Source organism: Halomonas sp. AOP30-A1-24, from assembly GCF_052378165.1.
In the GTDB taxonomy this organism is placed as follows: domain Bacteria; phylum Pseudomonadota; class Gammaproteobacteria; order Pseudomonadales; family Halomonadaceae; genus Vreelandella; species Vreelandella citrativorans.
This window is the reverse complement of the sequence record NZ_JBQSXL010000008.1, coordinates 1-56277: the sequence shown is the minus strand read 5'-3', so window position 1 is coordinate 56277 and position 56277 is coordinate 1. Positions and strand designations below refer to the sequence as shown.

At 53.7% G+C, this 56277-nt stretch carries 57 protein-coding genes and 3 tRNA genes (1 of these 60 only partly in view); 20 read left to right on the top strand and 40 right to left on the bottom strand.

All coding sequences use genetic code 11. The annotated features are described in order from the left end of the window. Together purD and phaR are read right to left on the bottom strand one after the other, a co-directional pair. Window positions 1-202: the 5' end (the start) of a phosphoribosylamine--glycine ligase gene (gene purD / locus ACT3TJ_RS06385; protein ID WP_193057050.1), read on the bottom strand. Its footprint begins 1085 nt before the window's first position; 202 of the gene's 1287 nt are visible here — the first part of the coding sequence; its start codon is at window positions 200-202; its stop codon lies off the left edge, out of view. A 67-nt stretch (window positions 203-269) separates the two neighbouring features. Next, window positions 270-731, bottom strand: a complete 462-nt coding sequence (gene phaR / locus ACT3TJ_RS06380) for a polyhydroxyalkanoate synthesis repressor PhaR (protein ID WP_193057051.1) — start codon at window positions 729-731, stop codon at window positions 270-272. A gap of 133 nt (window positions 732-864) precedes the next feature. Here phaR and ACT3TJ_RS06375 point away from each other — a divergent pair, with 133 nt between their 5' ends. Beyond that, window positions 865-1578: a 16S rRNA (uracil(1498)-N(3))-methyltransferase gene (locus tag ACT3TJ_RS06375; protein ID WP_193057052.1), complete on the top strand. Its 714-nt coding sequence runs from the start codon at window positions 865-867 to the stop codon at window positions 1576-1578. Between the two features lie 10 nt (window positions 1579-1588). Here the strand turns inward: ACT3TJ_RS06375 and rloA3 are convergent, their stop codons facing one another. From rloA3 to ACT3TJ_RS06275, 20 genes are all read right to left on the bottom strand, one after another. After that, window positions 1589-2140 (bottom strand): retropepsin-like aspartic peptidase RloA3, encoded by a 552-nt coding sequence (gene rloA3, locus ACT3TJ_RS06370; protein WP_193057053.1) that lies wholly within the window; start codon window positions 2138-2140, stop codon window positions 1589-1591. Window positions 2141-2184: 44 nt separating this feature from the next. Continuing rightward, window positions 2185-3444 carry a lytic murein transglycosylase gene (locus ACT3TJ_RS06365; protein ID WP_172116100.1) on the bottom strand — a complete coding sequence of 420 codons (1260 nt, stop codon included), beginning with the start codon at window positions 3442-3444 and terminating at the stop codon, window positions 2185-2187. A 244-nt stretch (window positions 3445-3688) separates the two neighbouring features. After that, entirely contained in the window at window positions 3689-4093 is a 405-nt protein-coding gene (mnhG, locus tag ACT3TJ_RS06360) for a monovalent cation/H(+) antiporter subunit G (RefSeq protein WP_193057054.1), read from the bottom strand. Continuing rightward, window positions 4086-4355, bottom strand: a complete 270-nt coding sequence (locus tag ACT3TJ_RS06355) for a monovalent cation/H+ antiporter complex subunit F (protein ID WP_087107777.1) — start codon at window positions 4353-4355, stop codon at window positions 4086-4088. Before ACT3TJ_RS06355 ends, mnhG begins: the two co-directional genes overlap by 8 nt. Continuing rightward, window positions 4355-4828, bottom strand: a complete 474-nt coding sequence (locus ACT3TJ_RS06350; protein ID WP_193057055.1) for a Na+/H+ antiporter subunit E — start codon at window positions 4826-4828, stop codon at window positions 4355-4357. The genes ACT3TJ_RS06355 and ACT3TJ_RS06350 overlap by 1 nt, the downstream gene beginning before the upstream one ends. Continuing rightward, window positions 4825-6420, bottom strand: a complete 1596-nt coding sequence (locus ACT3TJ_RS06345; RefSeq protein ID WP_193057056.1) for a Na+/H+ antiporter subunit D — start codon at window positions 6418-6420, stop codon at window positions 4825-4827. Before ACT3TJ_RS06345 ends, ACT3TJ_RS06350 begins: the two co-directional genes overlap by 4 nt. After that, a complete protein-coding gene (locus tag ACT3TJ_RS06340; protein ID WP_172116096.1) occupies window positions 6417-6764 on the bottom strand; it encodes a Na+/H+ antiporter subunit C in 348 nt (115 codons plus the stop codon). The genes ACT3TJ_RS06345 and ACT3TJ_RS06340 overlap by 4 nt, the downstream gene beginning before the upstream one ends. 18 nt (window positions 6765-6782) lie before the next feature. Further along, entirely contained in the window at window positions 6783-7214 is a 432-nt protein-coding gene (locus ACT3TJ_RS06335) for a Na+/H+ antiporter subunit B (protein WP_087107785.1), read from the bottom strand. Continuing rightward, window positions 7207-9558, bottom strand: a complete 2352-nt coding sequence (locus ACT3TJ_RS06330) for a putative monovalent cation/H+ antiporter subunit A (protein WP_444622066.1) — start codon at window positions 9556-9558, stop codon at window positions 7207-7209. The genes ACT3TJ_RS06335 and ACT3TJ_RS06330 overlap by 8 nt, the downstream gene beginning before the upstream one ends. 373 nt (window positions 9559-9931) lie before the next feature. Continuing rightward, the gene (gene hemH / locus ACT3TJ_RS06325; protein ID WP_444622065.1) at window positions 9932-11011 is read right to left on the bottom strand and encodes a ferrochelatase; all 1080 of its coding nucleotides are present in this window, start codon (window positions 11009-11011) and stop codon (window positions 9932-9934) included. Window positions 11012-11438: 427 nt separating this feature from the next. Then, window positions 11439-11741, bottom strand: coding sequence for a DUF6482 family protein (locus ACT3TJ_RS06320; RefSeq protein WP_172116093.1), 303 nt, complete (start codon window positions 11739-11741; stop codon window positions 11439-11441). A 145-nt stretch (window positions 11742-11886) separates the two neighbouring features. Beyond that, window positions 11887-12180: a hypothetical protein gene (locus ACT3TJ_RS06315; RefSeq protein WP_087107793.1), complete on the bottom strand. Its 294-nt coding sequence runs from the start codon at window positions 12178-12180 to the stop codon at window positions 11887-11889. 72 nt (window positions 12181-12252) lie between these two features. Beyond that, window positions 12253-13638, bottom strand: a complete 1386-nt coding sequence (dnaB, locus tag ACT3TJ_RS06310) for a replicative DNA helicase (RefSeq protein WP_172116092.1) — start codon at window positions 13636-13638, stop codon at window positions 12253-12255. Window positions 13639-13902: 264 nt separating this feature from the next. After that, window positions 13903-14349: a 50S ribosomal protein L9 gene (gene rplI / locus ACT3TJ_RS06305; RefSeq protein WP_172116091.1), complete on the bottom strand. Its 447-nt coding sequence runs from the start codon at window positions 14347-14349 to the stop codon at window positions 13903-13905. Between the two features lie 15 nt (window positions 14350-14364). After that, complete coding sequence (locus tag ACT3TJ_RS06300) at window positions 14365-15216, bottom strand: hypothetical protein (protein ID WP_087107798.1); 852 nt, start codon at window positions 15214-15216, stop codon at window positions 14365-14367. Between the two features lie 12 nt (window positions 15217-15228). Then, window positions 15229-15456 (bottom strand): 30S ribosomal protein S18, encoded by a 228-nt coding sequence (rpsR, locus tag ACT3TJ_RS06295; protein WP_009097135.1) that lies wholly within the window; start codon window positions 15454-15456, stop codon window positions 15229-15231. A gap of 33 nt (window positions 15457-15489) precedes the next feature. Then, window positions 15490-15885, bottom strand: a complete 396-nt coding sequence (gene rpsF / locus ACT3TJ_RS06290; RefSeq protein WP_087107800.1) for a 30S ribosomal protein S6 — start codon at window positions 15883-15885, stop codon at window positions 15490-15492. Between the two features lie 222 nt (window positions 15886-16107). Beyond that, a complete protein-coding gene (rlmB, locus tag ACT3TJ_RS06285; RefSeq protein WP_172116090.1) occupies window positions 16108-16905 on the bottom strand; it encodes a 23S rRNA (guanosine(2251)-2'-O)-methyltransferase RlmB in 798 nt (265 codons plus the stop codon). A gap of 2 nt (window positions 16906-16907) precedes the next feature. After that, window positions 16908-19298, bottom strand: coding sequence for a ribonuclease R (gene rnr, locus ACT3TJ_RS06280; RefSeq protein WP_441678275.1), 2391 nt, complete (start codon window positions 19296-19298; stop codon window positions 16908-16910). Next, the gene (locus tag ACT3TJ_RS06275) at window positions 19295-19522 is read right to left on the bottom strand and encodes a hypothetical protein (protein ID WP_441678273.1); all 228 of its coding nucleotides are present in this window, start codon (window positions 19520-19522) and stop codon (window positions 19295-19297) included. The genes rnr and ACT3TJ_RS06275 overlap by 4 nt, the downstream gene beginning before the upstream one ends. Window positions 19523-19555: 33 nt before the next feature. Here ACT3TJ_RS06275 and ACT3TJ_RS06270 point away from each other — a divergent pair. The 3 genes from ACT3TJ_RS06270 (at window position 19556) to ACT3TJ_RS06260 (ending at window position 19935) form a co-directional block, all read left to right on the top strand. Beyond that, a tRNA-Leu gene (locus ACT3TJ_RS06270) sits at window positions 19556-19642 on the top strand. Between the two features lie 78 nt (window positions 19643-19720). Beyond that, window positions 19721-19807 (top strand) — tRNA-Leu (locus ACT3TJ_RS06265). Window positions 19808-19848: 41 nt separating this feature from the next. Then, a tRNA-Leu gene (locus ACT3TJ_RS06260) sits at window positions 19849-19935 on the top strand. A gap of 195 nt (window positions 19936-20130) precedes the next feature. On the opposite strand, the gene ACT3TJ_RS06255 is transcribed toward ACT3TJ_RS06260, so the two are convergent. Together ACT3TJ_RS06255 and ACT3TJ_RS06250 are read right to left on the bottom strand one after the other, a co-directional pair. Then, window positions 20131-20994 carry a DNA/RNA non-specific endonuclease gene (locus ACT3TJ_RS06255; RefSeq protein WP_193057060.1) on the bottom strand — a complete coding sequence of 288 codons (864 nt, stop codon included), beginning with the start codon at window positions 20992-20994 and terminating at the stop codon, window positions 20131-20133. Between the two features lie 81 nt (window positions 20995-21075). Next, a complete protein-coding gene (locus ACT3TJ_RS06250) occupies window positions 21076-21351 on the bottom strand; it encodes an Lrp/AsnC family transcriptional regulator (RefSeq protein ID WP_172116086.1) in 276 nt (91 codons plus the stop codon). Window positions 21352-21628: 277 nt separating this feature from the next. Between ACT3TJ_RS06250 and ACT3TJ_RS06245 the strand changes: the two genes are divergently transcribed. Next, on the top strand, window positions 21629-21943 hold the full coding sequence (locus ACT3TJ_RS06245; protein ID WP_441678271.1) for a high-potential iron-sulfur protein: 315 nt from the start codon (window positions 21629-21631) through the stop codon (window positions 21941-21943). Window positions 21944-22008: 65 nt separating this feature from the next. Here the strand turns inward: ACT3TJ_RS06245 and ACT3TJ_RS06240 are convergent, their stop codons facing one another. The 5 genes from ACT3TJ_RS06240 to ACT3TJ_RS06220 form a co-directional block, all read right to left on the bottom strand. Beyond that, window positions 22009-23571: a SpoVR family protein gene (locus ACT3TJ_RS06240; RefSeq protein WP_441678269.1), complete on the bottom strand. Its 1563-nt coding sequence runs from the start codon at window positions 23569-23571 to the stop codon at window positions 22009-22011. A 25-nt stretch (window positions 23572-23596) separates the two neighbouring features. Continuing rightward, window positions 23597-24886, bottom strand: coding sequence for a YeaH/YhbH family protein (locus ACT3TJ_RS06235; RefSeq protein ID WP_192528215.1), 1290 nt, complete (start codon window positions 24884-24886; stop codon window positions 23597-23599). Between the two features lie 40 nt (window positions 24887-24926). Continuing rightward, complete coding sequence (locus tag ACT3TJ_RS06230; protein ID WP_441678267.1) at window positions 24927-26849, bottom strand: PrkA family serine protein kinase; 1923 nt, start codon at window positions 26847-26849, stop codon at window positions 24927-24929. A 370-nt stretch (window positions 26850-27219) separates the two neighbouring features. Continuing rightward, window positions 27220-28275, bottom strand: a complete 1056-nt coding sequence (locus ACT3TJ_RS06225; RefSeq protein ID WP_087108506.1) for a threonine aldolase family protein — start codon at window positions 28273-28275, stop codon at window positions 27220-27222. A gap of 144 nt (window positions 28276-28419) precedes the next feature. Continuing rightward, entirely contained in the window at window positions 28420-30441 is a 2022-nt protein-coding gene (locus tag ACT3TJ_RS06220; protein WP_441678265.1) for an FAD-dependent oxidoreductase, read from the bottom strand. A gap of 159 nt (window positions 30442-30600) precedes the next feature. Between ACT3TJ_RS06220 and ACT3TJ_RS06215 the strand changes: the two genes are divergently transcribed. Then, on the top strand, window positions 30601-31512 hold the full coding sequence (locus tag ACT3TJ_RS06215) for a DMT family transporter (RefSeq protein ID WP_441678263.1): 912 nt from the start codon (window positions 30601-30603) through the stop codon (window positions 31510-31512). Window positions 31513-31559: 47 nt separating this feature from the next. Then, the gene (locus tag ACT3TJ_RS06210; RefSeq protein WP_441678261.1) at window positions 31560-33125 is read left to right on the top strand and encodes a GNAT family N-acetyltransferase; all 1566 of its coding nucleotides are present in this window, start codon (window positions 31560-31562) and stop codon (window positions 33123-33125) included. 147 nt (window positions 33126-33272) lie between these two features. Here the strand turns inward: ACT3TJ_RS06210 and ACT3TJ_RS06205 are convergent, their stop codons facing one another. Beyond that, the gene (locus tag ACT3TJ_RS06205; protein WP_087108499.1) at window positions 33273-33650 is read right to left on the bottom strand and encodes a winged helix-turn-helix transcriptional regulator; all 378 of its coding nucleotides are present in this window, start codon (window positions 33648-33650) and stop codon (window positions 33273-33275) included. A gap of 203 nt (window positions 33651-33853) precedes the next feature. Between ACT3TJ_RS06205 and ACT3TJ_RS06200 the strand changes: the two genes are divergently transcribed. The 3 genes from ACT3TJ_RS06200 (at window position 33854) to ACT3TJ_RS06190 (ending at window position 36321) form a co-directional block, all read left to right on the top strand. Beyond that, a complete protein-coding gene (locus tag ACT3TJ_RS06200; protein WP_087108497.1) occupies window positions 33854-34321 on the top strand; it encodes a nuclear transport factor 2 family protein in 468 nt (155 codons plus the stop codon). A gap of 154 nt (window positions 34322-34475) precedes the next feature. Continuing rightward, the gene (locus ACT3TJ_RS06195) at window positions 34476-35078 is read left to right on the top strand and encodes a TetR/AcrR family transcriptional regulator (protein WP_176372204.1); all 603 of its coding nucleotides are present in this window, start codon (window positions 34476-34478) and stop codon (window positions 35076-35078) included. Further along, entirely contained in the window at window positions 35071-36321 is a 1251-nt protein-coding gene (locus ACT3TJ_RS06190) for a multidrug effflux MFS transporter (protein WP_441678259.1), read from the top strand. Before ACT3TJ_RS06195 ends, ACT3TJ_RS06190 begins: the two co-directional genes overlap by 8 nt. A 79-nt stretch (window positions 36322-36400) precedes the next feature. Here the strand turns inward: ACT3TJ_RS06190 and ACT3TJ_RS06185 are convergent, their stop codons facing one another. The 4 genes from ACT3TJ_RS06185 to ACT3TJ_RS06170 all read right to left on the bottom strand — a co-directional run bounded on the left by ACT3TJ_RS06185 (window position 36401) and on the right by ACT3TJ_RS06170 (window position 39939). After that, on the bottom strand, window positions 36401-36706 hold the full coding sequence (locus tag ACT3TJ_RS06185) for an MGMT family protein (RefSeq protein WP_192528207.1): 306 nt from the start codon (window positions 36704-36706) through the stop codon (window positions 36401-36403). Window positions 36707-36741: 35 nt separating this feature from the next. Beyond that, window positions 36742-37350 (bottom strand): FMN-dependent NADH-azoreductase, encoded by a 609-nt coding sequence (locus tag ACT3TJ_RS06180; RefSeq protein ID WP_444665508.1) that lies wholly within the window; start codon window positions 37348-37350, stop codon window positions 36742-36744. Between the two features lie 166 nt (window positions 37351-37516). After that, complete coding sequence (locus tag ACT3TJ_RS06175; RefSeq protein ID WP_192528205.1) at window positions 37517-38968, bottom strand: alanine/glycine:cation symporter family protein; 1452 nt, start codon at window positions 38966-38968, stop codon at window positions 37517-37519. Window positions 38969-39063: 95 nt separating this feature from the next. Beyond that, window positions 39064-39939, bottom strand: coding sequence for a LysR substrate-binding domain-containing protein (locus ACT3TJ_RS06170; protein WP_192528204.1), 876 nt, complete (start codon window positions 39937-39939; stop codon window positions 39064-39066). Window positions 39940-40063: 124 nt separating this feature from the next. On the opposite strand from ACT3TJ_RS06170, the gene ACT3TJ_RS06165 reads away from it, so the two are divergent. Beyond that, entirely contained in the window at window positions 40064-41236 is a 1173-nt protein-coding gene (locus ACT3TJ_RS06165; RefSeq protein WP_441678256.1) for a TauD/TfdA family dioxygenase, read from the top strand. Between the two features lie 42 nt (window positions 41237-41278). Beyond that, complete coding sequence (locus ACT3TJ_RS06160; protein ID WP_441678254.1) at window positions 41279-42229, top strand: ABC transporter substrate-binding protein; 951 nt, start codon at window positions 41279-41281, stop codon at window positions 42227-42229. A gap of 205 nt (window positions 42230-42434) precedes the next feature. Here the strand turns inward: ACT3TJ_RS06160 and ACT3TJ_RS06155 are convergent, their stop codons facing one another. Continuing rightward, window positions 42435-43376: a LysR family transcriptional regulator gene (locus tag ACT3TJ_RS06155; RefSeq protein ID WP_441678252.1), complete on the bottom strand. Its 942-nt coding sequence runs from the start codon at window positions 43374-43376 to the stop codon at window positions 42435-42437. A gap of 111 nt (window positions 43377-43487) precedes the next feature. On the opposite strand from ACT3TJ_RS06155, the gene ACT3TJ_RS06150 reads away from it, so the two are divergent. Further along, complete coding sequence (locus tag ACT3TJ_RS06150; protein ID WP_444665507.1) at window positions 43488-44561, top strand: tartrate dehydrogenase; 1074 nt, start codon at window positions 43488-43490, stop codon at window positions 44559-44561. 67 nt (window positions 44562-44628) lie between these two features. Here the strand turns inward: ACT3TJ_RS06150 and wrbA are convergent, their stop codons facing one another. Then, the gene (gene wrbA, locus ACT3TJ_RS06145; RefSeq protein ID WP_087108478.1) at window positions 44629-45228 is read right to left on the bottom strand and encodes an NAD(P)H:quinone oxidoreductase; all 600 of its coding nucleotides are present in this window, start codon (window positions 45226-45228) and stop codon (window positions 44629-44631) included. Between the two features lie 347 nt (window positions 45229-45575). Here wrbA and ACT3TJ_RS06140 point away from each other — a divergent pair, with 347 nt between their 5' ends. The 6 genes from ACT3TJ_RS06140 (at window position 45576) to ACT3TJ_RS06115 (ending at window position 50989) form a co-directional block, all read left to right on the top strand. Beyond that, window positions 45576-46574, top strand: coding sequence for a succinylglutamate desuccinylase (locus tag ACT3TJ_RS06140; RefSeq protein ID WP_444665506.1), 999 nt, complete (start codon window positions 45576-45578; stop codon window positions 46572-46574). Between the two features lie 205 nt (window positions 46575-46779). Then, window positions 46780-47550, top strand: a complete 771-nt coding sequence (locus ACT3TJ_RS06135) for an ABC transporter ATP-binding protein (protein ID WP_406565410.1) — start codon at window positions 46780-46782, stop codon at window positions 47548-47550. Window positions 47551-47564: 14 nt separating this feature from the next. Continuing rightward, window positions 47565-48266 carry an ABC transporter permease gene (locus tag ACT3TJ_RS06130; RefSeq protein ID WP_172116068.1) on the top strand — a complete coding sequence of 234 codons (702 nt, stop codon included), beginning with the start codon at window positions 47565-47567 and terminating at the stop codon, window positions 48264-48266. A gap of 1 nt (window position 48267) precedes the next feature. Then, window positions 48268-48999, top strand: coding sequence for an ABC transporter permease (locus ACT3TJ_RS06125; RefSeq protein ID WP_193057385.1), 732 nt, complete (start codon window positions 48268-48270; stop codon window positions 48997-48999). Between the two features lie 131 nt (window positions 49000-49130). After that, entirely contained in the window at window positions 49131-49901 is a 771-nt protein-coding gene (locus ACT3TJ_RS06120; protein ID WP_444665505.1) for a transporter substrate-binding domain-containing protein, read from the top strand. 281 nt (window positions 49902-50182) lie between these two features. After that, the gene (locus ACT3TJ_RS06115) at window positions 50183-50989 is read left to right on the top strand and encodes a TraX family protein (RefSeq protein ID WP_193057386.1); all 807 of its coding nucleotides are present in this window, start codon (window positions 50183-50185) and stop codon (window positions 50987-50989) included. A gap of 126 nt (window positions 50990-51115) precedes the next feature. On the opposite strand, the gene ACT3TJ_RS06110 is transcribed toward ACT3TJ_RS06115, so the two are convergent. Together ACT3TJ_RS06110 and purE are read right to left on the bottom strand one after the other, a co-directional pair. Further along, the gene (locus ACT3TJ_RS06110; protein WP_193057387.1) at window positions 51116-52252 is read right to left on the bottom strand and encodes a 5-(carboxyamino)imidazole ribonucleotide synthase; all 1137 of its coding nucleotides are present in this window, start codon (window positions 52250-52252) and stop codon (window positions 51116-51118) included. Window positions 52253-52263: 11 nt separating this feature from the next. Continuing rightward, entirely contained in the window at window positions 52264-52779 is a 516-nt protein-coding gene (purE, locus tag ACT3TJ_RS06105) for a 5-(carboxyamino)imidazole ribonucleotide mutase (RefSeq protein WP_172116063.1), read from the bottom strand. A gap of 203 nt (window positions 52780-52982) precedes the next feature. On the opposite strand from purE, the gene ACT3TJ_RS06100 reads away from it, so the two are divergent. After that, window positions 52983-53255 carry an XRE family transcriptional regulator gene (locus ACT3TJ_RS06100; RefSeq protein ID WP_018918645.1) on the top strand — a complete coding sequence of 91 codons (273 nt, stop codon included), beginning with the start codon at window positions 52983-52985 and terminating at the stop codon, window positions 53253-53255. 77 nt (window positions 53256-53332) lie between these two features. Here ACT3TJ_RS06100 and chrA read toward each other — a convergent pair whose 3' ends face one another. Both chrA and ACT3TJ_RS06090 read right to left on the bottom strand, forming a co-directional pair. Then, complete coding sequence (gene chrA / locus ACT3TJ_RS06095; RefSeq protein ID WP_444665504.1) at window positions 53333-54526, bottom strand: chromate efflux transporter; 1194 nt, start codon at window positions 54524-54526, stop codon at window positions 53333-53335. 261 nt (window positions 54527-54787) lie between these two features. Then, window positions 54788-56151, bottom strand: a protein-coding gene (locus ACT3TJ_RS06090) for an IS3 family transposase (RefSeq protein ID WP_444665521.1) whose coding sequence is annotated in 2 segments (ribosomal slippage) — window positions 54788-55689 and window positions 55689-56151 — 1365 coding nt in all. Because the reading frame shifts where the segments join, the coding sequence is not laid out codon by codon here. Window positions 56152-56277: the final 126 nt, after the last annotated feature.

The window sequence follows — 56277 nt, the reverse complement described above, 5'->3', positions numbered from 1 at the left end:
TCAAGCCAATACGCTCCTGGAGCGCAAATGCTTCCAGCCCGGCCAAGTCGGTGGCCGCAATATCGATATTGGTCAGCTTATCTTCGGTCGCCGTACCGGCATTGCCGGGCGCTACGAATACCTGCTCAACATTCTCAGATTGCGCTAATTTCCACGCCAACGCATGTTCGCGGCCGCCGCCACCTATCATCAAAACCTTCATGTTCTTCCTTCTCGAACGGGAGAGCGATTATGCGCCGCATTATGCCACAAGGTGACCACCCGTGGCGTTAGGAGGATTTATCCTCATCCTTGTCGCTGGTGGAGGGCGGCTGGTTCAAGGTGCTTTGCCAAAAGCGCATATTTTCTTCGGCCAGCTCGCGCATAAACTCCATGGGCGTATGGCGCATGGCCTGCTGCCATTGGCTTTGCAAACGCTTTTGCTGCTCCAGCATAAGCTGCGTGCCTTGCTCCAGATAACGCGCCAGCGGTAAAGGCGACGACATATCATAAACCCGGATGAGCTGCGCCAGCAGGTCGTTAGAGAATACTTCGGCTTCGTTATCCGACTGCTCCTGCTCAATAATGATGGAGAGCAGAATGGTACGCGTCAGGTCTTCACCGCTTTTGGCATCCTCAACCCGAAACGGCGCTTCTTCAATAATAAGATGGCGCAGATCTTCAAGCGTGACATAACGGCTTTGCTGAGTGTCGTACAACCGGCGATTGGCATACTTACGAATTACGCGCACAGCGCATCTCCTTAAACGCGATAGGGGGTGTTCCCCAATGCTATTATTGTGCCTGCACCACGCGCCCATGCAAGCCATGTGAGTAGAATATTGCGCAACAGTGTGCCCACCCTTCGACCAATAGATGCCGATTATGAATTTGATTTTGCTTCACCCCAGCGACCTCGACCACCAGGGCCATGCGCGTATAACAGACGCACGCAGATTAGCGCATTTACGCGACATCCATCGCGCCGCCCTCGGTGACCGGTTAACGGTGGGTGTTCAGGGTGGCTTAATGGGAAAAGCACAGCTGGTCGAATTAACCACTGAGCTTGCCGTATTTGTCCTTGACCCGTTAGCAGACGTGCCTCCCCCCGCTCTTCCCGTGCATTTGGTACTCGCGCTACCTCGACCACGCATGCTGGCGCGAACGCTTGAGCATGTGACAGCGCTAGGGGTGAAGGAAATTACGCTACTGCATACCAAGCGCGTAGAGAAAAGCTATTGGCAATCACCAGAGCTTCTTCCCGAGAAAATTCATCAGCACCTGGTGCTGGGTCTGGAGCAATCACGTGATACCCAACTACCGAGCGTGACACTGACCAAAGGCTTTCGGCCCTTTCTTGAAGAGCAACTGCCTGCTTTACTTCGCGGTCGCCATGGCCTTGTGGCTCACCCGGGCATGCCGATGGCCTGCCCACGTGGCATCAGCGACAATACGCTGCTGTTGGTCGGCCCAGAAGGTGGGTTTATCCCATGGGAAGTTGAGAAACTGCTGGACGCTGGCTGTGAGGGGATGCATCTTGGGCCGCGCATTTTACGCGTTGAAACAGCCGTCACAGCGTTGCTGTCACGGCTGTTTTAGAGCTCAATACCTAGGATTGCTGGTCTTCTGGATCGTGAGGCACCACCTCAGCATCGTCACTGCAGGATGGCTCTTGCTGGAATGTTTCGCGCACGTCCAGCAAGCCTAAATGGCTGATGGTACGCCGGCCAAGCAGCAGTGGATAATGCATTTCTTCGCGATCACGTAGGCTAAACTGCTCTTCGTAAACCGTATCGCCCATGCACACATCCATTAATACAACGGGGCGCTCATCACGCCCGCCCGCGCCGCGCACCGCCAACTCACGATAGAGCGGCCGTTCAAGACGGTCGCTAAACACTTCGTCGTTCTGCTGGTCTGTTAGCTTTAAGCGAAAGCGCACCCACTCCTCGCCCTCTTTCTCAAACACTTCGATATCACGCGCATCCAAAGATGACGTCAGGGCACCACTATCAAGCTTGGCCTTCACCATGATGCCCCAGGGCTCTATGGTGGCATTTTCAACCCAGCCAAACACTTTATCATCATCGCTTGCCACTGCGCTGGCGGCTAATGCACTTACCAGCACACTACTTAACAGCGTTTTTGCCACAAATCCCATAGCATCATCCTTGGTGAAATAAGTGATTAATCATAACTACGCACCTAGCGCAGCCTTTCAAGCAGCGCCTGAGTAGCGAAGCCATCCGGCGTCAGGCCTTGGCTGCGTTGAAAGTCACGCACGCCTTGGCGTGTATTGGGTCCCATCACACCGTCAGCCCCGCCTACCGAATAGCCCGCTTCATTCAAGCGCCGCTGGAGTTCTTTGACATCGTCGCGGGTTAAAGGTGTCTGCCCTCGCGGCCATGCCTGGCGTATTCCCTCACGCCCGGCAATTTTATCAGCCAGCGTCGCCACGGCCAGGGCGTAGCTGGTGGCGTTGTTATAGCGCAAAATCGCTCGAAAATTAGCGCCTACCAAAAAGGCGGGCCCTTCCGCCCCGGCCGGAATGACGATAGCCGCGCTCTCGAAATTGGGCAGTTCACCCTGCAGGGCGCGTACACCTTGACTCGCCCACTCAGCGCTACTGCGGCGCTCGGTCTGTGAATAATCAAACGATGCAGGAAGCGCTAACTCAACCCCCCAGGGTTCGCCTGCTTGCCAACCTGCCCGCGCCAGATAGTTGGCGGTGGAGGCCATCACATCGGGGATACTGCCCCAGATATCACGGCGGCCATTATTATCACCATCCACGGCATAAGCTTCAAAGCTACTGGGGATAAACTGGGTATGCCCCATAGCACCCGCCCAGGAGCCTTTCATTTGCTCGGCTGCGATATCGCCCTGGTCAATAATACGTAACGCCGCAAGCAGTTCACCGCGTGCGAAATCCCGGCGACGCCCGTCGTATGCCAAGGTGGCGAGCGCCTCAAGGGTCGAGAAATCACCAAAATTGCTTCCGTAATTGCTCTCGATGCCCCAAATCGCCACGATGATTTCTGAGGGCACGCCGTAGCGTTGCTGCATTTCTAATGCCGTCTGGCGGTGGGCGTCAAGTTTCTCACGGCCTGCATTGACGCGCGTATCGGAGGCGGCAGTGTCGAGATATTCCCAAATAGGCCGCACGAATTCCGGCTGGTAACGGTCCAGTTCAATCACCCGTTCACGGTAGCGCACGTTATCCAATGCGGTGGCTAGCGTTGATTCACTGATCCCCTGAGCAGCTGCATAACGACGGAACTCATTGCGCCACTGTTCAAAGTTGGCATAGCGTAGCTCTTCGGCACCGCGGGCATCCACTTCTGTCATCAACTGCGGGTTAGCGTAGAGGCTTCCGCTAAACATTACCGATAGCACCCCGGCAGTAACTACAAGTGATGTATGACAAAAAGCGCGACGTAATGGCAAATTAATCTTGAGCAACATGGTGTCTCTTCCTGGGCTGTCCTTGGCATGCCTGATGATGGCCTGGAAAACAAGCAGATACCAGAATTTGTACGAAAACAACGTGTGCTTAGCCGTTGTGGCGTAAACCCACGCCGACCAACCTTTCACCAGGTAAAGTCACGGCGCTGACATTTCCTGCTGATACATTGTGTTATAAAAAAACCACCCGAAGGTGGCTTCTTACCGATTAGTTATTTACCAACCGCTAAATTAGTGAAACACATTAATCGGGATCCGTTGCTCGTGGCTGACGTTTAGCATTTTCATTCGTTTCCATACCGCTTTTTAATTCGTGGGTTAACGGGTCGTAGTTGGGACGAAGCTCATCCTTGACCGTACCACTCCAAAGTCGAGAGCCCACAAAGTAACCCGCCCGTCCTATCACATGCGCCGCAACGGGGGCTGTCATCAGGATAAACACGATAATCGCAAAGGAGCGAGCGACCACGCCTACCTCAGAAAAATGCATCGCCGATGCCAGCATGATCAAAATAACGCCTAATGCCGCCGCTTTGGTAGTGGCATGCATACGCGTTAGCAGGTCCGGCAAACGTAGCAAGCCAATAGCCGCCAAGAGCATAAATAAAGAGCCTGTCAGCAATAGCACACCTTTAATCGTTTCAATCATCGCGAGGCCCTCCCCGTTCCAAAAAGCGTGCAAAGCCAATCGCGGCCAGAAAGCCCATTAGCGCAATAACGATAGCGGCATCCAGAAAGCTGGCTACCCCGGATTGAATGGCGTAAACGCCTACCAGCCCGACCACTGTAGTAGAAAAAAGCTCAAGCGCCACTACTCGGTCAGGCAGGCTTGGCCCGCGCACCACACGCACAAATGTCAAAATTAGCGCCAGCCCCATAATGATCTGGCTAATCAAGAGAACCGTATCCATTAGCGAAATAACTCCAGGGCTCGATGCTCCATTTCTTTTAAGTTACGTCTTAGCTCTTCTTCATCATCAAGAAACATGGCGTGGATATAAAGCACCTTGCGGTCATCAGAGACGTCCAGGCTCAGCGTTCCCGGTGTTAAAGAGATCAGATTAGCCACCAGGGTAATTTCCATTTCAGTGCGTGCGGAAAGCGGCATGGCAATCACGCCTGGCTGCATGTGCCAAGGCGGCGTCACAATATCAAACGCAACACGCAGGTTGGCTTGAACAAGCTCCTTTAGAAAAAAGCCCAGAAAGCCAATAATGCGCGGAATCCTGGCCGGGTAGCCTTTTAATGCGCTGACTTGCGGCTCAATCATCACCAGCGTGATATAGCCGAAAATCATGCCTACCAGCAGGTTTAAGCCAGTGAAGTCGCCGCTTAGTAGCACCCACGCCAATCCTAACAGCAGGTTCCAAATAGCACCGGTCATGGCGCGTCCCCCCCGCCTATTATTTCTACCTGCAACTCGCCTGGTATCAGTAGCGCATCCTCAACACTCGCGGATACGCCCAACACCGCATCAATATAGCCTCTGGGGGCCAGCAATTGGTCACCAATAGTGGTCATCACGCTCATGATGGGTTCAGCAAAAACCCCGATTAGCACTGAAAACAGAGCCAGCACCACCACGGGCAAATACATCATCCACAGGCTGGGTTTAATAAGCCGCCCGTCATCCCCAGAGGGTGTATTCGATACAGGCACCTGATTATCGTCTGGCAAGGATTTCCAGAAGACTTCGTTCCATATCTTGACCATGGAGTAGAGCGTTAATAACCCCACACCCAAGGCAATGGCAGTAATCACATACGCCTCGGCTTCAATACCTGCCCGCACAATGACAAACTTGGCGAAGAATCCGGATAACGGAGGAACCCCCGCGAGGGAAAATGCTGAGATAAAAAACGCAACGGCAAGCCAAGGGCGCTCTTTATAAAGCCCACCCATCTTTTTTAGCTGGTACGTGCCCTGTAAGCGGTGAGTGATACCGCTAATCAAAAACAGGTTCGTCTTGACAACAATATTGTGCATGATGGCAAACACGCCGCCAGCAATCGCCAAGGGTGTATACAGCGCCAAGCCCAGAATCATATAACCAATCTGGCTGACGATATGAAACGACAAAATACGCCGAAACTCATATTGAGCAGCCGCACCCAGCACCCCGGTCACCATGGTAAGCACCGCCCCCCACAACATTATTTCCTGTAGGTAGTCCATCGACTGGTCAAAGATCAAGGTAAACACGCGGAACAGTGAATATACGCCTACTTTGGTGAGAAGGCCTGCGAACAGCGCTGAAACGGCAACCGGCGGCGTATGGTAAGACGCAGGCAGCCAGAAAAAGAGCGGAAAGGCCGCCGCCTTAATCCCAAAGGCCACCATAAACATCACCGCGAGCACCTCGACCATCCCATTGTGCTCAACGACATTCATGCGCAGTGCGATATCGGCCATGTTAAGCGTACCGACCGTGCCGTACAGCAGCCCCACCGCTGTCAGAAAGATCACCGACGCCAGCAGGTTAAGCGTTACGTACTTTATTGCTCCCTCCATCTGGGCCCGCTCGCCGCCCAAAATCAGTAGCGCAAAAGAGGCCACCAGCATTACTTCAAACCATACATACAGGTTGAAGATATCGCCGGTCAAAAAGGCTCCCGCCACCCCGGCTAACAACAAGTGCATTAACGGATAGTAGCCAAATTTCTCATGGCCACGACCGGTCGTCGCCAAGGAGTAAATCCCCATGGCGAGGCCGATGATACCGGTCAGTAGCACCATCACCGCACTTAACATATCGGCGATGAGCGTAATCCCAAACGGCGCAGGCCAGCTGCCCATTTGCATGGTGACATAGCCTTCGGAAAGGGTTGTCGTAAACAGCCAAAGGCTAACGATCAGAAATGCTATATTTCCAGCGACTGCGATAAAGCGCTGCATTGGCCTTGAACGCCAAAACAGTAGTGAAATAGCCCCTGAAAGTAAGGGTAAAAGGACGGGAAGAGCAACTTCAGGCCTCACGTATCAGTATCCTTCATCTTATCCATGTCATCAGCCTTCACCACTTCATAGGCACGACGAATCAATACAACAGCAAAGGCCAGCACACCAAATGCGATAACGATAGCCGTCAGTACAACGGCTTGGGGCAACGGGTCAGCGACATCGCCCATAGGCTGAACCATACCTTCTGGAATCAGCGGTGGCGCGCCCCGCGTCATTCCGGCAGTAGTAAAGATCAATAAGTTAGCAGCGTTGGAAAGCAGCAGTAGCCCAATAACCAGTTTTACAATGGAGCGTCGCAGCATCATAAAAATAGCGGTGGCATACATAACCCCAATCGCTAGCGCCATTACCGGTTCCATGCGAATCCTCCTGTTATGTTAAGGCTCATCCTTATCCACCTCCATCAACGCCATCACCATACCAATCACCGCTCCCAACACCGCCAAGTAAACGCCAATATCAAAAATCAGCGGGGTGGAGGCTTTAAAATCAATAACCGGAATGGTCCACCACTGCGCGGTTAAAAACGGCTGACCCATAAACCAGGCAGGTACAACAGAAATCATGCCTAACAACAGCCCCACGCCAATCAAGTCGCGAGGGTCGACCATCCGTAATACCTCTTTTGTGGCACTGACGCCAAACGCCAGCAGATACAAGGTAAACGCCCCCGCCGCCACTAACCCTGCAATAAACCCACCGCCGGGCTCGTCGTGTCCACGAAGCAGCAAAAATATCGAAAACATAAGCTGTAGCGGCATTAGAAAGCGGGCCGCCGTGTTTAAAATAATCGTTCCCGATTTAACCATCGTACGGCTCCCTGCTATCAGTATTCCCGCTGTCATTGGTGGGCTTAGCGCTTTCTGGCTCGTGGCGCAGCTTCAGCATAGCGATAACGCCAATGGCGGCTAGCGCCAGTACAAACATCTCGCCCAACGTATCCAGCGCCCGGTAATCCACCAAAATTACGTTGACGATGTTGCGGCCAAAAGCGAGCGGTGCGCTGTTTTCAACCATATAGGTAGAAATGGACTCGAACTGGTTAATACTCCAGGCAGTCATGATCAGAAGGAAAATCAAGATGCCCATCATCGCAGCTACCGAACCATCGCGAATACGCTCCAGGCTGGTCGAAAGATGCGAGAAGCGAGGCAGCCTGAACAGTACCAGCACCAGTAAAATAACCGTGAGCGTTTCAACCAGAAGCTGGGTGATCCCAAGGTCAGGGGCGCTGAAAAGAATAAAGACCAGCGCGATTGAGAACCCCATAATACCCACTGACACGACGGCGCCCAGCCGGGAGCGAGTGATCGTTGCATACAGGGCACCCATCACCATTGTGCCGACGACGATAGCCTCATGAAACCGTACATCAAGTTCAAAGGCTAACAGCGGAGAGTGACGCACCAGAATGGAGTTACCCAACAGCGTAATCAGCACGACCAGCATGACCAAAATATAGTTGCGCATATAGCCATTTTGCAGCACTCGGGTTTGCCATTCCGCAAACCGTACCAGGCCATTTAACAAGCCTTCATAGCCCGCTTCCGGGCCGTAGCGCATAAGAGGGGCCAGCAGCGTAAGCTTGCCTCGTACGCTGTCCCAGTACTTGAACAGCAAAAAGCCCAACCCCAGGCTAACAACGGACATTATCAGCGCCGCATTAACACCGTACCAAAGTGACAGCGCCACTTCTCTCGGCTGACCAGCCACCGCACTTGCCGCTGACGTTAAAAGAGCATCAACGCCAAACATGGCGGGCGCCAGGCCAAAAACCAGCGAGCCTACGCTTAGCAGTGCGGGGCCCATTAACATGCCGAAAGGTGCTTCATGCGGCGTTCTTGGGGTTTCGTGACGCTTGCCGTAGAAAGGCCGTAGCGCAACAATCGCCGCCACGGCGATAGTCATAATCGCGCTGACAAACGCGAACACGACTAGCAAGCCTTGAAAATCCCCTGCGCCCAGCACCGCTTCAAACTTAAGCTCTTTGCCAATAAAGCCAAGCAACGGCGGCACCCCAGCAAGTGATAGCGCCGCTATCAATGCAATGGTGGCCGTCACCGGCATCAAAGACCTTAACCCGCCCATTGCGGTGACATCCTTGGTGCCCGTTTCATGATCGAGAATACCGGCCACCATGAACAACGCCCCCTTGTAGAGGGAGTGTGCGAGCAAAAAAGTTACAAATGCTGTCATGGCGTACTCGGTACCAATGCCCAACAGCATCGTCAACGTGCCGAGCGCCATGATGGTTGAGTAAGCCAGCAGCTTTTTAATGTTCGTATGATGAATAGCCATGAAGGCGCCCAGCAGCAGCGTGATAGCGCCCACCACAGAGAGAACGCTTATCCAAAGCGCCGTCCCGCCCAGTTCAGGTTGAAGCCTTGCCATAAGGTAAATACCGGCTTTAACCATGGTGGCGGAGTGCAAATAAGCCGAGACGGGTGTAGGTGCCGCCATGGCGTTGGGCAGCCAGAAATGAAAGGGAAACTGAGCTGACTTGGTGAAAGCCCCCAACAGCAAACAGATGAGCATGGGCGTATAAAGGGCATGCTCTCGCAGGTCGGTTTCCATTGCGCGAATATCGGTTAACGACCACTGGTCGCTGGCGATGCCCAGCAAGATAAGCCCGGCCATCAACGCAAGCCCACCCGCAAAAGTGACAAAAAGCCCTTGGCGAGCCGACTTACGCGCCTGCATATCGGTATGGTTAAACCCGATCAGCAGGTACGAAGTAACGCTGGTTAACTCCCAAAAAATAAACAGTGTGATCAGCCCATCGGCCAACACCAGCCCCAGCATGGACACCATAAAAGCCATCAGCGCGATATGAAACCGGGCGATCTCCGGGTGGCCTTTTAAGTAACTCCCCGCATACACCAACACGCATGCGCCAATAACGCTGATTAACAAGCCGAACAGTAAGGACAACCCATCCAGCATAAAGGTGAGGCTGATACCTAACGAAGGCACCCACTGCCACTCCATTAGCAGCGGGCCGTCATTGATGATTGTGGGTGCTTGAGAAAACAGCCACGCAGCGATGAGCGCAGGAAAAAGGGCCAATACCAAACTCGTACGGTCTGCAAACCAGCGCTGCATAAGTGGTGCCAACGCGGCTAATACAAACCCCATCAAAACGGCGAATTGCATCTAGCGATATCTCCTGTGTATCCGCCCCATGATGAAGCGGGTTCGTTGAGCATCAATACCTCTCGCGGTGAGTAGCGATCATCATCCCTGTTCACTGCTCTCTCTTAACTGCTCTGTCTCAAGCACCCTCTCTCAAGCACCCTCTCTCAAGCACTCTGTCTTAAGCGCTCTGTCTTAAGCGCTCGGACCAGATTTTAACGAGCACGCTGAAAGCCGTAGAGTAACAGCGCCTATTTTAAACACGCGAGGTGATCATAAAGTCGTAGACTCTATAACAGGCCACTGCCTGTTACCAGGCAATCATTCAAAATCAAATAGATAGCGTGCTTATCGTTACTTCATCGCCATTTATAACGCCTTGATTATCGGCTCATTACGACCGTGGAAGCCAACCCAAAAGCTCGTTATTAACGATGTCCAGCAGCGCCTTTATGTGATCATTACGATCATTTAAGCAGGGAATGTAACTAAACGTTTCGCCGCCTGCTTCCATAAAGCTATCGCGGATCTCCTCCTTGATTTCTTCTAACGTTTCCACACAGTCGGAGGAGAAAGCAGGCGATAGAATCGCAATATGTTTATGGCCCTGCTTGGCAAGCGCGGCTACGTGCTCGACCGTTGCAGGCCCCACCCACTTTTCAGGACCAAACTGTGATTGAAAGGTGGTATCCACTTCCTCCTGACTAAAACCTAGCGTTTCGCCCAGGAGACGCGTGGTTTTCTGGCACTGGCAATAGTAGGGGTCGCCTTGCATCAAATAGCGCTCAGGCACGCCGTGGTAGCTGGCAACTAACTTGGTGGGCCGCGTCTCAAGTTCGGCGTAAACATCTGTTACTGAATTAGCCAGTGCCTGTAGATAAGCAGGGTGATCAAAATAGGCGGGCACCGTACGAATAGAGGGTTGCCACTTCATCTTCATTAAGGCGCGAAACGCCTCGTCATTGGCGGTTGCAGTGGTCGGCGAGGCGTACTGTGGATAGAGCGGAAAGAAAACAATCTTCTCACAGCCCTTTTTTTTCATCTGCGTGAGCACACTGCGCGTTGAAGGATTGCCGTAGCGCATACAGAAATCCACTTCAACGTTGTCGCCGTATAAGGCCTTAAGCTGCTCCGTCAGTTTTTCGGTTTGCGCCCGCGTGATCGTGAGTAGCGGGCTTTCGTTTTGTTCGGTGTTCCAAATGCTTTTATACGCTTTACCCGACGAAAAAGGCCGCTTGGATAAAATAATCAGTTGCAGAAGCGGCTGCCACTTCCAATCGGGATAATCGACTACCCGCTTGTCGGAGAGAAACTCACTTAAATAACGTCGCATCGACCAATAATCAGTGGCATCGGGCGTCCCCAGGTTAGCCAGAACTACACCTACTTTTGCCCGCGGCACGGCCGGATGATCACTGGATGCATGGGCCAAGCGGCCTTCGCCCGGCTGGGCCACCACAACGCTATCGGTCATTACGCTTACTCCAAAGACGGCTTCTAATTATCAAAAATCTTAACACTTTTCGATAAGGCGCGGCATAAAGTTATACTATCAACATCATTTGTATAACCACCGGTAAAGTGGCACCCCGCCGCCCCGCGCCTTACTTCAAATACGCTTTAAGCACAGATCGAAGATACTTAAAAAATAGCGGCAAGGTGGTCAGAAGCAAAACACCTGGAAAGCACGGCGAATAGAGGCAAGTTAAGCGGTTAAAGCAGTGCGCTGGCCAGGATGCTGGTAGGGCTTTGTTGCTACCGAGCCTGCAAGAAAAGATGAATGCAGGCTGCTGTTTCTTTGCCTGTCACCGCATTAGGGTTTAGGCGAGGGTGGGAAAAACGTTACGCTAACTGTTGTGTGTGCATTCAGTAAATACACAGAGTGATTCATCAACCGCTTTTTAAAAAACCAGCGGCATTCGTGAGGCTAGCGGCTCGCTATAATGCGCGTCACGACCAATAACTTCGTCCTGAGGCACATGCTGAACCAGATACGCGCGATGAATACCCGCACGTTTTAGTTCCAAATACACATCATCTAACGAGCGAAACAGCATGGGCTTACCACGTTGGGTGAGCATATGCCGCGCGCCTTCTACATCTTCAAGTTCAAGCTGATAAAAACGACTACCCGAATGCGTAATAACGCGAATTTCGAAATTATCGTGGCTATCGACGAACTGTTTAAGTGCTTTCAGTTCCATGATTCCCTCCTGTTATTGGATACAACAATAGGACCCAGCATGACTGCGTCCTATTACATTCCTGTTACCTTACATTGGCACTTATTGACCAAGAGGGCAACTTTTCAGGAGGTTTCCAGGCTATCAGTCTATTAACACAGCCAAGCTACTGATATTCAGAAGGATCAATCGCCTTACCAAGCGAGTTACGATCAATCCAGTTACCGCCCTTGGTCTCTTTGTAGCGAAATACCACGTTATCGCCGATAGCGACCGGAAGCTCAGCATCTTCTGTTTGATAGCTGTACTTCTCACCATCAACGACCAGCTGATAGCGATAAAGGTCTGGCATACCCAGCCACTCTTTAAAAGGCCCTTCGCGCTCTAATTCCTGAAGTTCTCCGCGCCCTTGAAGCTTGGGAAGACGCTGACGATTACCACGCCGAAAACCACCTGCCATGAATTACTCCCGTTCGTTCTTTTTTCCGTATGCTCAATATATCAAGGACGTGATGCTGGTCACACCCTCACTCTAGTCACCAAAAGCTTCGCCATAGCTGTCGGGAGCCAGGTCTTCAAAACGGGTATATTTGCCGATAAACGCCATATGCACCGTTCCGATAGGCCCGTTACGCTGCTTACCGATAATGAGTTCAGCCAAGCCCTGATTATCTGGATTATCCTGGTTATACACCTCATCACGATAGACGAAGGCGATAACGTCCGCATCCTGCTCGATGGCGCCTGATTCCCGCAAGTCAGACATAACCGGGCGCTTGTTGGGGCGCTGCTCCAGCGAGCGGTTAAGCTGAGAAAGCGCCACTACCGGACATTTAAACTCTTTCGCCAAGCCTTTTAGCGAGCGCGAAATTTCCGATATCTCCCCCGTGCGGTTTTCAGAAAAACCGGGGATCTGCATCAGCTGAAGGTAGTCGATCATGATCAGCGACATATTGCCGTGCTCACGCACGACACGGCGCAAGCGCGAGCGCATTTCATTAGGTGAAAGCGCAGCGGTGTCATCGATAAAGAGCTGCTTGTCTTTAAGCAGATTGACCGCCGACGTTAGGCGCGGCCAATCTTCATCCTCCAACTGCCCCGAACGCACGCGGGTTTGGTCGATGCGCCCAAGCGATGACAGCACCCTGAGCATTAGCGATTCAGCCGGCATCTCCATGGAGAACACCATCACGGGCTTATCGCTGGAGATAACCGCGTGTTCGACCAGGTTCATCGCAAACGTGGTTTTACCCATGGAGGGACGCCCGGCAATGATGACCAGGTCCGAAGGCTGAAGCCCTGACGTCATCTCATCCAGATCACGAAAGCCGGTTGATAGCCCCGTCATTTCGCCCTTCAGGTTGAAGAGTTCATCAATGCGATCAACCGCTTTGGTGAGAAGCTCGCTCATGCCAATTGGGCCACCCGTTTTAGGGCGCTCTTCGGCAATCTGAAAAACCAACCGCTCAGCTTCATTAAGCAGTTCATCGGCTGGCCGCCCTTGGGGGGCAAAGGCGCCTTCTGCAATCTGATTCGCCGCTCGAATCAGCTTTCTAAGCGTTGCCCGCTCACGCACAATATCCGCATAGGCGCGAATATTGCTCGCCGAAGGCGTATTGCGGGCAAGCTCCGCCAGGAAAGCCAAGCCACCCACGGTATCCAGGTGATCTCGCTCTTCAAGCGCTTCAGACAAGGTGATGACATCAAGGGGTTGTCCAGACTCCGCCAGATGAATCATGACGTTAAACACCAAACGGTGCTCATAACGATAAAAGTCATCGGCTACCAGGCGCTCGGAAACCGTATCCCACGCCTGATTATCCAGCATTAGCCCGCCTAACACCGACTGCTCCGCCTCCAGCGAATGCGGCGGCAGCTTCAGCGCTGCCGTTTCCTGATCAGCAGAAGGCTGGTCCATAGCGAGCTCCTTTCAATAGTGCAGCATAGCCGACAAAGACCACTATCTTAATCGGACAAACCGTTAGCAACCACCGCTAGGTCATCGCATAAAGGGTTATTTCTAAACGCTCAGGGCTTTCAACAAACCACTAGCCGCTTGAAAATAAGCCTTCGTTAAATAGCAACGGGCTTAAATAACACAGGGTTTAAATAACACAGAGCTTAAATAACAAAGGGCGCGGGAAATCCCGCGCCCTTTTGGCGTAAATAGCAGCAGCAAAGTTTACTCTGCGACGACTACCACGCGAACAACGGCGTCCACTTCTGCATGCAGGTGGAGGTCGATGTCGTATTCGCCAGTTTGACGAATCGGGCCTTGCGGCATACGCACTTCGCTCTTGGCAACCTCGATGCCAGCAGAGGAAATAGCGTCGGCCAGATCACGAGGACCGATAGAACCAAACAGCTTGCCTTCGTCGCCAGCTTTAGACACAAGCGAAAGCTCGATGTCGTTCAGCTGCTCAGCGCGGGCTTGGGCTTCTGCTTTACGCTCAGCCGCTTGAGCTTCAAGCTCAGCACGCTGTGCCTGGAACGCGTCAACGTTCTCTTTGGTGGCCGGTACGGCTAAACCGTAAGGCACCAGGTAGTTACGACCATAACCAGGCTTAACAGTGACCTTGTCACCCAGGCCGCCCAGCTTACCAATGTTGTCGAGCAGAATGACTTCCATCTCGTAAACCTCTTGTCAGTTGCCGCGGGCAAGGCGTGCGCGAATGTTCGCGAATGTATCAATCAGCCCCAACAGCAGCACAATGAGAATCGTGGGCCAGGTCGTGATCAGCAGCACATAAAATGCTACCAGCCACAGCCCGTTCATCCCCTTTAATCCAATATAACCATGCACTAACGCAATGCCGGCAACGAGTAGTGGTATCCAGCCGAGTACTGCTAACGCATGTCCCCCAAGCATCATGCCGACCACACAAAGCACCGCTAACACGGCAAGCTCTTTGGGTGCGAGTCGTAACGCATGAAACTCTTCACGAAACCCGCCCGGGTTATATAACCCCGCTTGCCAGCTTCGCGCCAAGGCTAAACATGCAATCGACGCAATCAGAACCACAAGCCCCGTAACGCCCCCCACCACAATGGCAGCCAGCATTTGGGTATCGTACCCCTGATTAGCCAACTCTGTGAGCATACGATCAACGTCCGGAGAGCCTTGTCGTAGTTGCTCAAGCATTGGCCCCATGTCGCCTGGCAGGCTAAAGATGCCGAACTGTACCATTGCTGCAGCCACGAATGTGCCCGCCAGCAACGCTTCACTCCAACGCATCCTTTCACGCAGGACAACCGCCATCAGCGTTACCAGCAATACGCTGGCCAGCGGGATAACGTCGCCTTGCGACCACCAAAAACCGGCGGGTAGCGCCGCTGCGATAATAACCGGTAGCGCAGGTGCAAAGCCTTTACGCAGAGTTACCAAAGCAGCAATAGCAGCACCTAACCAAAACAGCCACGGCACTAACGTGGCCAGCGCTGCCCCGCCTACGGCGTAAGGCAGCCCTCGCATTAGCCATCTTGCCAGTGCCAGCATCACGTTAAACGCTTACTGGTGGCTATCGGAGTAGGGCAGCAGCGCCAGGTAGCGCGAACGCTTGATAGCAGTCGCCAGCTGACGCTGGTAGCGTGCTTTAGTGCCGGTGATACGGCTCGGAACGATCTTGCCAGTTTCGGTGATATAAGCTTTCAGAGTGTCCAGATCTTTATAGTCGATCTGCTTGACGCCTTCAGCAGTGAAGCGGCAAAACTTACGGCGACGGAAAAAACGTGCCATGGATTAGCTCCTTAAAACGTGCAGTGGATAGAATCAGGCAGTTTCGACGTCTGAATCAGACTCGGACTCATCAGCGCGCGACTTGTCTTCGCGGCGCGGACGCTTCTCTTCTGCCGGCTTCATCATCGGAGAAGCTTCAGTAACCGCTTCCTTGCAGCGTACAACCAGGCTGCGGATGATGGCATCGTTGAAGCGGAAGATGTTCTCGATTTCTTCGAGCGTCTCGCCAGTACATTCAACGTTCATCAGCACGTAGTGGGCTTTGTGAATCTTGTTGATCGGGTAAGCCAGGTGACGACGGCCCCAATCTTCAAGACGATGTACAGTACCAGCGTTTTCGGTAACGATGCTGGTGTAGCGCTCGACCATAGCCGGCACTTGCTCGCTCTGATCCGGGTGGACCATAAACACGATTTCATAATGACGCATGAGATCTCCTTGCGGTTTGACAGCTTCCGGTGTGTGCCCCGCACAAGCGAGAACGACGACAGGGAAGCAAGGAGTTACTGAAATGCACCTAACTTACCGCCAAACGGCAATTTAAGGCATTAAGCAGAACTGGTGTTCAACTAACGTACAGGTATTTAACCAACGTAAACATCTGCGCCCGCCTGTAGACAAACGGGCGCAGGTATTCTAGTGGGCGCAGGGTTAACTTGCAAGCTGGCGTTGTCGTACTGCCTCAAACAAACAAATCCCGGTAGCCACAGAGACATTAAGGCTTGAAACCTGCCCTGCCATAGGTAGCTTGGCCAGGTTATCGCAGGCTTCCCGGGTTAAACGCCGCATGCCCTTCCCTTCTGCTCCCATTACTAGCGCAGTAGGGCCGGTCAAATCGATGTCAAATACACTAGCCTGGGCTTCACCTGCTGTACCGGTAATCCATACGCCGGCATCTTTAAGCTTGGCAAGCGTACGCGCCATGTTGGTGACCTGATAAACCGGCACTACCTCGGCAGCACCGCAAGCCACTTTACGCACGGTTGCGTTTAGCGGTGCCGCCTTGTCTTTTGCCACAATAACGCCATGTGCCCCAGCAGCATCGGCGCTGCGCAAGCAGGCACCAAAGTTATGCACGTCTGTCACGCCATCCAGCACTAGCAAAAGTGGCGGTGTTGGCGCCTGCCAGGCACGCAGCTTTAACCACAAGGACTCTTCGCCTTCAGGCGTAAGTGGCGGGCAGAACGCCACCACTCCCTGATGCGCAGCCCCTTGAGTCAACTGGTCCAGCAGGTCACGCGGCTGCTCTTTAATTCGCGCACCACGCGCTTGCGCCTGAGCAACCACTTCGGCCAAACGACTACCGGCTCCTTGCTGAACCCATAGCTCGCGCGGCGTTTCACCGCGCTCCAACAAACTTTGCAAGGCGTGGGTACCATAGACCTGGTCCAGCCCATCCGGCGTACGTACCGTAGTACGTGCACCACGTCGAGACGACGCCGATTTCATACTTAACTTCTCCTGGGCGTTGACTGACGCGTACGTCGCGGGCCACGACGCGTAGATGGCTTATCTTTTTTGGGCGCAGCGTCGCTCTTGGGAGCGGCCGCTTCATTAGTGTCGCCACTGCGGCGTTTACGCGGCTGGCGGCGCGGGCGAGGCTTATCGTCGGTCAAACTGAAATCAATTTTCCGGTCGTCCATATCGACGCGCGCCACTTGCACCGTCAAGCCATCACCCAAGCGATAGGTGGTTCCGGTACGCTCGCCTTTCAGGCGATGCTTCTCTGCCTCATAGTGATAATAATCCGACGGCAGCGACGTCACATGCACCAGGCCTTCGACATAGAACGCATCCAGACGCACAAACAAGCCAAACTGGGTAACCGACGCAATCGTGCCTTCAAAGGTTTCGCCCAGCTTGTCGGACATAAACTCGCACTTCAGCCAGCTTTCTACATCACGGGTCGCTTCATCGGCGCGACGCTCAGTCATTGAGCAGTGTTCGCCAAGTTCAAGCATCTGCTCAAATGTATAAGGGCACCATTTGCTCGGCGGATCGACCGGCGCTCCGTCAACGCGCACGACGGTATTGGTTTGACGCGGCCCCCGGATGACCGAACGAATGGCACGATGCACGAGCAGATCAGGATAACGACGAATCGGCGACGTAAAGTGCGCATACGCCTGATATGCCAAGCCGAAGTGACCTTCATTCTGCGGTGAGTACACCGCCTGGTTCATGGAGCGCAGCATGACTGTCTGGATAATATCGGCATCAGGGCGATCAACAATTGCCTCTCGTAGTGCCTGATAATCCTGCGGCGTAGGCATATCGCCGCCACCCACGGAAAGGCCCAATTCGTTCAGGAACAAGCGCAGCTTATCCAACCGCTCAGGCGTTGGCCGCTCATGAATACGGTACAATGCGGGCAGGTCGTGCTTATCAAGAAAACGTGCGGTTGCAACGTTCGCGGCCAGCATGCACTCTTCAATTAACTTGTGCGCATCGTTACGCTTACGCGGCACAATTTTTTCGATCTTGCGCTCGTCATTGAAGATGATCGCCGTTTCAGTGGTATCAAAATCAATCGCGCCACGCGCTTCACGAGCCCCGCGTAGCAAGTGATAAAGCTCATGCAGGTTTTGCAGCGGCTTCACCAGCTCGCGGTGTTCCTCACGCAGCGCATTGCCCTCTTCGCTCTCGTTATCAAGCATCGCCGCCACTTTGTTATAGGTGAGGCGAGCATGAGAGTTCATCACGGCTTCATAGAAGGAGTAGCGACTGATCGCCCCGGTCTTGGAGATATTCATCTCGCAGACCATGACCAGGCGATCCACGTTCGGATTGAGCGAGCAAAGACCGTTGGATAAAAGCTCCGGCAGCATGGGCACCACCTGCCCCGGAAAATACACCGAGTTACCCCGCGTGCGGGCTTCATTATCCAGCGCCGTTCCCGGACGCACATAGTGAGAGACATCCGCAATCGCGACTAATAGCTTCCAACTGCCTGACTTGGTTTGCCACGCGCACACGGCATCATCAAAGTCCTTGGCAGACTCATCATCAATCGTAACCAGCGGTGTATCTCGCAGGTCAACGCGATGCTTTTTATCTTCCTCCAGCACTTCCGCTGAAATGCCGCTGGTTTGATCCAGCACCTCAGGCGGAAATTCAGCAGGAATATCGTAGCTACGAATCGCAATATCGATTTCCATGCCAGGGTCCATACGCTCACCCAACACTTCAATCACTTCACCCACAGGCTGCACGCGGGTAGCCGGCTGCTGAACAATTCTGGCCGAAATCACCTGGCCATCCTTCGCCCCAGCGCTGGCACTGTGAGGAATAATAACTTCCTGAGTAATACGTGGATTTTCAGGAATCAGTATGCCAAATTCCGGCGTATTGCTGCGATATACACCCACCATTGTTTGCGTATTGCGGGCGATTACATCGGCAATGGTCGCTTCGTCGCGGCCACGGCGGTCTGTGCCGCTGATACGGACCAATACATGGTCACCGCTGAACACGCGACGCATCTGGCGAGGAGGTAACAACAGATCTGGTTTTTTACCATCATCACGAATCAAGAAGCCAAAACCGTCCCGGTGCCCCAGTACGCTGCCCTTGATCAAATCAAGCTTATCAATTAATGCATAAGCGCCGCGCCGGTCACGCAACACTTGACCATCACGCTCCATGGCCGCCATCCGGCGGCGAACGGCCTCAAGGTGATCTTCGTCCTCGATGCCCAGCATGCGGCTCATATTTTCATGGGTAATCGGTTTGCCGTACGTTTCCAACGCCGCTAACAGATACTCACGACTAGGCGCCGGATTATCATATTTTTGCGCCTCGCGCTCGGCGTGCGGATCATCACTCAACGTCCAATACTTCATGCGATCGACATCCTTAATTGCATTTGCGGGAGGCGGACAAAAACAGCAGCGGATAGTCGCTGCAGGTAGGGATAGTCAGCGACTGCGTTAATAAGCAGTAAGCTGAAAAACGTCATATTTTGTTTGGTCATGGGGCCAGTATAGCGCTGCATGTTCCATGACCCAACCACCTTAAGCAGCAATTGTGCAATTTGCGCCATAAAATTATCTTTCAGGTCTTGCATTTAACCAGCACCCCGGTATCATACGCGCCACTTGCCCAGATGGCGGAATTGGTAGACGCGCTAGCTTCAGGTGCTAGTGTCCGTATGGACGTGGAGGTTCAAGTCCTCTTCTGGGCACCATGTTTTCTCATGTTATCCTCTTTTCATGAGTAGCGGGTGCAGCGGCAAGTTGATGTGGTTGATGCTTGATATGTATTCGCCCAGGTGGCGGAATTGGTAGACGCGCTAGCTTCAGGTGCTAGTGTCCGTATGGACGTGGAGGTTCAAGTCCTCTCCTGGGCACCATACGAATACAATCAGCAAAATACCCGCAGTACAAATGATGCGCCCAGGTGGCGGAATTGGTAGACGCGCTAGCTTCAGGTGCTAGTGTCCGTATGGACGTGGAGGTTCAAGTCCTCTCCTGGGCACCATTACGTTGGTCCCGTCCGCATCATTGAACAATCCTTTCTATTATTAATCCCCATATTTTGAATATTGTGCCTACGTTTGCGTTGTTCTACTACGTCGTATTTAGCCTCCTTATTTCGTCGATATTACTGAGGGCTTTCCCCCCCCCCAGCTGAAGCACATTAAATAGTCCACTTACGCTAATCAAAAACGTTACGCTACTGAAAACGCCCAGGTCGCCGTGCGACCTCCTCCAGTGCCCACCCTTGCGTACGCAACTCACCTTCCAGCACGGTTTCCATTTCGGGTGTCAGGTCCGGGAAAAAATTAAGCCCGGTACGCGCTTCTATGTCATTAATAGTGACCAGGTAATCATCTAACGGTTCGTTGCCGCGAACGTCCTGGGGCATGATGAACGCCAGCGCGAGCGGTGCCTCATCGTGTGGGGCAACAATAATCTTATAGAACGCCTCTGGCACTTCGACAAAACCCACCCGATTAAACACATTATCCATAAAATGTTCAGGGAATATCGGCCCGGTAATCACCTGTACGCGATCAAAACGCGGCGCAAAGTGATTGATCACCGACTCCTCCAACCGCTGCCACAGCTGACGATTTAGATTAGGCCGCTGCGGCGTCATGTTACTCATCAAAAACGTATCAACCTGGGCATCGCGCCCGTGCACTGCGGCAATGGCATAGTTAGGTGCCATATGTCCCCGGTCATAGCCACTCCGGGCATAGCTGTCGGTTTTTACCGGCCAGAGGGTCCGCCAATCCGCTTGAAAACTGGGCCGTGAGCCAATCTGGGTCCCTTCCGGCACCGCCTCCAGCTGGTAACTCACCCACAGCGGGTTAACACGCACATCCGACCAGCCAACTAAATAGCCCTCATTGCGTAATACGCGGTGAAACGTGGTGGGATGAAAACTCTCCCACGTGGGAACGCCCATCCAGGTATACGCATCCTGATGCTGACGCTCCTGAAACTCCCATAACCCCGCTCCCGCGACCACAAACAGCAAAGCGACGCCCAGACGTCGCCCCTCTCGACGCCAGCGCCAAAACGATATCCCCACGTTCCCCTACTCCCCACACGCTAATTTTTATCGCCCGCTTATGACACGCGGCCATTGCGGTGGCCGGTGCCTATGTCCACATTACCAGCCTAGTGAAAACATGGTTTCAAGGTCGTGGCGTGAATGTACCTGCATGGCGTTAAGCGTTTCCGTATCGCTGATCCCCTCAACCTCGTTAAGGCGCTCGGTCACCAGCTCAGCCAGGCTTTCAAAATTCGGGGTACGTGCAATGGCTACCAGGTCATAACGCCCACAGGTGGAGTACACCTCACTAATGCCTTCCACGTCCGCTAAACGCTCTGCTACTGCTTTGACCTGGCCTTTTTCAGTATTAATTAAAATAACTGCGTTTTGCATAGCGCCCTCACTAAAAAAATGTAAGTGATACCGAGGCCTATCGTCATTTTACTCACACCGTCTACACCTGTTTAGTGGCGTAATACGCAAGAAAAACGTCAACAGCCGCCAAAGCGTGGAGTATAACAGGCCTGGTTAAATCCGCAGCCTGGACACGAAATCTCTCTAAATCCTTGCCTTGAACGAAGAAGTCGCGCACCACGCATCTATTCGTTAGCATGGATGGATAACAACGCGATATTTAGGGTCAAATGAGAGTGACCTATAAGGAGAGACCATGGCTAATCAGAGCCGCCGTCATTTTATACGCACCAGTGTATGGGGGCTGGCAACCCTCCCCTTGGGCATCGGTATTTTATCGAGAACGGCCTTTGCTCAATCGCTACCTCGCCTTGCCCCTTCAGCACCCAGTGCCCAAGCGCTGAACTATGTTGAAAAAGCGAGTGATGCCAGCGACCACCCTGCTTATACATCAGGTGAACGGTGCGACAACTGCATGTTTTATACCTCTGCTAATCAAGGCTGCCAGCTGTTTCCTGAAAACAGCGTTGAACCTGGTGGCTGGTGTCAATCCTGGGTGGCTCAGGGGTAAGGCTGCTAAACATCCCTGCCAAACGCAGGGACTTTTCACTGTACTCACCGGTAAGCGGTGACCATTTACGGGTTGTCTTTACTTTCCTCCTCTATGGGCCAACGGTAGCGATGCGTCACCCGCCCTTCATCCATGGAAACCAGGCGTACGGGGAACCCCCAAAGCTCATGCAGGTGCCGAATAACCGGGTAGGCACTACGCCCAAGGGGGCGGCGACCGTCCTGCACGTGGTGCAGTGTTAATGAGCGATCGCCCCGGATATCAGCCTCAACCACTTGAATATTTGGCTCTTTCACCGACAGCGCGTACTGAGTAGAAAGCGCATCGCGCACCCGGCGATAGCCCTGTTCATTATGAATAGCCGCAACTTCGAGTGTTTCCGACTGATCATCATCCACAATTAAAAATAGCTTAAGGTCGCGCATTACCTTGGGCGACAGAAACTGCTGAATAAACGACTCATCCTTAAAGTTGCGCATAGCAAATTCAAGCGTACTACGCCAAGGCGTACCCGCAATATCAGCAAACCACTGATAATCCTCCTCGGTCGGTGCTTCGCATATCCGTTTGATGTCCATAAAGATGGCAAACCCCAACGCATACGGATTGATACCGTTGAAGTAAGGACTATCAAAGTCAGGTTGATTAATGACCGCGGCGTGAGACTGCAAGAACTCAAGCATCAGACCTTCATCAACATCGCCTTCGTCATACAAGCGATTCATCAACGTGTAATGCCAAAAGCATGCCCACCCCTCATTCATGACCTGAGTTTGGCGCTGGGGGTAAAAATACTGCGCCAGCTTGCGCACAATACGTACTATTTCACGCTGCCAAGGGGCCAATAACGGGGCATTTTTTTCAATAAAATAGAGCAGATTTTCCTGAGGCTCCGGCGGGTAAATTCCGCCGCTGTGCAGTCCTAGCGGATCGTTGTCGCTGTTAAGGCTACCAGGCAGCGGTGACGCATTGTCAGGCGGCTCAGGAATCGTACGCCACAACATATTCACTTGCGTTTGCAGGTAGGCTTCCCGTTCATCCTGGCGCCTGGCCTCCTCTTCAGCCGAGATCGGCGAAGGTCGCTTATAGCGGTCAACGCCGTAATTTTGCAGCGCGTGACACGCATCCAACAGTTGCTCAACCGCATGAACGCCGTGGCGCTCTTCGCATTTAGCAATGTAGTGACGTGCAAACACCAGATAATCAACGATCGATTCGGCATCGGTCCAGGTACGAAACAAATAATTGCCCTTGAAGAAGGAATTATGCCCATAGCAGGCATGCGCCATGACCAGCACCTGCATCATCAGGGTGTTCTCTTCCATCAAATAGGCAATGCAAGGGTTGGAATTAATCACCAACTCGTATGCCAAGCCCATTTGGCCCCGCTTGTAAGCTTGCTCAACGGCCAGAAACTGCTTACCAAACGACCAGTGATAGTAGCCCACCGGCATGCCCACACTGGCGTAAGCATCCATCATCTGTTCGGTGGTGATGACTTCTATTTGGTTGGGGTACGTATCCAGGCGGTACTCGTCGGCAAGCGCAGCCAGCTTGTCGTTAAAGTGCTCCAGAATACTAAAATTCCAGTCAGAACCAGTCGCAATGGGCTTTTGGGACGCATTCATAGCGTACTCCTCAACACGCACGCGTTTAGCGCGCTTGATTCAAGCGGCGTTTAAACAGCTCACGAAAAACAGGGTAAATATCACTGGCTTCGACAATTTGGCGCATCGTAAAGCGTTCAGGAAAGTGTTCAGCGACGTTCTGGTACTCATGCCAAAGCGACTGATGATCGTGAGGGGTAATTTCTACATACGCGTAGTACTGAAGTTGAGGCATCAGCTTTTTAATCAGTAAATTGCGGCAGGTATTGGAATCATCGTCCCAATTGTCGCCATCCGATGCCTGAGCCACGTATAGATTCCACTGCTCAGCGGGATAGCGCTTTTGAATAATGTTATCCACCAGCGTGAGTGCGCTTGAGACAATGGTGCCGCCCGTTTCGCGGGAGTAAAAGAACTCCTCCTCACTCACTTCTTTTGCGGCTGTATGGTGGCGGACAAACACCAGTTCGACCTTTTCGTAGTGTTTCTCTAAAAAAAGATAAAGCAGCAGAAAAAACCGCTTCGCAATGTCTTTATGGTTCTGTGTCATGGAGCCTGAAACATCCATGACACAGAACATTACCGCCTGGCTTGAGGGCTGAGGCTGCGCTGCCAACTGGTGATAGCGCAAATCGTAGGTATCAATAAACGGCACTGCCTCGATGCGTTTCTTTAAACGCTCGATGTCAGCTTTCAGTTCAGCCACCCGTGCCGGATTACGTAGCACGCTGTCCTTGCGCTCTTCTGCCTCCAGTGCTTGCTCAGCTTCTTTTAGCGCTCGCTTGATCGGTGCTCGCATGGCAATACGGCGGGCGTAGGCCTCCCGCATGGAACGCGTAATACTGATACGCGAGGGCACGCCATCCCGGGAAAGGCCCGCGCGCACCATTTTCACTTCTTCCAATGATTTAAGCGGCTTACGCTGCAGGTGCGGAAGCTCCAAGCCATCGAAAACAAACTCTAAAAACTCCTCCCGGCTAAGCGTAAACGCAAACTCGTCGTTACCTTCGCCTTGGTCAGAAGCATTCCCTTCACCCGCGCCGCCTCCGCCGACTTGGCCACTGGGGCGGCGAATCCTGTCGCCCTGTAGAAACTCTTTATTACCCGGCGAGACGATATTGCGCGCCCCACCAGGGCCATGCTGAAACACCGGCTCGGAAATGTCCTTGGTGGGGATAGAAATTTTTTCACCGCGCTCCATATCAGTAATGGAGCGGCGGTTAACCGCCTCTTCAACAGAGCGCTTGATATGCTGACGGTAGCGCTCCAAAAAGCGCTGACGGTTAACCGCGCTCTTATGTTTAGCGTTAGGTCTTCGATCAATAAAGTAGGTCATACGACCTCCTTAACCCAAAGGGCCTTTTCAGTACCGGCGCTTACTGCGACTTGCGCACGCGCAGGTACCACTCGGAAAGCAGACGCACCTGCTTCTCGGTATAGCCGCGCTCCACCATCCGAGCGACGAAGTCCTCGTGCTTTTTCTGGTCCGACTTTGAGGCCTTGGCGTTAAACGAGATGACCGGCAAAAGCTCTTCGGTATTGGCAAACATCTTGTGTTCAATAACCCCTTTAAGCTTCTCATACGACTGCCAGCTGGGATTCATGCCATTGTTCTGGGCACGCGCTCGCAGCACAAAGTTAACCACTTCATGACGGAAGTCCTTGGGATTGGAGATGCCCGCTGGCTTCTCAATTTTTTCAAGCTCTTCATTTAGCGATTGGCGATTCAACTGCTCGCCGGTATCCGGGTCGCGGTACTCCTGGTCTTGAATCCAGAAATCGGCATAGGTCACATAGCGATCAAAAATATTCTGCCCATACTCGCTGTAGGATTCGAGATAAGCCGTCTGGATCTCTTTGCCAATAAACTCCACATAGCGCGGAGCCAAAAACTCTTTAATAAAGCCCAGATAACGCTCAAATACTTCAGAGGGCAGTTGCTCACGCTCAAGCGCTTGCTCCAGCACATACAGCAGATGCACCGGGTTAGCGGCAACTTCGGTGCTGTCAAAGTTAAACACCTTGGAAAGAATCTTGAACGCAAAACGAGTGGAGAGTCCTTGCATGCCTTCGTCCACACCTGCCGCATCGCGGTACTCTTGTATCGACTTGGCACGCGGGTCGGTATCTTTTAGATTTTCGCCATCGTACACGCGCATTTTGGAGTAGATACTGGAGTTCTCGGGCACTTTTAACCGAGACAGCACCGAGAATTGTGCCAGCATGCGCAGCGTATCGGGCGCGCAGGGTGCGGCATTGAGGGAGGAGTCTTCCAGTAGCTTTTGATAGATTTTGATCTCTTCAGATACTCGCAAGCAGTAAGGCACTTTGACGATATATACGCGGTCAAGAAAGGCCTCGTTGTTGCGGTTATTGCGAAATGCCTGCCACTCGGATTCGTTGGAGTGCGCCAGGATAATGCCATCAAACGGAATGGCGCCCATCCCCTCCGTTGGGTTGTAATTCCCCTCTTGGGTGGCGGTTAACAGCGGATGTAGCACCTTGATCGGCGCCTTAAACATCTCAACGAATTCCATTAACCCTTGGTTAGCGCGGCAAAGCCCGCCCGAGAAGCTATAAGCATCCGGGTCATCCTGGGAGTAAAGCTCAAGCTGGCGGATATCGACTTTACCCACTAACGAGGAGATATCCTGGTTATTCTCGTCACCCGGTTCCGTTTTAGAAATTGCTATCTGGTGCAGCCGCGAAGGATAAAGACGCACTACACGAAACTGGGAAATATCGCCGCCGTACTCTTTTAAACGCTTGGCGGCCCAAGGGGACATCACACTTTTCAGATAGCGCGGCGCAATCCCATACTCTTTTTCAAGCAGCTCGCTATCCTCTTCAGGTGAGAACAGCCCAAGCGGCGACTCATAAACGGGTGAGCCTTTAATGGCGTAAAAAGGGATGCGCTCCATTAGCAGTTTTAAGCGCTCCGCAAGTGATGATTTACCGCCACCCACCGGCCCCAGCAGATAGAGAATCTGCTTGCGCTCCTCAAGCCCTTGGGCGGCATGACGGAAGTAAGCCACGATCTGCTCAATGGCCTCCTCCATACCATGAAACTCAGCAAAAACCGGGTAGCGGCGTATCACCTTATTGGAAAAAATACGCGATAAGCGCGGGTCCTTTGCCGTATCAATAACAGCAGGCTCGCCGATGGCATCCAGCATGCGCTCCGCGGCGCTGGCATAAACCGTTGGGTCACGACGACAAAGCGCCAGATACTCTTCCAAACTCATGTCTTCTTGCTGCACGCGGGCAAAACGGTCTTGAACGTGGTCAAAGATGCTCATGAAACCCTCCTATGGCCATCCCCAGGCAATCACCACCCGGATGAATATTTTATTGTGGTGAGCCGAACGAGGTGTCGCTCTATTAGCGTAGCCAGCATTAGCAAAATGTGATGACTAAAACTTCAACGCTAACATGTGATACGCATAGGCATACGCCAGAAAAGTCCCGCACTTCAAAGGCAGGATGTTGATACAACAGGGTTTTAACCAAAAAGCACTTCATCAGAAACGTTTAACGATTCTCTAATGATCAACATTGGCATGGCGGGCCAGGCGTCACGCCCTTTTATTGAACGTCTACAAAAAACCGCCGCTGCGTGTGCAGAGGCGGTAAAAAAAGCGATACGCCTGAAAACTCCAGAGTCTCTTACTATCCAGAATGCTGTTCAAGAGCAATTTTGACATCCGCGATAAGTAAATCCAGTAATTCAACGGTGGTATTCCAGGCACATACAAAGCGTGCTCCTCCGGCGCCAATAAACGTATAGAAGGTCCACCCCTTGGCTTTTAGGGCGCTAATTGCATGGGCTGGCAACTCAACAAAGACGCTGTTTGCCTGGGCAGGAAACATCAACGACACGCCAGGCAGCGCTTGCAGCCCTTGCGTTAAATATTGTGCCATTGCGTTAGCATGTTGAGCATTGGTGAGCCACGCCCCGCTCTCCAAAAGGCCCAACCACGGCGCTGATATATAGCGCATTTTGGATGCCAACTGACCTGCCTGCTTGCAGCGATACGAAAAATCTTCTGCCAGCTCGCGATTAAAGAACAAAATCGCCTCGCCCATCGCCAAGCCATTTTTAGTCCCAGAAAAACACAGTGCATCAACACCTACCTGCCAGGTCAGCTCGGCAGGCGTAGCATTCAAGCTGGCACAAGCATTGGCAAACCGAGCGCCATCCATGTGTAAGCGCAAATCATGCTTATCGGCAATGGCACGAATGGCCAGTAGTTCTTCGCGGGTATATACCGTTCCTACTTCGGTTGCTTGGGTCAGCGAAACCACTTTAGGTTTTGGGTAGTGAATATCGCTCCGCCGCGTCACCAGCGCCTCAATCCCCTCAGGGGTAAGCTTGCCATTCGCCCCTGGCGAGGTCAGCAGCTTGGCGCCATTGGAGAAGAACTCCGGGCCGCCGCACTCGTCGGTTTCAATATGCGCCAGCTCATGACAAATCACGCTATGGTAACTGCGCCCCATCGCAGAAAGCGCCAGTGAGTTAGCCGCAGTACCGTTAAAAACAAAAAACACTTCGCAGTCATAATCAAACATTTGACGAAAGCGGTTCGCCGCTCGCTCGGTCCAATGGTCATTGCCATACGCCAGGTCATCAACCTGATTAGCGTCCAGTAGATACGCCATGGCTTCCGGGCAAATACCAGAAGTGTTATCGCTGGCTAAAAAACGGGGGGTACACTCCGACGTCATGACAATTATCCTTATACCTCATATTGTTACAGCGCCAGCTGGGTGCCACTAGCGCCTTTAACATCACGTTATGCTTAATAAGGTGATGGATCAGTCAGTCTATCGTCATTTATGGACGAGCGTCACCCGCCACTATCAACGCGGTTAAAGCTGGGCAGCCAAGCGCATTCCCTGATCAATAGCGCGCTTGGCGTCAAGCTCTGCCGCCTCATCGGCACCGCCAATGATATGAATCTGTTTACCGAGCGCTTCAAGCGGCGCCACTAAATCACGCACCGATTCCTGCCCTGCGCATACCACCACCGTATCCACACCCAGCACGCTGTCCTCGCCATTGCGGCGAATATGCAGCCCATCATCATCAACTTTAAGGTACTCGCAGCCCGTCAAGGTCGAAACGCCGCGCGCCTTTAGCGAAGCCCGGTGTACCCAGCCAGTGGTTTTACCCAGGTACTTGCCAGGCTTTGAGGTTTTACGTTGTAGCATGACAATGTCACGTGCTACAGCGGGCGCCACAGGGGCTTTTAAACCGCCGCGTTCGCTAACGGCCAGGTCAACGCCCCACTCGTCGCACCAGGTATCGATATCAAGGGCCGGATGTTCTTCATGGGCCAAAAGCTCGGAAACGTCAAAACCAATACCGCCTGCCCCGATAACGGCAACCCGGCGGCCTACCCGTTCAGGGGATTCAATGGCATCGGCATAGCTCAGCACACTGGGGTGTTCAGCGCCGGGCAGCGACAGCGTGCGTGGGCGTACGCCGCTGGCAATAATAATATCGTCAAACTCAGCCAGTGCTTCTGGGATGGCACGGGTGTTCAAACGAATCTCTACCGCGTACTTTTCCAGCATTACGCGGTAGTAGCGTAGGGTTTCGTTAAACTCCTCTTTGCCTGGAATCCGGCGCGCGTAATTAAACTGCCCGCCCAGCGTGTCACGCTGCTCAAACAGCACTACGTGATGGCCACGGCTGGCGGCGGTAACGGCCGTGGCAAGCCCCGCTGGTCCACCGCCCACCACGGCCACGCGTTTAGGCGTGGTGGCGGGTTCAATCACAAGCTCGGTTTCATGGCAGGCGCGCGGATTAACTAAACAAGAGGTTAACTTGCCTGCAAAGGTGTGATCCAGGCAGGCCTGGTTACAGGCAATACAGGTATTGATTTCATCGGCCTGCCCCGCTTCGGCTTTACGCACCCACTCAGGATCCGCCAAAAACGGCCGCGCCATGGACACCATATCGGCGTGGCCTTCGGACAGCACCTGTTCGGCAATCTCTGGCATATTAATCCGATTAGTAGTGATCAGCGGCACCGAAAGCGCTGCTTTTACTCGCCGGGTCACTTCGGTAAAGGCGGCACGTGGCACGCTGGTGACAATCGTGGGCACCCTCGCTTCGTGCCAACCAATCCCGGTATTGATGATATCGGCACCTGCGGCTTCCACCGCCTGGCCAAGCGTAACGATCTCTTGCCACGTACTGCCGTCTTCCACCAGATCAATCATCGACAGACGAAAAATCACCACAAAGCGCTCGCCCACCGCCGCTCGAATGCGTTTAACAATTTCCAACGGAAAGCGCATGCGATGCTCAAAACTACCGCCCCAGGCATCGCTTCGCTGATTGGTACGCTGGCAGATAAACTGATTAATCAGATAGCCTTCCGAGCCCATTATTTCGACGCCGTCATAACCTGCCTGTTGCGCCAGGCATGCGCAGCGCACGTAGTCGGCAATTTGCTGCTCAACGTCGTCACTACTTAGTTCGCGGGGAGTAAACGGATTAATGGGTGCCTGAATTGCCGAGGGCGCCACCAATTCAGGCGAGTAGGCGTAGCGCCCCGCATGGAGAATCTGCATGCACAGATGCCCGCCTTCCGCGTGAACAGCCTCCACGACTTGACGATGCTCTGCCAGTTGGGTTTCATCGGTTAGCGCGTTGGCGCCCTGAAACACCGCGCCTTCCGGATTAGGGGCAATGCCCCCAGTGACGATTAAACTTACCCCGGCCCGCGCACGCTCAGCATAAAAAACCGCCAACCTTGCAAACCCATTGGGCGTCTCTTCCAGATTGGTATGCATGGAGCCCATTAAAATGCGATTGGGTAGCGTTAAATGGCCAATCGTAATTGGCTGAAAAAGATGCGGGTAAGCGGGCGCACGGGTCATTACGGTTCTCCTTGGCGTTATTCAAACAAGCGTATGACATCCAATCGCCGTCGTACAGCCCTTTACTACTTACCAGCGACGTTCAGGCCATCGCTTCTCAGTCTTGCTCATTGCGTTAAAGCACGTAACATTATCCGGCTAACGATAAGGAAAACCGCTATGCCGCTGATTTACTTTTTGCCGCCACTTGCCACCGTGCTGATCTGGTCGGGCAACATGACCATCAATCAGTTGACCGTAGGCGCTATTGCGCCGAGCAGCATCGCTTTTTTACGCTGGCTGTTGGCGCTAGCGGTGATGACACCCTTCGTGCTTCCGGCCGTGCTTCGTCATCGTGCGGAAATACGTCGCAACTGGCCGAAACTCGCCTTACTGGGCCTTTTAGGTATGGGGTTATGGCAAGGGCTGGCCTATGTTGCAGCGGAAACCACAACGGCTACCAACATGGGCATTCTAGCTGCGATGGTACCGCTTTTAACCGTGCTGCTGAGTGCGCTTATCCTGCGTGATCCGCCAACCCTGGGCGGCGTTATGGGGGGCGTGCTGGCCTTTATCGGCGTCACCGTGTTGCTGGGCCGCGGTAATCCCTTATCGCTTCTTCAGCTTGAAGTTGCCCATGGCGATGCGCTAATGGTGGTGGCAGCAAGCTGCTACGCGCTCTACGGCGTTATGCTAAAGCGTTGGAAAATGAACTTACCGCCTTGGGTAATGCTCTATGCTCAGGTATGTTTTGCGGTACTGTTTTTGCTGCCGCCCTATTTGATGGGGCCAATGACGCCTGTAGATAGCCAGAATATTGGGCTTATTCTCTATGCAGGCATTCCTGCCTCCGTCATTACCACATTTTTATGGATGCGCGCGGTCCGCCAAATTGGCGCTAACCAGGCGAGCATTTTTATCAACCTGATGCCTCTGTTCAGCGCACTGATTGCCATGGCGATGCTGGGCGAACAGGTGGCTGGCTTCCACTTTACCGGTGGACTTCTGATTCTGGCGGGCGTCATCATGGCGCAAACCTTGACGCGCCCACTGGTGGGAAACGTGTCGGTGAATAAGCCGGGCAGCGCCTAGCCATCATGCACTAGGCTGTTTTCTTTTTTATTCTGGAACCCCCTGATATGTCCCTGGAAGACCTGCATCTAAATGTGCGCAACCTGACGAGCGATGATTACGATCAGCTCAAGACATTGATGGACGCTGTCTATCATAATATTGGCGGCGCCTGGCCCCGTCACACCATCGACAAGCTGATTCAGGAGTTTCCCGACGGCCAGATCGCCATTGAAGATGACGGCAATCTGGTAGGCGTCGCACTAACGGTTCAGGTGGATTACGACGAGTTTTCCAACCCGCATAAATATGACGACCTGATTGGCCATCGTGAGATTATTCTCAACGATGAAAATGGCGATGCGATGTACGGGCTGGATGTGCTGATTCACCCGGACTACCGCGGCTACCGCCTGGGGCGGCGCCTTTACGAAGCACGCAAAGAGCTGTGTCGTTCGCATAACCTGCGCGCCATTTTGGCGGGTGGGCGCATTCCCGAATACTATCAGCATGCCGATGAGCTAACGCCGGCCCAGTACATCGAAAAAGTCTCTCGCAAGGAGATTTATGATCCCATTCTGTCGTTCCAGTTGGCTAACGACTTTCAAGTAAAACGCCTGCTGCGCAAATACCTGCCCGAAGATGAGCAGTCAAAGGGCTACGCGACCCTGCTCGAGTGGAACAATATTCTCTTTGAGCCTGCCGAAAACGTGCTGGATACGCGCCCGACCCAAGTGCGTGTTGGCGCCGTACAGTGGCAGATGCGTGAGTTTGCCTCGGTAGAAGCCGCCCTCCAGCAGATTGAGTATTTTGTCGACGCGCTTTCAGATTACCAGAGTGACTTTGCGGTTTTTCCGGAGCTGTTCACCACCCCGCTGATGGGCTTGCAAGACCGCGCCGCTCAGCAGGACCAAATGGCGGCGATACGTTTTCTGGCAGGCTTTACCGAACGCTTTAAAACCGAACTTTCACGCATGGCGGTCTCCTACAATATCAATATTGTTGGCGGCTCAATGATTGAAGTGGGCGAAAATGACCGGCTCTACAACGTTGCCTACCTCTTCCACCGCGATGGTGAAGTCGACAAGCAAGCCAAGCTGCATATCACTCCTCAGGAGCGTCGCGATTGGGTAATCGAAGGCGGTGACAACTTGCAGGTGTTTAACACCGATGCAGGCCGCGTGGGCATTTTGATCTGCTACGACGTGGAGTTCCCGGAACTCGGCCGTCTACTGGCCGACCAGGACATGGATATCCTGTTTGTGCCGTTCTGGACCGACACCAAGAATGGCTATCTGCGGGTTCGTCACTGTGGTCAGGCGCGCGCCATCGAGAACGAGTGCTACGTAGTGCTCTGCGGTAGCGTCGGCAACCTGCCCTCAATTGAAAACCTGGATATCCAGTACGCGCAGTCTGCGGTCTTTACCCCTTCTGACTTCGCCTTCCCCCACGATGCAGTGCTGGCGGAAACCACACCCAATACCGAGATGATTTTCTTCTCGGACCTGGATTTGACTCGCCTAACCGTGGTGCGCGCAGAAGGCTCGGTGACGAACCTGAAGGATCGCCGCAAGGACCTGTTTGATCTGCGCTGGCGCGACTGGTCATTGAAATCAGGCTCCATTGAAGTATAAGCGCGAGCTGGAAGCCCTATGCCAATAACCAAGTACGGACGCAATTCGGGTACATTTTAATAAATGAGACAGCCAACAAGCCCACGATTTAGTCGTGGGCTTGTTAGTTAGGGGATGTTTTTAATTCTCACATAGCCCGTTTCAGGTCTACGTCTGGCTAGCCTGATACTGCAAACGAGCGGCCACGATGGTGCGGTGATGGGCATCTGCCCACGCTACCAGCTGTTGCATCGGCTCAAGAAAAGAGCGCCCCAACGGGGTTAGAGTATATTCCACCCGTGGCGGGACTTCAGGATAGAGCGTACGCGTGACAAAGCCATCCTGCTCCAGCTGTTTGAGGGTACGGGAGAGCATCTGCTTTGAAATATCACCAATCTCACGCATCAAGGCATTAAAACGCAGCGTGCCGGGGGCCAGGGCTTCCAGAATCAGTAAGCTCCACTGGTCGCCAATGCGGTCAAGCACATCGCGAATCGGGCAAGGCTGTTCAAGAACGATCTCTTCGCTAGCGGTAATGGCAGTCATCACGGCTCCATGGATGGGCATGCAGTGGGCATATAGATGTGACCGGGTCAGGTAAATGTGACTTCTTGTGCGGTCATGGGAATTCCTTTAAGTTTACCCCAAGGTCTACATTTTAGACCGTTTATTAAGGTGAAACTCAAGGGGCATGATGCGGTGATTAGTGCTGCGCCTTTGATCCATCTACCCGAAACAAGAGTGTTGACATGTCGTTACTGAAACCGTTGAGCGTTGCCACGTCGGTGCTGATGCTATCTTTACCCGCCGTATCGTTTGCGCAAGCCGAACGTGATCTTGAGGCCGAGGAAGCAAACCGGGCATTGGTCATCCAGTTCTATAACCAGTTCTTCAACGAGCATGAAACAGAGCAGAGCTCATTGGTGCTGGCGGAAGATTACATTCAGCACAATCCGGGCGTACCGGATGGCAAGGCGCCTTTCGTGGATTACTTTGCAGGCTACTTCCAGGAAAATCCGGACTACCAGAGCGAGATCGTGCGTAGTGCAACCGATGGCGACCTGGTCTGGCTGCATGTTCACTCTACCAATGGTGATGAGGATCGCGGTGAGGCCGTTGTGGATATCTTCCGCGTTGAAAATGAAATGATCGTCGAGCACTGGGATGTCATCCAGTCTGTGCCGGAAGAAGCGGCCAACGACAACAGCATGTTTTAAATCGGATAGTGTCAGATTATTGGCCCGAAAGGGCCTTTTCTACACCACTCAAACCTACCTACCGGTCGGTAGCTTTTATAGTATGATGCGTCGCTTGGTTTTTGACATGCTTTAAGCATGCATCATCAAGATGTTTCATGTTCGGAGACTCGAAATGTTATCCACGACAACACCCGCGCTACGCCGGGTGCTCAACGCGGCCGTTGCCCAGTTTGCCCGGCATGGTTATGAGGGCGCCTCACTGGCGGGGATTGCTGCCGACGCCGGTATTCGCAAAGCGTCGCTTTATTCGCATATCAAAAATAAGGACGCGCTGTTTTTGGCGGTGTTTGAAGATGCCTTGAAAATTGAATCGCAATTTGCTCATGAGTGCTTTGAGCATTCCAATACTGGACTGCCAGGCCAGCACTATTGCGAATCGTTGTTGGCACGTTACGCCGACTCTGAGCACTTTCGGTTTCTGCTACGCACCTCGTATATTCCACCTGAGTCGCTTTTCCACGAGCTTCAGGAAGGCTACGAAACTTACATGCAACAGCTGTTAGCAGATTTTACGGCAGCGCTGCGTCGCCATGTGGGGGAGGCACTCTCCGATCAAGATGCCCTGATACTGGGCCACGCTTACATGGGCATGGTGGATAGCCTCCACGTGGCGCTTATTTATATTGGCACCGAGCGCTTTGAGGCACGTCTCAACGCGCTTGAGCGCCTTATGGGCGACAGCATCGCCAAGCTTGTAGGAGAGCATCATGACTGAACAGGCCATCCGTGAGAATACTCACCAAAGTACCGTGGGCATGGCGCTAGTCACTCTGCTGGCCCTTTTGACCGCACTCGATGCCATGGCGATTGATATGTATCTGCCCGGCATGCCGATGATTGCGCACACCTATGAGGTCTCGGCAGGCAGCGTGCAGCAAACGCTGTCGGTCTTTTTGGCAGGACTGGCGCTGGGGCAGTGCCTTTATGGCCCGCTACTGGAGCGTTTTGGCCGCCGAATGCCGCTCCTGGTGGGGCTTGTGATCTTTGTGGCGGGCTCGGTGGTTGCGGCCATGGCGCCCACGCTTGAGTGGTTACTTGCTGCCCGATTTTTACAGGCCATCGGCGCGGCCGCCGGATTGGTCGCGCCGCGTGCCATTGTGGCCGATCTTTGCGATGTAAAAAGCTCTGCCAAAATCTTTTCGCTATTGATGCAAGTCATGATGATTGCACCCGTCGTGGCGCCCATGATGGGAGGCTTTCTGCTTGAGCACGGTGGCTGGCGCGGTATTTTCTGGATGCTGGCAGCTCTCGGCGTTATTGGATTGGCATGGAGCCTGGCCGCCATTCCCGAGACGCTTGATGTTGGGCAGCGCACAACGCTTAGCGTAAGCAGTGTCGTGCGTGGGTATCTGGCTCAGTCTCGTCGTCGAGTCTTCATGACTTATACGGCGGCCGGAGGCTTTGTTCTGGGGTCACTTTTCACCTATATCAGCGCCGCAGCGTTTGTGTTTACCGACCATTTTGGCATGACCCCGACCCATTTCAGCTATCTGTTTGCCGCCAATTCTGTCGGGCTGATTATCGGTGGCATGCTGTCCAATGCGTTGTCTGCACGCGGTATGACGCCTGCCGGGGTAACTTATATCGGGCTTGGTATACATGCACTGGCGGGTGCGCTTTTATATCTGGTCGTCACGACGGATATGGTCACGTTCGAAACGTACGTGGCGCTGCTGGGGGTGGCGATTGGAGCGCTCGGACTGGTGTTTGGTAATTTGACCGCGCTAACCATGAACGCTGGCGGGGCGCAGGCCGGCGTGGCTTCGGCGCTGATGGGTACCCTGCACTATGTGGTCGCGGCGGCCGTTGGCTATGTTGCCAGCTTGGCGACCCAGGGGCCGCATCTGATGCCACTAACACTTACGCTGTGTGGCGTGGCCGCTTTATTGCTCTGCCGGCTTGCCGGTGCCATGACGAAAAAAGCACAGGACGTTCACCTCGATGGGGCACGTACTTAGCGCTTTTCAGAAAGGGATAAATGAACGAACAAACGAAAAAGCCGCGCAACCGCGCGGCTTTTTCATTGAAAGACTTATTCTACGGCTCATCCGGCCACACCAGGTGACGCGGCACGCGCCCATTGGCATCAAACATCACGCCTTCATCACGCAATTTCTGGTGCTGACGGGTAGCACCGCCGTGGTCAGCAAGTTTAAGTGAGGCCGCAATCACCCGGTGCCAGGGAAGCTCATGGCCATCGGGCAAGTGGCGCATGGCAGACCCCACCATTCGTGGTGTGGCGCCTTCTGTCATAGCGGCAATGCGCCCGTACGTCGTGACTCGCCCCGCCGGAATCTGATCGACAATCGTATAGATCTGCTCCAATAGTTCGGGACGTGCCATAACGGATTCTCCGTAATTACCTCAGGCTAACGGGCTTATAGCGCTTCCACCAACTGATCAATTGCCTGAAACGCTTCTTTCTGCGCTGCAGCACGCTGCTCTTCGCCCATGTTCAGGCCTTCTGCGTACACAACATCAACATCGGTAATGCCCATCAAGCCTAGCATGCTTTTCAGGTGTGGCGTTTGGCTATCCCTGTCCGACCCCGCATACATACCGCCACGAGCCGCCAGAATAATCACCCGCTTACCTTCGACTAGACCTTGTGGGCCGTTTTCTGTGTAACGGAATGTTTCGCCAGCACGCAGTACGCGGTCAAACCAGGCTTTTAACTGCGAAGGGATGCCCAGGTTATACATCGGTACAGCCAAGACCAACACGTCATTAGCACGCAGTTCAGCCAACAGTTCATCAGAGCGAGCAGCCAGTGCTTTCTGCTCGTCGCTGCGCTCATCAGCCGGTGTCTGCCATGCGCCCAGTTCCGCAATATCCAGGTGAGGAAGCGCATCGGCAACCACGTCGCGTTTAGTGACATCGACGCCTTCGCGAGCAGCCGCACGGCTTTGGAAGTGGTTGGCCAAGGCGATAGATTGACCGTTTTCACCAAGTACAGAGGAGGTAACCAACAGGGCACGAGTTGTCATTTTAAAAAAGCTCCAACGCAGGATTAATAAGGAATTGGCGCTATTTTACGATGATTTTGATTAATCAAAAGCGCAATGATATGAGCGTTACGTTCGATAAAATCGAATTATGATATCTATAAAAAAACCCTGCTTTTGTATAAGCAGGGTTTTAGTTGGCTGGTGATTAGTGCTTTTTAGGCCACGCCTTGGGATCAACCTTATTGGCTAACTTGGGGAATTTGCTGGGATCAAAGGTAGGTTCTTTGCCTGCCTTCAGCTGCGCCTCGTAGTCACGGAACAACGCAAAAGCAACAGGTGAAAGCAGCAGGATAGCCACCAGGTTAATAATGGCCATCATACCCATGGAAAGATCCGCAAAGTTCCAGATCGCCCCCAGACTCGCCACCGATCCCACCATGATCATCGCCAGCACCGCCAAGCGGTAAAGGAGAATCGCCACCGGCGCTCGACGACCGGCTAAATACTCAATATTGGACTCGCCGTAAGAGTAATTGGCAATCACAGAAGTAAACGCGAACAGCAAGATTGCGACGGCTACAAACATGCCCCCCCAATCGCCTACGTGGCTTGAAAGCGCCATTTGGGTCAATTGGATACCATTCGTCTCTTCACCGGCTAAAAGCTCAGGCCCTGCCATAATAATAATGGCCGCCGTGGCCGTACAAATAACCAGCGTATCCAGAAACACACCCAGCATCTGAATAAAGCCTTGGGCAGCCGGATGGTTGGGGCGCGTGCTGGCGGTAGCTGCCGCATTCGGCGCCGAACCCATGCCCGCCTCGTTGGAGAACAGGCCGCGTTGAATGCCGTGCATAATCGCTTGTGACACGGCATAACCCACGGCCCCACCAGCCGCTTGTTCAAGGCCAAAGGCGCTCTTCACAATGGTCATGATGGCTGCTGGGAAGTCACCGATATTAAGCCCGACTACAACAAGCGCGAGTAACAGGTAAAGCAGTGCCATTAATGGCACCACCAGCTCCGCGACCTTGGCGATGGACTTTAAGCCACCAAAGATAATCGGCGCCACAACGACCACCAAGACTAACCCCATGGCCCAGGTGGGAACAGCAAATGCCTGCTCCATGGCCTGGGCGATGGAGTTGGCCTGTACGCTGTTAAACGCCAATCCAAACGCGATAATCAAACAGATGGAAAACAGCACGGCCAGCCAGCGCAGTCCAAGCCCACGTTCAATATAACGGGCTGGCCCACCGCGGAAGGTGCTATCCCCATGGTCTGTTTTGTAGGCCTGCGCCAAGGTAGATTCGACGAAGCTGGTCGCCATACCCACCATGGCGGTCATCCACATCCAGAAAATCGCGCCAGGGCCACCAAAATAGATCGCCACCGCCACACCCGCCAGGTTGCCGGTGCCTACGCGTGCCGCCAGGCTCGTCGAAAGCGCCTGAAACGAGGAGATACCGTCACCAGCATCCCGCGAGGTGCGCAGCAGTTTAAACATGTGACCGAAATAACGTACCTGAATCGCGCCGGTTCGTATCGTAAAGTAGAGGCCTGCGCCGATCAGTAAGTAGATCAGCACACTGCCCCATAACAGCCCGTTGCCGCGATCAACCAACGCGGTCAACAGTTGAGGTACCGAAAAATCCATACAACACGCCTTTTTTTAACTTATCGGAGGCGCTTCATTCTTCACGCCTGCACCAAAATGGCAAGAAAATTGGTGTATTTATTCTTAAAACACCCCTAAGTGGCGTCAGTATCCTTCGCTAACCACACCCAGACCAAGGCCGCTTCGTCATCTACCTGCCGGCGGCTGGGACGTACCAGCCAGAACTGCTCATCGCTTGGCACACTAATGGACGGAAACGGCGTCACCAGGTCATTGCGCTGCTCCAACAAACGGCGATGAATGAGCGCTACCCCTGCGCCTTGGCTAGCTAACGCTAACGTCATCACCTGGTTATCGCATGTTATAGAACGACACTGCGTTTCCAAGTGACCCACGCCCGCCGCCTGCAGCCAGCCTGACCAGCCGACACCAAACCCTACCGCGTGAAGCAACGTGTGCCCTCTTAAATCGGCAGGCGTTGTTAGCGTTGCAGCAAGCGTTGGAGAACACACTGGTAGCAGTTGTTCATCGCCTAACGAGTGCATTTCAACGCCACTCCATTCGCCTCGCCCATAACGGATTTCGATATCGGCGCCCTCTGCCCCATAGTCATCTGGCCAGATAGCGCTAACCAGGCGAATGGAGATGTGTGGACAGTGCTGGTAAAGAGCAGCCAAACGCGGCGCCAGCCAGGATTGCTGGAGAATCGGCGTGGCTCTTAATGTCACAGGCTGCCCACTGGTAGCGCCAAACACCTCAGTCGTTCCTTCGCTGATCCGCGAAAAAGCATCATTGATACTGGGCAGCCAGGCTTGCCCAACAGGCGTGAGGGTTAAGCTTCGCGCATGGCGCACAAAGAGCTTTTGCCCCAACCGCTCCTCCAACAACCGAACTCGCTGACTAATGGCCGCCTGGGTAACGGCCAACTCATTTCCAGCCGCGGTAAAGCTGAGCGTTCGCGCCGCCGACTCAAACGCCTGCAGCCATAATAGTGGCGGTAACTGACTCATGGGAAACCCACCTATAAGTAAAACGAGGCCTTAGGGGCCATATTAATCATTTGTTTGAGCCATGACGAATGCGCATCCTAAGTGGCCGAATTTAAGCGTTTTTCATCACCATAAAGAGGCAAAAATGACGAGTACAGTGTTTGCCGCCGAAGCGCATCAGGCGCCCCAAATGGGCGAATTTACCCCTTACGACTCAGGCCCATCACTAAGCGACGCGATGCTCACCGAGGAAGGCGTGACGCTGACATGGCAAACCAGCGACGTTACTACGCTACCACTGCTTTGGCTGCGCGATCACTGCGCCTGCCCTGAGTGCCGCCACCCGCAAACACGCGAGCGGCTCTATGTTCCTCTGGCTGACATTAACGAAGCACCCGATATTAGCCTGCAAAATGGGCACCTCTATTTACACTGGAAGGACGGACATACCAGTGCCTTCCACAGCGGCTGGCTCTATCAGCGCCGCCCGGAAACGCGCCTGACATCACCTGTTCCGAAGTCGGCTCCTTGGGTTGATAATTTTTTCCCTGAACGCATTTTACATGCTGACCTCCTCACCCCAGCGGGTGAGAAAGCCTGGATTACTGCCCTGCTACGCGATGGTTTAGCGCTGGTTACAGAAGCCCCATTGATGGAAGAAGAAGTCAGCCGTTTAGCGGAACGCATTGGCCCACTGCGCACGACTAATTTCGGCGCTCGTTTTAATGTACGCTCAAAGCCTAACCCTAATAATGCGGCGTATACGGCGGCAGGTTTACCCCTACATATAGATTTGCCCAACTGGCAGCAACCACCGGATATCCAGCTACTTTACTGCCTAAAAAATGAGGCCAGCGGTGGCGAATCACTGTTTGCCGACGGTGTCCGAGTCGTTAACGCATTGCGTCACCAGGACTCCAACGCGCTGACTATTCTGAGTGAGACCCCGATCGATTTTCGTTTTCAGGACGAGGCAACCGATATTACCGTTCGTGCCCCAGTCATTACCCTTGATAGCAGCGGCAACCTGGTAGAAATACGCTTGAATAACTGGATTCGGGATACCCTTCATCTTCCCGCCTCACAAATGAACGCATGGTACCGTGCCTATCGGACGCTGTGGCAGCTCTTCCACAGTGAAGCGCATCAGTTGGAATTTACGCTGCGCCCCGGTCAAATGGTGGCCTTTGATAATCGGCGTGTACTCCATGGACGACGAGAATTCGACCCCAATAGCGGCGCTCGTCACCTCCAGGGCACGTATTTAGACCGCGACATGCTCACCTCTCGCCTGCGTGTGTTGGCACGCCACTCATAAACCGCTCCCGCGCGATATAAAAAACTCAGCAAGGAGATCTAAATGAAAACCTGCCTACGCCTCTCACCCAGCATGCCTTTGGTAGCAACAGCACTCTTATCCGCTGCATTTGCATCCACCACGCACGGCGATGATCAAACACTTGATTTTGGTGTTCCCGCTTGGCCTGGCATTACCGTAAAGACGGAAATAGCCGAGCAGCTGTTAAACCCGCTGGGTTATGAAACCCGCGCGCAAGAAATTGGCCTGCAGGTGATCTATCAGGGTATGGAGAGCGGTGATATCGATGTATTTCTGGGCGCCTGGCTGCCTGCTCAGCGTGACATGTTCACCCCACGCAAAGAGTCAGGCGTGCTGATTGATGTGGCGAACAACGTTGACGGCGCGCAAATGACGCTGGCGGTGCCTAGCTATATTTACGAGAGCGGCATTCAAAGTTTTGCTGACCTTGCCGAAAACCGCGACCTGTTTAACGGTCAGATTCTCAGCTTTGGCGCCGGCTCGGCCGCCAGCGAAATTCTCCATGACGCCATTGATAATGACGCTTGGGAGCTGGGTGACTGGCGCCTGGTTGATACCAGCGAAATCGCCATGCTGTCCGCCGCTCGCGATGCTATCGAGCGTGAACAAGCGGTGGTCTGGGTCGGCTGGACTCCTCACTGGATGAACCTTGAGCTACCCATGCGTTACCTGGAGGATCCAGACAATCTGTTCGGTGAAAACAATGGTGAAAGTGATGTACTTACCGTGCTGCGCGCCGACTATGCTGAAGCCAACCCCAATATCACTACGTTTTTTGAGCAGTTCAGCTTCACCGCTGACGAACAAAGCTGGATGATCCAGGCGTTTGGCCAAGACGAGCGTGCGCTTTCCGAGGTAGCCCAGGAGTGGATCAGCAATCACCCCAAGCGGGTAGAAGCCATGCTTACCGATGTAACGAACACCGACGGCGAACCCGCTTGGCCAATTATTAAAGCGCAGCTTACATTATGAGTGCGAATCTTATGCCAACGCATCGCAACCATGTAACGTAGCAAGGATGCACCGCGGCCCTCACCAGTCGCGGTGCTCGCCTCGCCAAAGGCCTTGCCACGTACTCAGCGCCCATCACGCACGCCCAGGGTTAACTGAGTCCCTAACAAGATACTTGTTTTATCCAATGGTTTCTGACCAAACATGTCAGTGCGTGATGAGCTGGTCACTGTCGTTCATCGAGGCCGAGGCTTGGCAGCGGCGGTACTCGCCCGCTTATGTCACGCTGCACATGATCAATAAATGCGCGTAACCGTGTGGGCACATGGCGGCGCTGCTCAAATACCGCATAAAAGTCGGCCCGCACGCCCTGCCATTCAGGCAGCAGCGGCACCAGCGCCCCACTGGCCAAGTGCTCGTTTACGTCCCACCAGGAGCGCATCATTATCCCGTGTCCGTCCAGGGCCAACCGAGTTATGACTTCTCCATCGTTACTGGCCAGCCGCCCACTCACCTTCACTGACTGAACACACCCAGGGTCATTACAGCGCTCAAAACGCCAAAGGGGAAAGTCCGTATCGTTTTCACGAATCACCAGGCATGCCTGGCGCACAAGGTCGCCAGGCGCGCTCAATGGTGCCATACGGGCGATATAACCAGGCGCAGCACACAGCACTCGGCGATTGGGCAAAATTGGCCGAGCAATCAAACGGGAATCCGGCGGCTCGCCAATCCGTATACCGACATCAAAGCCGTGATCGCTCAGGTTAAGCGGGAAATTGGTGAGCTCCAGCCATCCCTCAACCGCTGGGTGCATTGCACAAAAGGTGGAGAGCAGCGGCGCAATGTGCTGCCGACCAAAACCAAAGGTGGCATTAACCCGCAGCCGTCCGCTAAGCCCATGCTTATGTGTGTCGTTGAGAGAGTTCTCAAGCTCCCCCAACTCATCCAGAATCAGCGCCCCGCGGGAGAGATAACGTTCGCCTTCTGCCGTGAGTGTCAGCCGCCGAGTAGTGCGTGCGGCAAGCTCCACGCCCAACCGCGCCTCTAGCTGCTTTAAGCGCTTGCTCACCGCCGACAGCGAAAGCCCCAGTTCACGCGCCGTTCCTGTCAAACTTCCTGCACGTGCTAACTGCTGAAAAAATGCAAGATCGTCTAGCGCCGACATGGATTCTCCACTTTCAGGCAACAATAGCTTGAATAGTAGCCTGATTATTATCACTCAGATAGCGGCTACACTGCGTTCATCGCTCATCTTTTTTAATAACAAGGAATCCAAATGGCCCACCGTATTGCAGTGATCGCTGGCGACGGCATTGGTACCGAAGTCATGCCCGAAGGTATTCGCGCCCTTGAAGCCGCAGCCAAGCGCTTTAATATCGACCTTGAGTTCACGACCTTTGAATTTGGCAGCTGCGACTACTACCTGGAGCACGGCCAAATGATGCCGGACGACTGGTTTGAACAGCTAAAAGGGTTCGATGCGCTGTTTTACGGCGCGGTCGGCTGGCCCGACAAAGTGCCCGACCATATTTCCCTTTGGGGCTCGCTGCTGCAGTTTCGCCGCCAGTTCGACCAGTACATCAACCTGCGCCCTTGCAAGCTAATGCCCGGTATTAAAAGCCCGCTTGCTGGACGTGAACCAGGCGATATCGACTTTTACGTAGTGCGCGAAAACACCGAGGGTGAATACTCAAGCATCGGCGGCAAGATGTTTGAAGGCACCGAGCGCGAAATCGTCATCCAGGAAACTGTGATGTCGCGCACAGGCGTTGACCGCGTGCTTAAATATGCGTTTGATCTGGCGCAAACCCGCCCGCGTAAAAAGCTCACCTCGGCCACAAAATCCAACGGTATCTCTATCACCATGCCCTACTGGGATGAACGGGTGCTGGAAATGGCCAAGCAGTATCCGGACATTGATGTCGATAAATTCCATATTGATATTCTGACCGCCAACTTTGTACTGCATCCAGACTGGTTTGACGTGGTCGTCGGCAGCAACCTGTTTGGCGATATCCTTTCCGACCTGGGGCCAGCGTGTACCGGCACTATCGGCATTGCCCCTTCGGCCAACATTAACCCCGAAGGCAAATTCCCCAGCCTGTTTGAGCCGGTACACGGCAGCGCACCGGATATTGCAGGCAAAGGTATCGCCAACCCAATTGGGCAAATTTGGTCTGGCGCCATGATGCTTGAGCATCTGGGCTATAAAGAAGCCGCTGATGCGATGGTGACAGCCATTGAAGACGTGCTTCGCGAAGGTGACAGCCAAGTGGTCACCCGTGATGTTGGCGGCCAAGGCACCACTGAAAGCCTGGGCCGCGCGATTGCCAAACGTTTAAGCCTGTAACCCCTTCGCCATAGGAAAGCCACCCCGCAGATAATTATCCACGGGGTGGCTTTTTATTGGCGGTTGGTTACTCCGCCAGCTTCGCAGCGATTTTCGCAACGTGCTCGCCCTGAAAGCGCGCAAGCTTCAGTTCACGCTCGCTTGGCTGGCGGGAGCCATCACTACCTGCCAAAGTCGCCGCTCCGTAAGGGTTACCGCCGCTGACTTCGGAAATATCAAACTGCTCTTCAATGCCATAACCGACGGGCACAATCACCATGCCGTGGTGGGCAAGCGTCGTCCAGGTGGAGGTAATCGTCATCTCATCGCCACCGCCGGTACCTGTTGAGGTAAACACACTCGCCACTTTGCCACGCAAGGTGCCGTTAGCCCATAAGCCGCCGGTTTGGTCAAAAAAGGTGCGCATTTGGCCGGTCATATTGCCAAAGCGGGTTGGGGTACCAACAATAATCGCATCGTAATCGGCCAGTTCCTGGGGAGTCGCTTCGGGCGTATCGTAATCCTGCTTACCGCCGGCATTTTTGAAAGCATCTGCGGGCATGGTTTCAGGTACTCGCTTAACGGTTACCTCTACGCCTTCAACTTTCCTTGCCCCTTCTGCAACGGCCTTGGCCAAGGTATCAACATGCCCATACATGGAATAGTAAAGTACCAATACCTTTGTCATTGCTTACTCCTTTGGACTGCGTTTTAGCTACGTTAATGGCATTCCGATTAGGGAATGACTACAACATAGCCTAGCCTGCAGCAGCGAAAAGCGAATGTTTTCCCCCTACACTCTTCGATTTTCACCTTACGCAGATACAAAGCAGCAGCTGGTTTCTCGCAGTTAATCCAAAAAGTGCGCAGCAAAGCGCCCTTCCTATTAAAACGCCCACTCACCGTGAGCGTTTTAGGTACCATCTTACACTCGAGCGCCCGCCATTTTCATAACCACGACGCTAATGCTTGCTCACGTTTTTGAGCATGTTAAAGATAGCGTGTGGATTTCCAACCAATAACAAGAGGCCGATAATGCTGAATCACTGGCTTGACTGGACCCTTGATGGGCACCTTCCCGTACAGCGTAGCGGCCAATTTCCAAGCGGTACTTATCGGTTTCATGCCCCCGGCATTATGGAGCTTATCCCCCATACGCCGCAGCCAGAGGCCTATGCCTGCGTTTTTTCAGCGGCGATTCATGGCAACGAAACGGCTCCGGTTGAGCTACTCGGTGAATGGCTAAGCGCCCTGGAAGCAGGCACTACCCCACTGGGTGCTCCCGTACTGGTCATCCTTGGTAATATCCCCGCCCTACGCGCTCAGCAACGGTTTATAGCAACCAACCTTAACCGCCTCTTCAAGCATGACTTAACGGACAGTGGTGAGGAGCCAGAACGCGCACGTGAATTAATGGCTGCGGTAGACCGATTTTATGCAACTCATGCCGCGCGGCCCAGGTTGCACTATGACTTGCACACCGCCATTCGTGAAAGCCTCTACCCGATTTTTGTTGTCGAGCCATTTGCTAACACTGCGACCCTGCCGGAGCAGTGGCAGTGGCTTGCGGCTGCGGGCATGCAGGCCGTGCTTCATCAACACCAGACAAGCTGGACCTTCTCGCACTACAGCAAGCACTACCACGGCGCTCAAGCGTTCACTTTTGAGCTAGGCCGCGTCGCCCCTTTCGGGCAAAATGACAGGGCATCGCTAATCCCAATGGGCGCGCTGCTTACGTCACTCAGCAAAGGCGAAACGCCTGCTCAGCAAGACCCAGCGAGCATGGTATTCTTTCAGGTAGAGCATGAACTTAAGCGCCAAGCGGAGGACTTTACGCTCTACGTTGATGCAGACATGCCCAACTTCAGCCGTTTTGAGCCCGGCACGCGTTTGGCCCGGGATAGCGTGGCAGGCGATTTCGTGGTGGGCGAGACGCCGCTACATGTCGTATTTCCTAATGCCAACGTGGCGTTGGGGGCGCGGGCGGCGCTTTTGGTGGCCCCGGTTCACTCCTCAAGTCAAACCGCAAAATAAGCTTAATAGTTATTTAATAACAACAACATGGAGATAATATCGAGGCACACGCGTATCACTTACGGCCGCCTTCCTACATTTATCGTATAAGGAAAGCACGCATTTTTCGCTGAGCCTGATAGAATCGCCACTTTTTTCGCGCCAGCCGCATTTAGCCTACGTTAACTCAACACGTTGCTACCGCGGCAACTTTGTACTGGAGCCTATGTTTATGGCCGCTACTCCCCTGGAAGTGCGTAATATTAAAAAGCGCTTCGGCGATACGGAAGTTCTGAAAGGCCTTTCACTCGAAGCCCAAAAAGGTGATGTCATCACGCTAATTGGCGCTTCAGGGTCGGGTAAAAGTACCTTTCTGCGCTGTATGAACCTGTTAGAGCAGCCGGATGAGGGCGAGATTATCCTTCACGGCGACCCGATACGCTTTAAGGTGAACCGGCACGGACGCGAGCCAGCCGATTGGAAACAGGTTGTCCAAATGCGTGCCAAGCTTTCCATGGTGTTTCAGAATTTCAATCTCTGGGCACACATGACGCTGCTTGAAAATATAATTGAAGCGCCTATCCATGTGCTCGGCCTTCCTAAAAAAGAAGCGATTGAACAGGCCCATGCGCTGCTTGAGCGTGTGGGGCTAACCGCCCGCGCCAACGCCTACCCGGCGCAAATGTCAGGTGGCCAGCAGCAGCGCGGCGCGATTGCTCGGGCACTGGCCATGAACCCAGAGGTTATGCTGTTTGACGAGCCGACCTCGGCGCTGGACCCGGAGCTTGTCGGCGACGTACTGAAAGTCATGCGCGACCTGGCCAATGAAGGGCGTACCATGGTGGTGGTTACCCATGAGATGAGTTTTGCCCGCGATGTCTCAAGCAAGGTGATCTATCTTCATCAGGGCTTGGTGGAAGAAGCCGGGGCGCCAGATGATGTATTAGGCAATCCCCAATCGTCCCGACTGAAACAGTTTCTTACTCCTAACTACTGATCTGCGAGGCGACCATGCTGGATTTGCAAGGGTACGGCCCCCGTTTGATCGAAGGTGCCGGGGTCACCGTTCAACTAGCGGTTTTATCGCTACTGTTAGCCATCGCGCTAGGCCTTCTCACCGCCACAGCCAAGATGTCACGCCACTGGCTATTGCACGGCACGGCAACCGTTTACACGACGCTGATTCGCGGCGTGCCAGACCTTGTCTTGATGATGCTGCTGTTTTACGGCGGTCAAATCGGTGTTAACGCGATTAGTGATATTCTTTACTACAGCTACGACATTGATATTTACATTAATTTCAATGCCTTTGCCGCGGGCGTACTGACCATTGGGTTTATTTTTGGTGCCTATATGGGCGAGACTTTCCGGGGCGCCTTTATGGCAGTCGATAACGGCCAAATTGAGGCAGGCAAAGCCTACGGGATGAGCAGCACACTGGTCTTTCGCCGCATTCGTTTCCCACAAATGATGCGTCATGCGCTGCCCGGGCTCTCCAATAACTGGATGGTGCTGCTGAAAACCACCGCGCTCGTCTCGGTAATCGGCTTGACCGATATGGTTCGCGTGGCCGCTGAAGCCTCCCGAGCGACTCATGAGCCGTTTGTGTTTTTAATCCCTGTAGCCGTTGCCTATCTGTTGATTGCCAGCGTCTCCGAGTGGATTTTTGCCCGGCTACAAAAGCGCTACGACATCGGCTTTGGGGAGCAGTGACATGCTAGATATTTCCGCATGGTTTAATGACCTTTTGTCCGGCAATCTGATCTTCACCCCCACTACAATGGGCTACTACTGGACAGGGCTTGTCACCACCACACAGCTGGTGTTTCTGTCGCTGGTAATCGGGCTGGTGCTAGCGGTGCCGCTTGCCATTATGCGCAGCTCACGGCGTAAATGGATCAGCCTGCCCGTGTATGCCTATACCTACGTGTTTCGTGGCACGCCGCTGCTGGTCCAGCTGTATATTATTTACTATGGCGTGGTGTTTTTTGACGGCATCCAGGAAAGCTTTTTGTGGCCGATCTTCCGTGAGGCCTTCTACCCCGCACTGATCGCTTTCACTCTTAACACGGCCGCTTATACCACAGAGATTTTCCGAGGAGCGATCAAGGCAACGTCCAAAGGTGAAATTGAAGCGGCCCGCGCTTACGGCATGTCCCAAAGCCTGATGATGCGCCGGATCATTATCCCCAGCGCATTTCGTCGCGCTCTACCCGCCTACGGCAATGAAGTGATTTTCATGCTTCATGCTAGCGCGATAGCCAGCGTGGTCACCTTAATGGATCTGACCGGAGCGGCTCGCTATGTCTATTCGCGGTTCTATACCCCGTTTGAGCCCTTCCTGTTTGTCGCGGCTATTTACCTATGCTTAACGTTTGCCATTCTGTTTTTCTTCCGCTTTTTAGAGAAGAAATTACTTGCGCACTTAAAGCCACAAACCCCGTAAACGGTTCGATGACGAGCGAACGTCAAACAAACGTTGGTTCACAGGGCGTTTTCCTCTTTCCGCCGGCCCCAACCTGGGTTACGTTAAAGAGGATCACCTCGGGTGAACCTGTTTTACAACGGAGTTAAATAATGAAAAAGTTGCTATCAGTTTCTTTAATTGGTTTGGCTGTTGCTGCGGCCTCTTCCGCCCAGGCACGTGATTATGATCAGGTGCGTATTGGCGTTGATGTACCTTATGTCCCGATGGAATTCCGCACCCCTGAAGGCGACCTGACCGGTTTTGATATCGACTTGGGCAACGCCATGTGTGAAGAAATCGGCGTGACCTGCGAGTGGATCGAGCAGGAGTGGGACGGCATTATTCCGGGCCTTCTGTCACGCAACTACGACGCCGTCATGTCCTCCATGACCATCAACGATGAGCGTCGCCAGCAGGTGCTGTTCTCTGACCCCTACATCACCATGCCGTCTGCCTGGTTTGCCGCAAGCGGCCTGGATATCGACGAAGCCAATGAAGAAACCCTTGAAGGCCTGACCATCGGCGTTCAACGCGGCACACTTCAGGATAACTACGTCACCGATAACTACGGCAGCGTGGCCGATATCAGCCGCTACTCCACCGCCGATGATATGGTGCTGGATATGGACGCACAGCGTCTGGATATCGTCTTCCTCGATTTCCCGATCGGCCAGTCAACGCTGGTTGAAAACGAAGACGCTGACTACACCATTGTGGGCGAAAAAATCACTGAGCCTAAAGAGTACTTTGGTGACGGCTTTGGTATCGCGTTCCGCCAGCGTGATGAAGCGCTTGCTGAAAAATTCAACGAAGCACTCGCAACGCTTCAAGAAAACGGCACCTACGATGAGATTCACGCTCGCTACTTTGGCGAAGAGTAATCACATAGCGTAGTGACCTCCCCATCACCCCGGCCTTTGCCGGGGTGATTTATTTACGCCCTTGCCTTTTTTCTCCTTTCATCAGCGCCTTAAAAACCAGGTACGCAGGCCATTAACAAGCACGCTGCCCCTTGGAATGAACCAGGTCAGCATGTGAGAGTCTCTGTATCATTCACTACGTTTATATAGCCGATATAGCTCATATAGCCGATATAACCCATATAGCGATGAAACATCATTTCGCTATCACCGTAATTTAGTCATAAAAACAGGGAGGTTTTATGGCAGCAACCCTTAGCGCCACACCAGACATCGACCGACGCCCGTCTTCCTACTGGACAGGCTGGGGCCAGTGGCTCGCGCTCATTACCATGACGGTAGACCACCTTACCCGCTATGTACTGCCTGGGGATTTTAGCTGGGCAGGCTCCTCTATTGGCCGGATTGCCTTTCCACTGTTTGCCGCCATGGTCGCCTGGCACGGGCTATTTAATACCCGTAACCCAATGCGCTATTCACGGCGTATTCTGGTTATCGGACTGGTAGCGCAACTCCCCTATATGATGATGCCACGCGCATCGGATGCGTTGATTTTTAACGTCTGCTTTACGCTGGCCAGTGGCCTGGCCTTGGGCACACTGGCGCGCCAGGGCTGGCAGCACTACCAACAGCAAACGCTGGGGTTTGGCTGGCTGCTGCTGGGCACAGCAGTGGGCGTCACGGTGTGGTACCTGCTCGGTTTCTGGGTGGAGTACGGCCACAACGGTCTACTGTTGATTCCGCTATTCATGTTTGCCATGCATTCACTTAGCCAAGCGGGCACCCATTTTCAGGCGCGACTTTGGGCAGGCTTAGCCGCCTTTCCCGTACTCTGGGTTGCCGGGCAAATGAACGCCTCGGATATGGCAAAATCGTTTACCGTGGGCACCTGTGTCGTGGTCCTGATACTGGCTGCTGGCCTGGCTCAGCGAGTGCCTGTGGTAACGTTTGCCATGCCTCGCAGGCTTTGGTTGGCCTGGTACCCTGGGCACTTTGCGTTAATCGCGCTGTGGCTATTGCTGAGCGGGCGTATTGTGCTGGGTTGGTAAACGTTCAAGCTGGTTCGAGAGACTTTAAACAGAGCTTAAAACGGTCTTAAAAAAGAGCTTAACACCGGGATAAAAAAAGGCGCCTCACATCGTGGGGCGCCTTTTCAGTGACTTAATAACGCTTATCTATAATGAGCGCTCAAAACTCCACTCAACCGCCGGCGCATCAGGTATCAGTGCCCGGCAGACGCGCACCTTTTCCAGCAGTTCAGCGTGGGTAGCCGCCACCACATTAACGTGGGCCAGCTTGCGCCCTGCCCGCTCGGCTTTGTCGTAGCGGTGCACATGGGTATTGGCAAGCTTGAGCATGGCCACGTTGTCGCCTTCCTGGCCAATCACATTGACCATACAGGTGGGCGCAATGGCCGCCGTGCTGCCAAGCGGTAATCCTTGAACCGCGCGTAGATGGTTCTCGAACTGGCTGGTAACCGCTCCATCCATCGTCCAATGGCCGGAGTTATGCACGCGTGGCGCCATCTCGTTAGCTAGCAGGCTACCATCGCGGGTTTGGAACAGTTCAAGCGCCAGTACGCCCACGTAATCCAGCTCATCCAGCAGCGCACGAATATACGTATCAGCCGTTTGCTGCACCTGAGCGTCCAGGTCGGGCAGCGGCGCCACCGAGTAACGCAGTATGCCGCCCACATGCTGGTTCTCTGCCATGGGGTAGAAAACCACCTCGCCATCGCGACCGCGTACAGCAATCATCGAAACTTCGCGAACAAAATCCACAAACGCTTCAACGATCAGCTGCGTATGGCCAATGCTCTGCCAAGCGTTAGCCGCCTCTTCTGGGGCTTTTAGGACCGCCTGACCTTTACCGTCATAACCTTCCGTGACGGACTTTGCCACCACCGGGCAGCCAAGCTCGCGAGCGGCGGCTTCCAGTTGCTCTGCGCTCTCGACCACACGGTAAGCAGGCGTCGGGATGTTCAAGCGATCAAACAGGGTTTTCTCTTCAACCCGGTTTTGGCAGATCTCGATCGCTCGGCTACTGGGATACACCGGCTTGTGCTTTTCGATCTCCTGCACAAGCGTCACCGGCAGATGCTCGAACTCGTAAGTCACGACATCCACCTTGGCGAGAAACTCAGCCAAGTGCTGATTATCCGGGTCGACAATGACCTCGCCGATGCCCGCACTTGGGTTACCTGTGGTATCCAGGAACGTAAACCGATTGCCTAGCGGGTAGCCCGCCAGCGCCAGCATACGTCCCAACTGGCCTGCGCCTAAAACGCCGATGTTTGTCGTACCAGAGTTCATGGGGGCTCCTTTTACTCAGCATCCGGCGCGGGGCGCGGGTCCGGGTTATCCAGTACCAGTTGAGTTTGCTCTGCACGGAAGGCCTCAACCGCGTTACGCACGGCGTTGTCCTGAAGGCCAACAATCTGCGCGGCCAGCAGGCCCGCATTGGTCGCACCAGCCTTACCAATCGCCAGCGTGCCAACGGCGATACCACCGGGCATCTGCGCAATCGAGAGCAGTGAATCAAGGCCTTTAAGCGCTTTGGATTCAACCGGCACACCCAGCACCGGCAGCGGCGTTTGTGAGGCCACCATACCGGGCAGGTGGGCGGCACCGCCTGCACCGGCCACAATTACCTGTAAACCGCGCTCAGCGGCACTTTTCGCATAGTCGAACAACAGGTCAGGCGTTCGGTGGGCAGAGACCACACGCGTTTCATAGGCAACGCCTAAGCGCTCCAGCATCGTCACCGCATGCTCCATCACCGGCCAATCCGATTTGGACCCCATAATGACGCCCACTTTGGGTGCGCTATTCGACGACATGCCATTTCTCCCCGGCCAGTGGCCATATATAAAGTACCGCACGCCAGAAGCAGCCGTGCACGCTAAAATAAGGCGCATAGTTTACCAGAGCCAAGCCGCAAGCGGGTGTTCGCAAGTGTCGCGAAATTTTCATCAAATTAAATATTGAAATGCACCTGCGTTGGCGGCATTGTGTCCTTGTCATTTCAGACTGATGGAGTCTCATGAGTACGGCATACTCAACTGCTCACGCAGAAACGCTGGATCCTCCGCGAAGCAGCCCTGACCTCGATGTCAGGGAATTAGAAAAACGCACGCGCCTAATGCGCATTATCACGCGTTTAATTGCAGTATCAGATCTAGGAAGCCGGGAAATTGCCCGCCAGGCAGGGCTTCCAGTACAGAAGATTAGCGACTTGCTCGCCGGCAGGCTTGAGCACCTGAACATTGACGAGCTCAATGTTCTGCGCCGCACGTTAGAGCTGGAGGCGCCATAGGAGCAGCCATTAGCCCTTTAAACCACGAACGCCTCGCTTAAGCGAGGCGTTTTCGTAAGGTTTTGGCTCATTATCTACTAAACCGGTATCAAAAGACCGCCCAGTGCCATCACAATCACAACCGCCCAGGCAGGCAGCTTCCACACGGAAAGCAGTAAAAAGCCACTAAGCGCCAAGGCAAATTCATACGGTCCGATAATCGCGCTGGTCCACACCGGCTGGTAAAGCGCAGCGCCCAGAATCCCCACCACTGCGGCATTGGCACCACGCATCAACGCTTGAGCACTGCCCCATTGGCGAAAGCGGTTCCAGAAGGGCAGCACACCCACCAGCAGTAAAAATCCCGGTATGAAGATAGCCAGCAAGGCCACTAGCGCCCCAACAAGGCCATTAATGCCAGGCAGTAATACCCCAAGATACGCGGCAAAGGTAAACAGCGGCCCCGGCACAGCCTGTGCCGCTCCGTAACCGGTTAAAAACGCATCCGGCGTTATCCAGCCTGACTCCACTACTTCCGCTTGTAAGAGCGGCAGCACCACATGCCCACCGCCAAATACCAGCGCGCCTGAACGATAAAAGGCATCGGCAATATCAAGCCAAACCGCACTTCCCGCAAGCAACGGCAACCCAATCAGTAGCCCAGCGAACAGCCCCAGTGCGATAACACCAACTGAGCGCGACACAGCAAAGTGGAGTGTTTCGCTTGGCGTGGCAGTCACAGCTTCGCGACATAGCAGGAACCCCGCCAAGCCACCGAACACAATGGCGCCCACCTGCCCTAGCGGCCCGCTGACCAACAACACCGTGAACACGGCCAATAGCGCAATGCCCGTGCGAGTTTTATCCGGGCACAGGTTACGCGCCATGCCCCACACCGCATGGGCCACAATGGCCACGGCCACTATCTTCAAACCATGGATAATACGGCTGACAATCGGGCCATCCAGCACCGTCGCCCCGAACGCAAACAGCACCAGCACAATGGCAGAAGGCAGCGTAAAGGCCAGCCACGCCATCGCGGCTCCCCAGGGGCCTGCGCGCATTAGCCCAAGCGCAAAACCCACCTGGCTGCTGGCGGGCCCTGGCAAAAACTGGCAAAGCGCGACCAGGTCCGCATAGGCAGCCTCCGAAAGCCAACGGCGGCGCTCCACAAACTCAGCCCGAAAATAGCCCAGATGCGCCACCGGCCCACCAAAGGAGGTCAGACCAAGCCATAGAAAAACCCTAAAGACTTCGCTGACGCGCATGCGTAAATTGTTCTCTTCAGCCATAGCGGAAGGCTCTTTTGCGTAATAGAAAGTGCCCACGATACCCGCTGCATTTTACGCAGTGATGACAAGCCGCCCGGGCCGTGTCACCTAACCCCGGCACCGCTTCGCGCTGCTCCCGCGGGTGCGCTGCGCTTACCACGCGCTACGAGAACCACCCCAAATGGCCGCACAAGGCGTAGCGCGCGGTAACGCGCCGTGAGGAACGAACGGCAAGGCACCCGCGAAGTGAACTGACCCCCAATGATTGGACAGTTAGTTCTGTCAGTTGACCGCCATTTCCTGAGTCCGGTATTCCACAGGACTCAGGCCCTGTAATTTCTGCTTAAGCCGATGGTGATTGTAGTAGTGAATGTAATTGGCGATACCTTTCTGCAACTGCTCAAGGTTATCGAACTGGTTGAGATAGAAGTACTCAGCTTTCAACGTACCGAAGAAGCTTTCTATTGCTGCGTTATCCAGGCAGTTTCCTTTCCTCGACATGCTTCGAAGTATTCGCTTTTCTACTACTAACTTTCGATAGTTGGCATGGCGATAATGCCATCCTTGATCCGAGTGCAACACCACTCGATCTTCTGGTGTCAGCCTGTTAAAGGCTTTCTTCAGCATTCCCTTTACCAGATCAAAAACCGGCCGTGGGCCCGTCTGAAAGGCAATGATTTCTCCGTTGTACAGATCCATAACCGGTGACAGGTAAAGTTTTTGGTCATTGACTTTAAACTCTGTAATATCAGTCACCCAGCGCTGATTGGGGCGCTCGGCCTGAAAACGGCGCTTCAGCGTATTGGGAGCAGAATACCCTGTCCCTCCTTGATAGGCGCGATACTTCTTTTGTCTAACCAAAGACTTCAACCCCAGTTGTTGCATGAGCTTCTGGACGGTCTTGTGGTTGATGGTTTCTCCACCCTTTCTCAAGGCCAATGTGATTCGGCGATAGCCGTAACGCCCTTTATGATGATCGTAAAGCCCCTGGATACGTTGCTTCACACCCGCATACCGGTCTCCTGCTGCCAACCGCTTAACCTGATAATAGAACGTGCTACGGGCCATCTGAGCAGCACGTAGTAATCTGTTTAACGCATGGTGATGCCTCAACCCCTGGATTACTTGCGCTTTTTGCGCCGGGCTGATGTCTGCTCCTGGATCAAGGCATCGAGCTTTTTTAAGTACGCATTTTCCGCACGCAGGTAAGCAAGCTCATCAAGCAGTTCTTTTCGAGACCGATCATCGGTCTTCTTTTGAGCTGGGGGCGATGAAGGCGTCTTGACCATCAGAGATTGTCCTTTACATATAGGGGTAAAAGCCGTTGCTCCTTCACGATGATACTGCTGCATCCACTGGCTAATAACCCCCTGTCGACGAATATCAAATAACGCTTCCGTTTGGCGCATTGATAGACCATCGCGCCACATCCTTTCCAGCACGTCGAGCTTGAAGGTTGCGCTATAAGTCGTATAAGGCTTCTGGCGCAGACCGCTAGAACCGTTGTGCCTATATCGTGAAACCCACTTTCTAACCATGGAAGGGTTCAAACCATGCTGCCGGGCAACCCCTTTAACGCTGTCGTCACCACATAAGAAAGCTTGCACGACCTGAAGCTTAAAGTGTTCAGTATATTTATTTCTCACCTGAGTGCCTCGAAGGTTGGAGTAAAATGTCCAACTTTCGGGGGCCAGTTCAAAAGACGACACCAGCCGCCCGGGCCGGGCCACCTAACCCCGGCACCGCTTCGCGCTGCATCCGCGGGTGCGCTG

Coding starts and splice junctions, on each gene's coding strand:
- ACT3TJ_RS06375 (WP_193057052.1), top strand. CDS start 865: ATGAATTTGATTTTGCTTCACCCCAGCGACCTCGACCACCAGGGCCAT.
- rloA3 (WP_193057053.1), bottom strand. CDS start 2,140: ATGGGATTTGTGGCAAAAACGCTGTTAAGTAGTGTGCTGGTAAGTGCA.
- ACT3TJ_RS06365 (WP_172116100.1), bottom strand. CDS start 3,444: ATGTTGCTCAAGATTAATTTGCCATTACGTCGCGCTTTTTGTCATACA.
- mnhG (WP_193057054.1), bottom strand. CDS start 4,093: ATGATTGAAACGATTAAAGGTGTGCTATTGCTGACAGGCTCTTTATTT.
- ACT3TJ_RS06355 (WP_087107777.1), bottom strand. CDS start 4,355: ATGGATACGGTTCTCTTGATTAGCCAGATCATTATGGGGCTGGCGCTA.
- ACT3TJ_RS06350 (WP_193057055.1), bottom strand. CDS start 4,828: ATGACCGGTGCTATTTGGAACCTGCTGTTAGGATTGGCGTGGGTGCTA.
- ACT3TJ_RS06340 (WP_172116096.1), bottom strand. CDS start 6,764: ATGGAACCGGTAATGGCGCTAGCGATTGGGGTTATGTATGCCACCGCT.
- ACT3TJ_RS06335 (WP_087107785.1), bottom strand. CDS start 7,214: ATGGTTAAATCGGGAACGATTATTTTAAACACGGCGGCCCGCTTTCTA.
- ACT3TJ_RS06330 (WP_444622066.1), bottom strand. CDS start 9,558: ATGCAATTCGCCGTTTTGATGGGGTTTGTATTAGCCGCGTTGGCACCA.
- hemH (WP_444622065.1), bottom strand. CDS start 11,011: ATGACCGATAGCGTTGTGGTGGCCCAGCCGGGCGAAGGCCGCTTGGCC.
- ACT3TJ_RS06320 (WP_172116093.1), bottom strand. CDS start 11,741: ATGGAACTGAAAGCACTTAAACAGTTCGTCGATAGCCACGATAATTTC.
- ACT3TJ_RS06315 (WP_087107793.1), bottom strand. CDS start 12,180: ATGGCAGGTGGTTTTCGGCGTGGTAATCGTCAGCGTCTTCCCAAGCTT.
- dnaB (WP_172116092.1), bottom strand. CDS start 13,638: ATGGACCAGCCTTCTGCTGATCAGGAAACGGCAGCGCTGAAGCTGCCG.
- rplI (WP_172116091.1), bottom strand. CDS start 14,349: ATGGAAGTCATTCTGCTCGACAACATTGGTAAGCTGGGCGGCCTGGGT.
- ACT3TJ_RS06300 (WP_087107798.1), bottom strand. CDS start 15,216: ATGCTGGCACTGGCAAGATGGCTAATGCGAGGGCTGCCTTACGCCGTA.
- rpsR (WP_009097135.1), bottom strand. CDS start 15,456: ATGGCACGTTTTTTCCGTCGCCGTAAGTTTTGCCGCTTCACTGCTGAA.
- rpsF (WP_087107800.1), bottom strand. CDS start 15,885: ATGCGTCATTATGAAATCGTGTTTATGGTCCACCCGGATCAGAGCGAG.
- rlmB (WP_172116090.1), bottom strand. CDS start 16,905: ATGAAATCGGCGTCGTCTCGACGTGGTGCACGTACTACGGTACGTACG.
- rnr (WP_441678275.1), bottom strand. CDS start 19,298: ATGAAGTATTGGACGTTGAGTGATGATCCGCACGCCGAGCGCGAGGCG.
- ACT3TJ_RS06275 (WP_441678273.1), bottom strand. CDS start 19,522: ATGCAAGACCTGAAAGATAATTTTATGGCGCAAATTGCACAATTGCTG.
- ACT3TJ_RS06250 (WP_172116086.1), bottom strand. CDS start 21,351: ATGCAAAACGCAGTTATTTTAATTAATACTGAAAAAGGCCAGGTCAAA.
- ACT3TJ_RS06245 (WP_441678271.1), top strand. CDS start 21,629: ATGGCTAATCAGAGCCGCCGTCATTTTATACGCACCAGTGTATGGGGG.
- ACT3TJ_RS06240 (WP_441678269.1), bottom strand. CDS start 23,571: ATGAATGCGTCCCAAAAGCCCATTGCGACTGGTTCTGACTGGAATTTT.
- ACT3TJ_RS06235 (WP_192528215.1), bottom strand. CDS start 24,886: ATGACCTACTTTATTGATCGAAGACCTAACGCTAAACATAAGAGCGCG.
- ACT3TJ_RS06230 (WP_441678267.1), bottom strand. CDS start 26,849: ATGAGCATCTTTGACCACGTTCAAGACCGTTTTGCCCGCGTGCAGCAA.
- ACT3TJ_RS06225 (WP_087108506.1), bottom strand. CDS start 28,275: ATGACGTCGGAGTGTACCCCCCGTTTTTTAGCCAGCGATAACACTTCT.
- ACT3TJ_RS06220 (WP_441678265.1), bottom strand. CDS start 30,441: ATGACCCGTGCGCCCGCTTACCCGCATCTTTTTCAGCCAATTACGATT.
- ACT3TJ_RS06215 (WP_441678263.1), top strand. CDS start 30,601: ATGCCGCTGATTTACTTTTTGCCGCCACTTGCCACCGTGCTGATCTGG.
- ACT3TJ_RS06210 (WP_441678261.1), top strand. CDS start 31,560: ATGTCCCTGGAAGACCTGCATCTAAATGTGCGCAACCTGACGAGCGAT.
- ACT3TJ_RS06205 (WP_087108499.1), bottom strand. CDS start 33,650: ATGACTGCCATTACCGCTAGCGAAGAGATCGTTCTTGAACAGCCTTGC.
- ACT3TJ_RS06200 (WP_087108497.1), top strand. CDS start 33,854: ATGTCGTTACTGAAACCGTTGAGCGTTGCCACGTCGGTGCTGATGCTA.
- ACT3TJ_RS06195 (WP_176372204.1), top strand. CDS start 34,476: ATGTTATCCACGACAACACCCGCGCTACGCCGGGTGCTCAACGCGGCC.
- ACT3TJ_RS06190 (WP_441678259.1), top strand. CDS start 35,071: ATGACTGAACAGGCCATCCGTGAGAATACTCACCAAAGTACCGTGGGC.
- ACT3TJ_RS06185 (WP_192528207.1), bottom strand. CDS start 36,706: ATGGCACGTCCCGAACTATTGGAGCAGATCTATACGATTGTCGATCAG.
- ACT3TJ_RS06180 (WP_444665508.1), bottom strand. CDS start 37,350: ATGACAACTCGTGCCCTGTTGGTTACCTCCTCTGTACTTGGTGAAAAC.
- ACT3TJ_RS06175 (WP_192528205.1), bottom strand. CDS start 38,968: ATGGATTTTTCGGTACCTCAACTGTTGACCGCGTTGGTTGATCGCGGC.
- ACT3TJ_RS06170 (WP_192528204.1), bottom strand. CDS start 39,939: ATGAGTCAGTTACCGCCACTATTATGGCTGCAGGCGTTTGAGTCGGCG.
- ACT3TJ_RS06165 (WP_441678256.1), top strand. CDS start 40,064: ATGACGAGTACAGTGTTTGCCGCCGAAGCGCATCAGGCGCCCCAAATG.
- ACT3TJ_RS06160 (WP_441678254.1), top strand. CDS start 41,279: ATGAAAACCTGCCTACGCCTCTCACCCAGCATGCCTTTGGTAGCAACA.
- ACT3TJ_RS06155 (WP_441678252.1), bottom strand. CDS start 43,376: ATGTCGGCGCTAGACGATCTTGCATTTTTTCAGCAGTTAGCACGTGCA.
- ACT3TJ_RS06150 (WP_444665507.1), top strand. CDS start 43,488: ATGGCCCACCGTATTGCAGTGATCGCTGGCGACGGCATTGGTACCGAA.
- wrbA (WP_087108478.1), bottom strand. CDS start 45,228: ATGACAAAGGTATTGGTACTTTACTATTCCATGTATGGGCATGTTGAT.
- ACT3TJ_RS06140 (WP_444665506.1), top strand. CDS start 45,576: ATGCTGAATCACTGGCTTGACTGGACCCTTGATGGGCACCTTCCCGTA.
- ACT3TJ_RS06135 (WP_406565410.1), top strand. CDS start 46,780: ATGTTTATGGCCGCTACTCCCCTGGAAGTGCGTAATATTAAAAAGCGC.
- ACT3TJ_RS06130 (WP_172116068.1), top strand. CDS start 47,565: ATGCTGGATTTGCAAGGGTACGGCCCCCGTTTGATCGAAGGTGCCGGG.
- ACT3TJ_RS06125 (WP_193057385.1), top strand. CDS start 48,268: ATGCTAGATATTTCCGCATGGTTTAATGACCTTTTGTCCGGCAATCTG.
- ACT3TJ_RS06120 (WP_444665505.1), top strand. CDS start 49,131: ATGAAAAAGTTGCTATCAGTTTCTTTAATTGGTTTGGCTGTTGCTGCG.
- ACT3TJ_RS06115 (WP_193057386.1), top strand. CDS start 50,183: ATGGCAGCAACCCTTAGCGCCACACCAGACATCGACCGACGCCCGTCT.
- ACT3TJ_RS06110 (WP_193057387.1), bottom strand. CDS start 52,252: ATGAACTCTGGTACGACAAACATCGGCGTTTTAGGCGCAGGCCAGTTG.
- purE (WP_172116063.1), bottom strand. CDS start 52,779: ATGTCGTCGAATAGCGCACCCAAAGTGGGCGTCATTATGGGGTCCAAA.
- ACT3TJ_RS06100 (WP_018918645.1), top strand. CDS start 52,983: ATGAGTACGGCATACTCAACTGCTCACGCAGAAACGCTGGATCCTCCG.
- chrA (WP_444665504.1), bottom strand. CDS start 54,526: ATGGCTGAAGAGAACAATTTACGCATGCGCGTCAGCGAAGTCTTTAGG.